The sequence below is a fragment of the Lysinibacillus sp. RC79 genome (assembly GCF_041262405.1).
Taxonomy (GTDB): Bacteria; Bacillota; Bacilli; order Bacillales_A; family Planococcaceae; genus Lysinibacillus.
The window spans coordinates 57,672-115,342 of the sequence record NZ_JBGCCD010000015.1; the positions used below are offsets into that span (position 1 = coordinate 57,672).

General features: G+C 35.7%; 46 protein-coding genes and 2 pseudogenes (2 of these 48 cut by a window edge). 40 read left to right on the plus strand and 8 right to left on the minus strand.

The genetic code is table 11. The annotated features are described in order from the left end of the window. Both ABH968_RS15355 and ABH968_RS15360 read right to left on the minus strand, forming a co-directional pair. Positions 1-1,241: the 5' portion of an ABC transporter permease gene (locus ABH968_RS15355; RefSeq protein WP_370045248.1), read on the minus strand. 256 nt of this gene lie to the left of the window's left edge; the window shows 1,241 of its 1,497 coding nt (coding positions 1-1,241); it begins with the start codon at positions 1,239-1,241; the stop codon falls past the left edge of the window. A gap of 13 nt (positions 1,242-1,254) precedes the next feature. Beyond that, on the minus strand, positions 1,255-2,685 hold the full coding sequence (locus ABH968_RS15360) for an ABC transporter permease (protein WP_370045250.1): 1,431 nt from the start codon (positions 2,683-2,685) through the stop codon (positions 1,255-1,257). A 207-nt stretch (positions 2,686-2,892) separates the two neighbouring features. Between ABH968_RS15360 and ABH968_RS15365 the strand changes: the two genes are divergently transcribed. From ABH968_RS15365 to ABH968_RS15380, 4 genes are all read left to right on the plus strand, one after another. Next, the gene (locus ABH968_RS15365; protein ID WP_370045251.1) at positions 2,893-4,632 is read left to right on the plus strand and encodes an ABC transporter ATP-binding protein; all 1,740 of its coding nucleotides are present in this window, start codon (positions 2,893-2,895) and stop codon (positions 4,630-4,632) included. A gap of 112 nt (positions 4,633-4,744) precedes the next feature. Next, positions 4,745-5,362: a thermonuclease family protein gene (locus ABH968_RS15370; RefSeq protein ID WP_370045252.1), complete on the plus strand. Its 618-nt coding sequence runs from the start codon at positions 4,745-4,747 to the stop codon at positions 5,360-5,362. A gap of 321 nt (positions 5,363-5,683) precedes the next feature. Further along, on the plus strand, positions 5,684-6,190 hold the full coding sequence (locus ABH968_RS15375; RefSeq protein WP_370045254.1) for a sigma-70 family RNA polymerase sigma factor: 507 nt from the start codon (positions 5,684-5,686) through the stop codon (positions 6,188-6,190). Further along, positions 6,183-7,295, plus strand: a complete 1,113-nt coding sequence (locus ABH968_RS15380; protein ID WP_370045256.1) for a hypothetical protein — start codon at positions 6,183-6,185, stop codon at positions 7,293-7,295. Before ABH968_RS15375 ends, ABH968_RS15380 begins: the two co-directional genes overlap by 8 nt. Before the next feature lie 324 nt (positions 7,296-7,619). Here the strand turns inward: ABH968_RS15380 and ABH968_RS15385 are convergent, their stop codons facing one another. After that, positions 7,620-8,786 (minus strand): MFS transporter, encoded by a 1,167-nt coding sequence (locus ABH968_RS15385; protein ID WP_370045258.1) that lies wholly within the window; start codon positions 8,784-8,786, stop codon positions 7,620-7,622. 93 nt (positions 8,787-8,879) lie between these two features. Between ABH968_RS15385 and ABH968_RS15390 the strand changes: the two genes are divergently transcribed. The 3 genes from ABH968_RS15390 (at position 8,880) to ABH968_RS15400 (ending at position 11,639) form a co-directional block, all read left to right on the plus strand. After that, on the plus strand, positions 8,880-9,254 hold the full coding sequence (locus ABH968_RS15390; RefSeq protein WP_370045260.1) for a MerR family transcriptional regulator: 375 nt from the start codon (positions 8,880-8,882) through the stop codon (positions 9,252-9,254). Between the two features lie 132 nt (positions 9,255-9,386). Beyond that, entirely contained in the window at positions 9,387-10,367 is a 981-nt protein-coding gene (locus tag ABH968_RS15395; protein WP_370045262.1) for an aldo/keto reductase, read from the plus strand. A gap of 15 nt (positions 10,368-10,382) precedes the next feature. Beyond that, positions 10,383-11,639, plus strand: a complete 1,257-nt coding sequence (locus ABH968_RS15400) for an MFS transporter (RefSeq protein ID WP_370045264.1) — start codon at positions 10,383-10,385, stop codon at positions 11,637-11,639. 176 nt (positions 11,640-11,815) lie between these two features. On the opposite strand, the gene ABH968_RS15405 is transcribed toward ABH968_RS15400, so the two are convergent. Next, positions 11,816-12,688: a glycine betaine ABC transporter substrate-binding protein gene (locus ABH968_RS15405; protein WP_370045265.1), complete on the minus strand. Its 873-nt coding sequence runs from the start codon at positions 12,686-12,688 to the stop codon at positions 11,816-11,818. Positions 12,689-13,069: 381 nt separating this feature from the next. Here ABH968_RS15405 and ABH968_RS15410 point away from each other — a divergent pair, with 381 nt between their 5' ends. The 15 genes from ABH968_RS15410 to ABH968_RS15480 all read left to right on the plus strand — a co-directional run bounded on the left by ABH968_RS15410 (position 13,070) and on the right by ABH968_RS15480 (position 32,213). Then, positions 13,070-15,559 (plus strand): InlB B-repeat-containing protein, encoded by a 2,490-nt coding sequence (locus tag ABH968_RS15410; RefSeq protein WP_370045267.1) that lies wholly within the window; start codon positions 13,070-13,072, stop codon positions 15,557-15,559. Positions 15,560-16,162: 603 nt separating this feature from the next. Then, entirely contained in the window at positions 16,163-17,656 is a 1,494-nt protein-coding gene (locus ABH968_RS15415; protein WP_370045268.1) for a helix-turn-helix domain-containing protein, read from the plus strand. A gap of 33 nt (positions 17,657-17,689) precedes the next feature. After that, the gene (locus ABH968_RS15420) at positions 17,690-18,988 is read left to right on the plus strand and encodes a protoglobin domain-containing protein (RefSeq protein WP_370045270.1); all 1,299 of its coding nucleotides are present in this window, start codon (positions 17,690-17,692) and stop codon (positions 18,986-18,988) included. Between the two features lie 15 nt (positions 18,989-19,003). Further along, positions 19,004-20,002, plus strand: a complete 999-nt coding sequence (locus ABH968_RS15425) for an HD domain-containing phosphohydrolase (RefSeq protein WP_370045271.1) — start codon at positions 19,004-19,006, stop codon at positions 20,000-20,002. 237 nt (positions 20,003-20,239) lie between these two features. Then, positions 20,240-21,958, plus strand: coding sequence for a methyl-accepting chemotaxis protein (locus tag ABH968_RS15430; RefSeq protein WP_370045273.1), 1,719 nt, complete (start codon positions 20,240-20,242; stop codon positions 21,956-21,958). 220 nt (positions 21,959-22,178) lie between these two features. After that, a complete protein-coding gene (locus ABH968_RS15435) occupies positions 22,179-22,748 on the plus strand; it encodes a manganese efflux pump (RefSeq protein ID WP_370045274.1) in 570 nt (189 codons plus the stop codon). A 253-nt stretch (positions 22,749-23,001) separates the two neighbouring features. After that, a complete protein-coding gene (isdC, locus tag ABH968_RS15440) occupies positions 23,002-23,604 on the plus strand; it encodes a heme uptake protein IsdC (protein ID WP_370045276.1) in 603 nt (200 codons plus the stop codon). Then, positions 23,604-25,076 (plus strand): NEAT domain-containing protein, encoded by a 1,473-nt coding sequence (locus tag ABH968_RS15445; RefSeq protein ID WP_370045277.1) that lies wholly within the window; start codon positions 23,604-23,606, stop codon positions 25,074-25,076. The genes isdC and ABH968_RS15445 overlap by 1 nt, the downstream gene beginning before the upstream one ends. Before the next feature lie 81 nt (positions 25,077-25,157). Then, on the plus strand, positions 25,158-26,438 hold the full coding sequence (locus ABH968_RS15450; protein WP_370045279.1) for an NEAT domain-containing protein: 1,281 nt from the start codon (positions 25,158-25,160) through the stop codon (positions 26,436-26,438). Positions 26,439-26,453: 15 nt separating this feature from the next. Next, positions 26,454-27,371 (plus strand): heme ABC transporter substrate-binding protein IsdE, encoded by a 918-nt coding sequence (isdE, locus tag ABH968_RS15455; RefSeq protein WP_370045281.1) that lies wholly within the window; start codon positions 26,454-26,456, stop codon positions 27,369-27,371. Positions 27,372-27,503: 132 nt separating this feature from the next. After that, positions 27,504-28,469, plus strand: coding sequence for a FecCD family ABC transporter permease (locus ABH968_RS15460; protein ID WP_370045283.1), 966 nt, complete (start codon positions 27,504-27,506; stop codon positions 28,467-28,469). Between the two features lie 6 nt (positions 28,470-28,475). Further along, on the plus strand, positions 28,476-29,246 hold the full coding sequence (locus ABH968_RS15465; RefSeq protein ID WP_370045285.1) for an ABC transporter ATP-binding protein: 771 nt from the start codon (positions 28,476-28,478) through the stop codon (positions 29,244-29,246). 12 nt (positions 29,247-29,258) lie between these two features. Beyond that, the gene (gene srtB / locus ABH968_RS15470; RefSeq protein WP_370045287.1) at positions 29,259-30,017 is read left to right on the plus strand and encodes a class B sortase; all 759 of its coding nucleotides are present in this window, start codon (positions 29,259-29,261) and stop codon (positions 30,015-30,017) included. Positions 30,018-30,610: 593 nt separating this feature from the next. Then, positions 30,611-31,138, plus strand: coding sequence for a YceI family protein (locus tag ABH968_RS15475; protein WP_370045288.1), 528 nt, complete (start codon positions 30,611-30,613; stop codon positions 31,136-31,138). Positions 31,139-31,286: 148 nt separating this feature from the next. Continuing rightward, the gene (locus ABH968_RS15480; protein ID WP_370045290.1) at positions 31,287-32,213 is read left to right on the plus strand and encodes an NAD-dependent epimerase/dehydratase family protein; all 927 of its coding nucleotides are present in this window, start codon (positions 31,287-31,289) and stop codon (positions 32,211-32,213) included. 46 nt (positions 32,214-32,259) lie between these two features. Here ABH968_RS15480 and ABH968_RS15485 read toward each other — a convergent pair whose 3' ends face one another. Further along, positions 32,260-32,916 (minus strand): DJ-1/PfpI family protein, encoded by a 657-nt coding sequence (locus tag ABH968_RS15485; RefSeq protein ID WP_370045291.1) that lies wholly within the window; start codon positions 32,914-32,916, stop codon positions 32,260-32,262. Between the two features lie 164 nt (positions 32,917-33,080). Beyond that, positions 33,081-33,677, minus strand: a complete 597-nt coding sequence (locus ABH968_RS15490; protein ID WP_370045293.1) for a TetR/AcrR family transcriptional regulator — start codon at positions 33,675-33,677, stop codon at positions 33,081-33,083. Positions 33,678-33,969: 292 nt separating this feature from the next. Here ABH968_RS15490 and ABH968_RS15495 point away from each other — a divergent pair, with 292 nt between their 5' ends. From ABH968_RS15495 to ABH968_RS15535, 9 genes are all read left to right on the plus strand, one after another. Continuing rightward, entirely contained in the window at positions 33,970-34,281 is a 312-nt protein-coding gene (locus ABH968_RS15495; protein ID WP_370045295.1) for an ArsR/SmtB family transcription factor, read from the plus strand. Positions 34,282-34,434: 153 nt separating this feature from the next. Beyond that, positions 34,435-35,607, plus strand: a complete 1,173-nt coding sequence (locus tag ABH968_RS15500; protein ID WP_370045296.1) for an MFS transporter — start codon at positions 34,435-34,437, stop codon at positions 35,605-35,607. Between the two features lie 472 nt (positions 35,608-36,079). Beyond that, a complete protein-coding gene (locus tag ABH968_RS15505; protein WP_370045298.1) occupies positions 36,080-37,363 on the plus strand; it encodes an AAA family ATPase in 1,284 nt (427 codons plus the stop codon). 121 nt (positions 37,364-37,484) lie between these two features. Then, a complete protein-coding gene (locus ABH968_RS15510) occupies positions 37,485-38,060 on the plus strand; it encodes an RloB family protein (protein WP_370045300.1) in 576 nt (191 codons plus the stop codon). An 877-nt stretch (positions 38,061-38,937) separates the two neighbouring features. Next, complete coding sequence (locus ABH968_RS15515; protein ID WP_370045301.1) at positions 38,938-40,581, plus strand: glycerol-3-phosphate dehydrogenase/oxidase; 1,644 nt, start codon at positions 38,938-38,940, stop codon at positions 40,579-40,581. 56 nt (positions 40,582-40,637) lie between these two features. Next, the gene (locus ABH968_RS15520) at positions 40,638-41,201 is read left to right on the plus strand and encodes a glycerol-3-phosphate responsive antiterminator (RefSeq protein WP_370045303.1); all 564 of its coding nucleotides are present in this window, start codon (positions 40,638-40,640) and stop codon (positions 41,199-41,201) included. A 156-nt stretch (positions 41,202-41,357) separates the two neighbouring features. Next, a complete protein-coding gene (locus tag ABH968_RS15525) occupies positions 41,358-42,161 on the plus strand; it encodes an MIP/aquaporin family protein (RefSeq protein WP_370045305.1) in 804 nt (267 codons plus the stop codon). A 316-nt stretch (positions 42,162-42,477) separates the two neighbouring features. Then, on the plus strand, positions 42,478-43,974 hold the full coding sequence (glpK, locus tag ABH968_RS15530; RefSeq protein ID WP_370045306.1) for a glycerol kinase GlpK: 1,497 nt from the start codon (positions 42,478-42,480) through the stop codon (positions 43,972-43,974). Positions 43,975-44,251: 277 nt separating this feature from the next. Next, a complete protein-coding gene (locus ABH968_RS15535; RefSeq protein ID WP_370045308.1) occupies positions 44,252-46,339 on the plus strand; it encodes a catalase in 2,088 nt (695 codons plus the stop codon). 183 nt (positions 46,340-46,522) lie between these two features. On the opposite strand, the gene ABH968_RS15540 is transcribed toward ABH968_RS15535, so the two are convergent. Next, positions 46,523-46,801, minus strand: a complete 279-nt coding sequence (locus ABH968_RS15540) for a hypothetical protein (RefSeq protein WP_370045310.1) — start codon at positions 46,799-46,801, stop codon at positions 46,523-46,525. 391 nt (positions 46,802-47,192) lie between these two features. On the opposite strand from ABH968_RS15540, the gene lpdA reads away from it, so the two are divergent. From lpdA to ABH968_RS15560, 4 genes and pseudogenes are all read left to right on the plus strand, one after another. Then, a complete protein-coding gene (lpdA, locus tag ABH968_RS15545) occupies positions 47,193-48,530 on the plus strand; it encodes a dihydrolipoyl dehydrogenase (RefSeq protein WP_370045312.1) in 1,338 nt (445 codons plus the stop codon). A 448-nt stretch (positions 48,531-48,978) separates the two neighbouring features. Further along, positions 48,979-49,149, plus strand: a pseudogene (locus ABH968_RS15550) (LLM class flavin-dependent oxidoreductase); the annotation flags it as partial. A 38-nt stretch (positions 49,150-49,187) separates the two neighbouring features. Then, a complete protein-coding gene (ssuE, locus tag ABH968_RS15555) occupies positions 49,188-49,721 on the plus strand; it encodes an NADPH-dependent FMN reductase (RefSeq protein WP_370045313.1) in 534 nt (177 codons plus the stop codon). A 542-nt stretch (positions 49,722-50,263) separates the two neighbouring features. After that, positions 50,264-50,485, plus strand: a complete 222-nt coding sequence (locus tag ABH968_RS15560; protein ID WP_370045315.1) for a hypothetical protein — start codon at positions 50,264-50,266, stop codon at positions 50,483-50,485. Between the two features lie 77 nt (positions 50,486-50,562). On the opposite strand, the gene ABH968_RS15565 is transcribed toward ABH968_RS15560, so the two are convergent. After that, on the minus strand, positions 50,563-50,718 hold the full coding sequence (locus ABH968_RS15565) for a hypothetical protein (protein WP_370045317.1): 156 nt from the start codon (positions 50,716-50,718) through the stop codon (positions 50,563-50,565). Positions 50,719-50,926: 208 nt separating this feature from the next. Here ABH968_RS15565 and ABH968_RS15570 point away from each other — a divergent pair, with 208 nt between their 5' ends. The 5 genes and pseudogenes from ABH968_RS15570 to ABH968_RS15590 all read left to right on the plus strand — a co-directional run. Next, positions 50,927-52,315 carry an aldehyde dehydrogenase gene (locus ABH968_RS15570; RefSeq protein ID WP_370045319.1) on the plus strand — a complete coding sequence of 463 codons (1,389 nt, stop codon included), beginning with the start codon at positions 50,927-50,929 and terminating at the stop codon, positions 52,313-52,315. A gap of 467 nt (positions 52,316-52,782) precedes the next feature. Then, on the plus strand, positions 52,783-54,249 hold the full coding sequence (locus ABH968_RS15575) for a UDP-N-acetylmuramoyl-L-alanyl-D-glutamate--2,6-diaminopimelate ligase (protein ID WP_370045321.1): 1,467 nt from the start codon (positions 52,783-52,785) through the stop codon (positions 54,247-54,249). 273 nt (positions 54,250-54,522) lie between these two features. Next, positions 54,523-56,100 (plus strand): peptide chain release factor 3, encoded by a 1,578-nt coding sequence (locus ABH968_RS15580; RefSeq protein ID WP_370045323.1) that lies wholly within the window; start codon positions 54,523-54,525, stop codon positions 56,098-56,100. 419 nt (positions 56,101-56,519) lie between these two features. Beyond that, positions 56,520-56,684 (plus strand): annotated as a pseudogene (locus ABH968_RS15585) (efflux RND transporter permease subunit); the annotation flags it as partial. A gap of 67 nt (positions 56,685-56,751) precedes the next feature. Then, a protein-coding gene (locus tag ABH968_RS15590) for an SDR family oxidoreductase (protein ID WP_370045324.1) crosses the window boundary here: on the plus strand, positions 56,752-57,671 show its 5' portion. The gene runs 166 nt beyond the window's last position; 920 of the gene's 1,086 nt are visible here — the first part of the coding sequence; the start codon lies at positions 56,752-56,754; its stop codon lies beyond the right edge, outside the window.

Genomic DNA, 57,671 nt, shown 5'->3' on the forward strand with positions numbered 1-57,671 from the left:
GAATTAGGAACGATATGCTTAAAAATGATAGCAGCATCAGATGCTCCTAATGCTCTGGCTGATTCTACGAATTCGAAATTAGAGAGCTGCATTACATTAGCGCGCATGGTACGAGCATACGTTGGAATCGCTCCAACACTTAGTGCGATGATTAAATTAATGGTATTGGCACCAAATGCTGCGATAATGGCAATTGCCAGTAAAATTCCAGGAATGGCATATAAAATATCAAGACTTCGCATGATCATGTTGTCAGTCGCTTTTCCGTAATAACCTGAAAATGCTCCAAGCGTACCGCCAATTAATGCAGGTATAATCGTAGAGAAAAGTCCGACAATAAGCGATATTTGTGCACCGAAAACAATGCGAGAAAATAAATCACGTCCGTAATTATCGGTGCCTAGTGGATATTCTAACGAAGGTGTTTGTAACAATGCTCCATAGTTATTTTCAATAGCGAAGTCATAGTCAAATGTCCAAGAACTTGTTACGGACAAAGAAAACATAAATACTATGAAAAATAACCCGAAGACGGCCATCGTATTGCGTAAAATCTTTTCCCAAATTCTTTGCCATTTTTCAATTGTAGATGGATTCGCCTTTCGAGCTTTTTGAATAAGGCTATACCCTAGCAATGTTGCAAATAGATTGCCAGTCAAAGAGGCAATAAGCAACAAAATGCCAGGTAACAGCATCCATTTCGGTGCAGCCTCGGAAGTCACAAATTTTGTACATAGAATTAACATCACGATATAAAAGATTGCAAGGAATAAGAAAAGACCCATTGCTAGTAAAAACGTATCTGTGACATACGGTTTAAATAAGTTCAGTGCTGAAATACCGATAATAAAAAACTGAGTGATGAATGCATAAGCAGCAAAAGTATATTCAGCTGTCTTACTTCTTGACATAAGCAAAAAAGCAAAAGATGTAGAAAAAATATTGCCTGAAACTATTGTCAATAACAGTGGATAACCAAGTAATCGAGTGCTTTTTTGTATGTCACTATGACTCGCTAAATCCTGTTTAATTCGTAAAGTCAGGAAACCAACATAAGCTGTGGTAATTGCATAAATGACGAAAAAGATTAAGACGATTGGTCGCCAGCTTTGAGTAGAAAAATTATAGCTATAAGCTAGAAACAATAAAGAAAACAGTAAGGAAAAGACAAATGTAAAATGTGAATTGACATATTCCTGTGTAATCTTCAAAAGTAGTTTGACATGTAAGCTGTTTTTCAATGGTGATCCCCCTTTAAGACTTCTTCATTTTCGAGCGAATGCGTGGATCGAAAAAGGCATACAAAATATCGATGAATAAATTAACGATCGAAATTGTAATAGCAATATAGACGACCCCACCAAGGATAGCTGGAATGTCCGGAATAAACTGCTTGTCAACAATATAGCTACCAATACCACTAATATTGAAAACTTTTTCTGTAACAGATGCCCCACCTAACATTCCACCAAAAAGAAGTCCAATCACTGTAATAATAGGAATCATGGCATTGCGAATAGCATGCTTTGAAATCACTTTAAATTCATTCAGGCCTTTAGCTCTCGCTGTAATAATGTAATCTTCATGTATCACCTCAAGCATACTGGATCTTGTCATACGGGCAATGGAAGCTGTAATGGATGTTCCTAAGACAATGACTGGCATTATTAAAGATAGCCAGTTTTGAGGATTATAAGTAGCTGGGAACCATTGTAGCTTTAATGCAAACGTTAAAATAAATATCAATCCCTGCCAAAAACTTGGGATGGATAATCCTATCAATGCGATAAACATAAATGTATAGTCCAAATATGAATTCGGACGAACAGCAGATATAATGCCGACCGGAATAGCAATAGCGATAGCCATTAAAAGTGATAGGATAGCTATTTCAAGTGTGATAGGAAATTTGTTTACAATGCTATGTGTTATGTTTTCTTTCCCTGCAAAGGAAGTACCTAAATCAAATGTAAATATGCCAGATAATGCATTCCATAACTGAGATAAATATGGCTGATCCAAGCCATGAATATGATTAAAGTTAGTTATTTGCTCAGGCGTTGCCGTAACACCAAGTAAGTTTCTCGCTGGATCGAATGGCGACAAATACAAAATTGTAAACACCAATGTCGCGACACCTACAATTACAATGAAACTTTGTAGTATTCGTTCAATGACAAATTGCAGAAAGGGATTCGCAAACAATATTAGGGCTACATAAAATAAAACAGCCGGTAAAAAAGTAAGGGCTACAAAACTTTTATTTTTAAGCTGCTGACTAAAAAATTGTAAATAGGATGGATCTTCTAAACCATCCTTCAATAAATCTTGCTCTACTAACTGTTGAAGTTTTGTTTCTGCTAATTTCGAAGAAGTTTCCTGTAATTGTTTTTCAGACACACATTCATGAAAGAATTTAGCTTTGGCTAATTCTTGCTCGGCAAATTTAACTTGCCATTGTGTGAACAAACCCTTTTCTTTGTAGTACAGACTTCGTTGCTCAAAAGCTTGGCGGTATAGGTGCGAATGTTTTCTTTTCCGATAGGATAAGTATGTAAAAGGGTGTACTAAAATACTTAATAGAAATAGTAGCGCGTTGTAAGACTTATGGTGCATGAGCTTTTGATAAACTGAAAAAAAGAATACATGTTCCTTAGTTGAAGAACGAACTTTTGAAATAACCATGCATTTCCTCCAGACGTAAGTAAAATAATAGATTCTAAAACACATCAGCAAACCTTAGTAGCCAACTCATTTTTAGTAAGGTCCTATTGAATAGATTGCAAGAAGAAACATTTAGCAGTTTATATTGTATAATTCCTATCAGTATTGTAAAGTATGGATTATACTTAAAATTAAGTCAATCACAAAATTTACAAAAGGATGGATTGAATGAGTGAAAAGCTTCTAGAAATCAGCGATCTTCGTGTATCTTTTATTACGGGAGAGACAGAGTTTGAGGCCGTTAAAGGCGTTAATTTTCATGTAAATAAAGGTGAAACACTCGGAATTGTAGGAGAGTCGGGTAGTGGAAAAAGTGTAACAGCTCGTTCAATTATGCGTCTATTACCATCACCACCTTCATATCTAAAGTCAGGAAATCTTTTGTTTAAAGGACAAGAGATTACTTCATTGAGCGAAAAACAAATGGAGGCAATCCGTGGACAAGATATTAGTATGATTTTTCAAGATCCAATGACATCCACAAATCCAACTATTCGTATTGGTGACCAAGTGGCTGAAAGTTTAATAAAGCATCAATCGATGTCCAAAGCTGAGGCGTATAAGCAAACAATAGAGTTATTAAAGCTTGTAGGCATTCGAAATGCAGAAGAACGATATAGACAATATCCGCATGAGTTTTCAGGAGGAATGCGCCAACGTGTGATGATTGCCATGGCACTTGCTTGTCGTCCATCTTTACTAATTGCAGATGAACCGACTACAGCCCTTGATGTAACTATTCAAGCGCAAATTTTAAAATTAATGCGAGATATGCAAAAAAAGATGGGCACCTCAATCATATTAATTACACATGATTTAGGTGTTGTTGCTGGTATGTGCGATCGAATTATTGTTATGAAGGAAGGAGAGATTGTTGAGCAAGGTACAACAGAGGAAATCTTTGAAAATGCTCAACATCCTTATACTAAAAAACTATTGAATGCTTTACCGAAGCTCCATGAGAAAAAGCAGCCTAAACCAATTACGAATGTACAGCTTGGAATAGATAAAAATAAACCTTTAATTGAAGTGACACATCTTTCAAAGGAATTCGCATTAGGGCAGGGTCAAACAGTAAAGGCCGTCAATGATTTATCGTTCCATATATACCCAGGGGAAACATTGGGTTTAGTAGGTGAATCAGGTTCAGGAAAATCAACGACAGGTCGAACTATTTTGCAGCTTCATCAGCCTACGAATGGAGAAGTCTTGTATCAAGGTGTTCCAATTACAAGACTAACGAAAAAGCAGCTTAAAGCTATGCGTCGTCATATGCAAATTATTTTCCAAGACCCATATTCCTCGTTGAATCCTCGGAAAAAAATAGTAGATATTATTGGGGAAGCTCTAGATATTCATAAACTCGTTAAATCGAATGAAGAACGTCAACAGCGTGTGGAGGAATTACTTGAACTTGTAGGCTTAAACAAAGAACATGCCATGCGATATCCACATGAATTTTCAGGTGGGCAACGACAACGTATTGGCATCGCAAGAGCTTTAGCAGTGGAGCCAAATTTTATTGTTTGTGATGAACCACTTTCAGCACTTGACGTTTCTATTCAAAAGCAGATTGTAGACTTGTTAAAGGATTTACAGCAGCGCCTTGGATTGACATACTTATTTATTGCACATGATTTGTCTATGGTTAAACATATCAGCGATCGCGTAGCTGTCATGTATGGTGGGAAGATTGTAGAGCTTGCAGAAAGTGAGGAGCTGTACGCCAATCCACAGCACCCATATACACAAGCTTTATTACACGCAATACCAATTCCAGATCCAGCGATAGAAAAGCAAAAATATATGGATACCGAAAATAAGGACATACAAACACACTATGAGATAGAAAATAGTCAGCTTGTTGAAGTTTCTCCAAACCATTGGGTAGCAATTGCAGCTACATAACTTGAATGTAGTAGCCTGATATTCTACAATAGAAATATCGTGAAACTTTTAAGGATTCTTTTAGAAGCCTCCTTAAAATGTAATAAAGATGAAGTTGTGAGGGACCTACTACATGAAAATGCAAGATATAAAAACGTTAATTACGAGTGGTACAATCATTCTTGCTGTTGCATTGTATATGATTTTCGGCAGATCACCAGCCCAAGAAAAGGATACAGCATCGACTAACCAAGATAGTACTATTTCTATTGAACAGGTTGAAGAAAAAACAGGAAATAAACGCTTTGATGTAGAGTATATTAAAGCATATGATGGTGATACAATTCAGACGACAATAAATGGCAAGAAACAAAAAATTCGCCTATTGATGATAGATACACCAGAGATGAATTATAACAAAGGTGAAGCTCAACCTTATGCTGAAGAGGCAAAAGACTATACGATTAAATTGTTAGAACACGCCAAAAAGATTGAAGCGGTTTACGATGTTGGACCAGAAACAGATAACTACGATCGCTTATTAGCCTATGTCTTTATTGATGATGTAATGTTACAGGAATCATTATTAAAAGAAGGACTTGCAGCAGTGCGCTTTATCCATAAACCAAACAATACGTTTGAGGATGAATTTAGAGAAATCCAGCAAGATGCAGAAAAAGAAAAATTAAATATTTGGTCACATCAAAATTACTTCCAAAAAGATGGTTTCCATCCGGAAGTATTAAAATAAAGGTTAACAAATAAGGGACTGTCCCAAAAGGCAATGAAAAATGCCTTTTGAGGGCAGTCCTTTCTTTATTCAAAATATATAATAGTAAAAAAAGTGAAGCTTATAAGAGTTTTTCAAAAAGCTGCACTTTATTTTTGTTCGTCACTGAAAGTTGGGGGTGGATGACATGCTGTTAAAACGTATGTCATGTGGCTAAGTTGATTGAAATCGCCCAGCCGGAACGGAAATCAATCTAAAGTTATCGTGATGAGCTTTTTTTTATAAAAATCGAAACGGTGCACTTTTTACATCCGTCTAATTTAATGAGGTGGTGAATGTTGGATGGATTTTGATGGGGTAGCAAGAGAGTACATGAAGGATTTATTCAAAATTGCATATTCATATGTGAAAAATCCCCAATTGGCTGAAGATATTGTACAGGATGTCCTAATAAAAGCTTTTGAGCGACAAGAACAGTTCCGTGGAGAATCGAATTACAGAACTTATTTAATTCGTATGACCATTAATCGCAGTTACGATATATTACGAAGTTGGTCTTACCGCAATTATCAATTAACAAATACTTTTACATCATTTTTTAATCATTCAAAGTCAACCGAAGATTTAGTTGAAGAAAGGAGTAGTAACAAAGAGCTCTACGAACATGTATTTAATTTATCAGTAAAATATAGAGAAGTGATCTACTTATATTATTATTTGGATTATTCCGTTAAAGAGATAGGGGCTTTACTAGATTTATCTGAAAATACGGTGAAGACTAGGCTTGCTCGAGGACGTGAAAAGTTAAAAAAGTTACTAAAAGAGGAGGAGGCGATATTCAATGAATAAAGAACAGATAAAAAAGAGTTTGGATCATTTTTTTGAAAAGAATAATCTTCCCTCCGAAAAGTCGATAGAAAGAATGTTAAATTATAAAAATCAGAAACCAAAAAAGAATCTGGTCTTATATCCTAAGTATTTATTCGGATTCATTACTACAATCGTAACAGTAAGTTGTATTATTTTTATTTTAGGAGTAATTAAACCAACAGAAAGTACTGTAGATGTTACTAGTAACAAAAATTCTAAACTTCTAGAAGAATTAAATCTTGAAAAAGTCCAAATGGAACCTCTAAACAATACTTTTTTTAATGTACTTGTATATGAAATGCAATACTTCCAATCTGCCTTTTGGACTAAAGAAGAGGCAAAATTGCATAGTTTTGATTCGCTTATTGAGCGAACAGCAATGATGACTTTTGCTCAAAGTAAAGGTATTGAAGTTAATGATAAGGAAATTGAAGAACTTGCTAAACAAAAAAACACAAAATATCTTCATGAAATTTCTCAAGAAAAGGCAGTATCTGAGTATGGAGATTTATTTAAGGCTTTAGGTATTTCAGAAAACGAATATTATAAAGATGTTGTATATTTCAACGCGAAATATGAACTATTAGAAAGTAGACTTTTAAAAGAATTAAGTATAAGAAATAAAAATAGTGAAGAATATAATCAGCTTTACAGGAACGCTATTCATTTTTATATGGAAGTTGCTGCGGATGATATAACTAGATTTAAAGAGGGTTTTCAAATAGTTGAACAATTATCCGTAAAAAAACTTAATTCTTTAAAAGAACCAGTAGAAGTTTCCTTTGATTATAAAAATATATCAGCCTTAGCATTAGGCCAAAATTCAAACGGTGAATTGGAATTTATAAATCCTCGTGAAACTTGGAATTATATTTTAGAAGTATATGCTGAAATTCTATATAAAGCAGATGAAGGGAATGAAAAGTATATCCCATTTGCTCCAAAAACATATAATAAATACAAAGCCTCATTAAAAAAATTTGCTGAAAATTCATCTAATGAATACCAAACAGAGGCTATACAATTACTAGAAATATTAAATATATTTGAGCATTCTTATAATGAAGAATATCAATTTGAGTAATTATGGATGTTTCGGTATAAATTTCTCGGAATGTTAAGGATAACTGGGAAACGTAAAGTTAAATATTGGGTCACATATCAAATATACTTTTAATGAGATGATCTCCATCAGGGATATTATAAAAAAATCCATCTACTGACTTATAGTAGATGGATTTTCTGCTTTAATTAGTGATGCAGTCCTTGATTTTATATTACTTAGAGAACTTTTAGCAGGTCCCACTAGTTTTTCGTCACAAATATAAAGGCACCAACTTTTTAAGAGTAGTAGTTTGCTAAGTTCCCCATTTCGTGTTGAAAACTGGGCGTCCTCCTATCCTTTTAGTTAAAGCCCTTGAATTGAAGTATTTTCTCTACGGTTTATCGTTAGCGAATAAATAGCAGAGATAAGGGCTAAAACTACCATAATACCGGCTACCCATGTGTTGATAGTTACGGAATAGTAGTCTACAAGTAAACCACCCAAACCAGAACCTAAAGCTACTCCAAGATGTAAAAATGAAGTATTTAAACCTAATTGGATATCTGAGGAATCGGGAGCAGACTCAGCTAGATAATTTTGTACAGCTGGACTAAGAGCCCAAACCATCACACCGTATAGTACGACAACGATCAATAAACTGATCATTGATCCTGTAGAATAAGGTAATAGGAACAAGGAAACTGCAAAAAGTATAAGAAATGTGAGTATAGTTTTTGCTCCGCCAAATTTATCGGATGCCCAGCCACCAATCCAACCACCTGTTATTCCAGCTATACCAAAAACTAGTAAGACCATACTAATCATATTTGTAGATAAGTCCATTGTTGTTTTAAGAAAAAGCGTGAAATAAGTATAAACTATGAAATGACCAGTTAGCTCCAAAACTGATATGAGCTGGATTGATGCGATTTTTTTACTTTTTAATGTGGCTATTTGCTTAAGTAAAGGAATGGCTGGTTGTGGTGGAACCTTAGGTAAAAACTTAATGATTCCTACCATAGAAACAATACTTAAGACTGAAACTAATACAAATGTCATCCTCCAACCAAAATTTTCACCGATAATAGTTCCTAGTGGTACACCTAACACTAATGATGCACTTAAACCCATAAAAATTAATCCAATAGCTCTTCCTCTTAATTCAGTAGCAACAGTATTAGCAGCCATTGTTACGGAAGTGACAACCACGATAGAGCAACTAGCTGCAAGAATAATTCTAGCAATTAATAAGGTTGTAAAATTCGGACTAAATATAGATAAAATATTAGCTCCTAGAAAAGTTAACATTGCTATGAGCAGTAATTTACGTCTTTCTATTTTAGAAGTTAAAGCAATAAGTACTGGAGCCCCAAAGGCAAAAACCAATGAAAAAATTGAAACTAACTGACCAACTGCTCCTACAGAAACATGTAAATCTTCTGCAATCATGTTTATTATCCCGGCGATCACCAACTCCACTGTGCCAGCAACAAATGTGGCAAGTGCTAAAACAAAAATCCCTTTATTCATCAAAAATTCCTCCTAAAAACTATTAAAAAATGAATCTAGGAACAAACATACTCCTTAGAGTGCACTATAAAGCAAGTGTGTTATAATAAAAATATGGAAAAATTATTAACTATTCAGGATATATCCTCAATCACTGGTCTTAGTTCTTACACTCTACGCTACTATGAAAATATTGGTCTTTTATGTGAGATTGAAAGAGATGAAAATGGATATCGTAAATACTCTAAGAGCGATATTTTATGTATAGACTTTCTCATTATGTTACGTAACACAGAAATGCCTGTAAGAGATATGAAAAAATTTGCAGACCTAAGACGTCAAGGTGATTCTACCGTTACTGAAAGACGAGAACTATTAGAAGCTCATCAAGAGAACGTTCTTAACCAAATTAAGCAATTAGAAAATAGTTTAATTAAGGTTAATGAAAAAATTGACTACTATAAAAATTTGGAGAAAAAAGTTAAATAATCCAATTAAATACGTTTATAGAGACCTTTCTAAAAGGTCTTTTTTTTATGGGAAATGGGAAAAATTGCATTTGCCTTAGAGTGCACTCTAATCGATATAATTTCATGCTATAGAAAGATTGGAGGAGAAAAAATGAAATATCGATCTATTGGAGATTTAAGTGTTTCATCCTTAGGATTAGGATGTATGGGAATGTCAGAATACTATGGAACTCAAAATGATGAGGAATCGATTGCTACATTGCATTACGCCTTAGAACTCGGTGTTAACTTTTTTGATACAGCTGATCAATATGGAGTGGGGAAAAACGAAGAATTAGTCGGTCAAGCATTAAAAAATGTCAGACAACAGATAAACATAGCTACCAAATTTGCTTTTGAAAGAGATGAGAGTGGGAAGGTAATTCAAATTAACGGCAGCCCGGAATATGTAAAAAAGGCCTGTGAAGCAAGCCTAAGACGGTTAAATACTGACTACATCGATCTATATTATCTACACCGTGTAGATCCCAGCGTTCCCATAGAAGAGACAGTTGGTGCTATGAAGGAATTAGTTGAAGAAGGTAAAGTACGACATATTGGGCTTTCAGAAGTATCTTCTCAAACAATAAAACGAGCACAAAAAGTACATCCTATAGCTGCATTACAGACAGAGTATTCAATATGGACTAGAGATATTGAAGAGGAAATATTGCCACTTTGCCGTGAACTAAATATCGCTGTTGTACCATATAGTCCTCTGGGACGAGGGTTTTTATCTGGAAAAATTAAGTCAGTCGATAAATTCGTAGAAAACGATTTTAGAAGGAACGCACCTCGATTTCAGGGAGGCAACTTCAATCAAAACCTTTCTTTGATTCGACAGCTAGAAGATATAGCAAACCAACTGAATATTAGTCCTGCACAACTCGCATTAACATGGTTGATGTCTAATGGATTAGATATCATCCCTATACCAGGGACAAAAAGGAGATCTTACTTAAAAGAAAATATAGCTGCGATAGATTTTGAATTGCCAAATGATGTGAAGGATTTCATAAATAAAGCGATACCTGTAGGTTCAGCGGCTGGTGATAGATATCCTGTACATTCTATGAAACTATTAAATCAGTGAAAGAAGGGTATATAATTGGAAGTTTGGAAAAAGAATATGTATATTTTGAGCATTGCACAATTTTTAGTCATGTCTGCATTTAGCTTAATTATACCTTTTATTCCAGTTTATCTTAAAAGTGATTTAGATGTTCACTCTCAAACTGATATTCAGCTTTGGACAGGGATGATTTTTGGAGCTACTTTTTTATCTGCTTTTCTTTTTCAGCCGATATGGGGAAAGATTGCAGATCGAACGAGTAGGAAAACTATTCTAATCCGTTCAGCATTTGGAATGGCATTTGCCACATGTTTAATGACCTATAGCACAACAGCTTGGCACTTATTAGTTCTACGTTTTATCTTAGGGATTTTTGGTGGATTTATCCCTGCATCTTCTCCATTCATCACAATGAATACTCCTAAAGAAAAAATAGGTTATGCACTCGGTGTAGCCCAATCAGGTGCTTACACCGGGAATATTTTTGGACCGCTAATAGGTGGAGTTTTGGGACAGTGGATAGGATTTTATAAAATCCTTTATGTGTCTAGCGCTATGTTACTGATTTCAGGGGCACTTATTTTATTCTTTTTAACAGAACTTAATAAACCTGAACTAAGTACATTGAAAATTCCGACGCCTAAGAGAGGACGTATTAATTTTTTCTCTGAACTAAGGGAAATTACGAAAGAACCTCTAATTGGAATTTTGTTTATGGTTGGATTTCTTATTCAGTTTTCAACGATGAGTACTTCACCATTTTTGGCTACGTATGTAGAAAGTATTTGGAACAATGATGTCTTTTTAACAATGATGGTAGGTTTATCGGTTTCTATCTCGGGTTTCTCTATTATGATCTTTTCCCCCATTTTAGGAAGAAAAGCAGATCAAGTGGGTCCTGAAATTATTTTGTTAATTTCTTTGTTTGGGAATTTTATTTGTTATGTTTCTCAAGCATTGGTTTCTTCTATATGGCTTTTTCTACTCGCTAGGTTCTTAATGGGAATATTTCTAGGTGGTCTTCTCCCATCGATAATAAGTTTAATACGAAAAAATGCACCTGAAAAAATGGAAAGTTTAACATTCGGTTATTATCATAGTGCTCTATTTTTAGGAAATCTAATTGGTCCTTTGCTTGGTGGATATTTAAGTGGAATAATACACATAAAAGGGGTTATTTTTTTGGCTGGTCTCCTCTTTTTAGTAAATAGTTTAATTTTAAAATTTCATTTGTTTAGACAAGAATCCTATGTATCTTTACTTAAGAGAGCCATTTCCATTCGGAGGTATTAAAATAACATGAAAAAATCCATTTACTAAGCAATCAGTAAATGGATTTTTTGTTGATTAAGTGTAACCGAGTACTCTAACTTTTGCGTGAGCATTTATACTACTCAATATGTAAGATCTGAATTTCTCATGTCGAAGTCAAATTGTTGAACAGAGCATATAAAAGCTCATCATTTGTGTTATTTTACATCTTTTGTCCACTCTGAAACTTTATCTTCATTGTCTTTAATCCATTTTTTTGCTGCTTCTTTAGGATCAGAGCCTTCCATAATATCAAACATAACACTTTCTATATCTTCTGCAGTCCAGTGGAAGTTTTTGAGAACACTATATGCTCCCGGATTATCTTCTTTTAATCCTTTACGTGCAAACGTACCAATATATTCTTCAGCTCCGTATATGCCTTTAGGATCGTCTAAATATTTTAAATCAAAAGCATTAAATTTCCAGTGAGGTGACCAACCTGTAACTATGATTTCTTCATTTTTCGCAATGGCTTGACTAAGAGCTGCTGTCATTGCGCCTCCAGATGAGGTAAGTACATTCCAGCCTTCAAGGTTACTATATTCTTTATAAGCATTTTCCGTAGTTGCTGTCATATTTGCTCCTGGATCAATGCCAGTTATCGTTTTACCAGCTTCATCTGTTAAATCTTCGATAGAATTTACATCCATATAACTAGGAACAACTAAGCCAATTTTTGCACCTGCAAGGTTTTCACCCAAATCGACTATTTTATCTTTGTACTTCTCAACTTGTGGGGCATGAGTTTGTGGTAACCAAGCTGACACCATACCATCAACTTCTCCTTTTGCAAGAGCTTCCCACATAACTCCGTTATCTAGTGGTGTTAGTATTGTATCATATCCTAAATCTTCTAGAACTTGTCCTACTACGTTTGTAGAGGCAATTTCCGTATCCCATTCAACATAGGTTAAGTTCACTTCTTTTTTTTCTTTATTTTTCGTGCCTTCATCATCTGAGCCACAAGCAGTTAATACTATCATTAGTGCGAAGGCCAATCCTATCTTTAATAATTTACCGAATCTCATAAAATCTCCCTTTCTTCTACAGTGTAAGATGAGATATATCTAAAAATTAACAAGTAACAACTTAACGTTAACAAAAGGTTGTTACTTTTGTCAAATCGCCTTTAATAGAAAATTGTTTAAACTCTGATAGCGAATGATAGAAAAAATATCCAAAGCTAACTTCGAATCTATGGAATCAGGCGGAAATATATAAGGCATTTTAGTTAGTAAAAGCACAAAATGATGCTGATTTTGATGAAACTTAAAATTGCAACAAAAAAGATTATCAAAATATGTTCGAAAACTAACAAATTTTGATTTTATCAAATTTTTAGATAATGCTATAGTTTCAATGTCAAAAAATATGGGTTTATATGTTAAGGAAAGAGGATGTTATAGTAAATGAAAAAAGCAAGCTTACTATTGATGATTGTCATACTTTTGATATCTTCTCAACTATCATTAAGTAATCTATCTGCTTATGCAAAGAGTGATAGTGAAGGTGATTATATAACAGAGAGTGTGGATGGCGGTGTAGCCATTGTCGAATATCGGGGTGAATCAAAGGATATTGATATTCCCGAAGAGATTGAAGGACAACCAGTCGTAGAAATAGGGTATAAAGCGTTTGAAGGTGTGGTACTAACCAGTGTAGTGATACCATTAAGCGTTACAAAGATTGGAATAAGTGCATTTGCATTTAATAAATTAACAAGCGTAAAGATACCACCAAATGTAACAACTATAGGAAGTAGTGCATTTTATTCTAATTATTTAAAAAGTATTGAACTCCCATCAAGTATAAAGACAATCGGACATTCTGCATTTCATTTCAACAGATTGGATTCTGTAATATTTCATGGGAAATCTTATTATTTCGCACCTTTCGGAACACCATTTGATCAGCAAGCTCAACTAAGAAAAACACTAGTTGGATGGTTTGAAGACAATAACCATTCTATTAAGTGGACTGAAAATGTTTTACAGCCAATGACAATTTACGCAAAGTGGAAAATAAACAGCTATTTAGTCACTTTTGAATCAAACGGCGGAAGTAAAATATGGGAAAAAGAAGTCCCTCTGTCTGGAGAGCTCCAAGCTCCGACTCCTCCTGTGAAGGCTGGTTATATTTTTGATGGTTGGTATATGGATGTAGAGCTTATAAACGAATGGGATTTTAAGAAAGATAAAGTAACAGAAGACCTAACATTGTATGCGAAATGGAAAAAAGAAAACACTTCGGCAAGCTATATTGTCACGTTTGATTCAAATGGCGGAAGTGAAATATCAAATCAAAAAGTTTTAGAGGAAGAATTGCTAAAAGTCCCGGTTACTCCAGTTAAGGAAGGCTATACATTTGCGGGATGGCATAAAGATAAGGGAATGACAAAACTATGGGACTTTGACCAAGATGTAGTAAAAGAAGATATAACGCTTTATGCCAAGTGGTCAAAAGTAAGCTATATCGTTACTTTTGATTCTAATGGAGGAGGCAAAGTTTCATCACAAACCGTTGGATATAACGAATTAGCGAAAGCACCAATTCCTCCTAATAAGGAAGGCTATACATTTGCAGGCTGGTATAAAGATAAAGCATTAACAGAACTATGGGACTTCAATAAAAATCAAGTAACAAAAGATATCACGCTATACGCTAAATGGACGAAAGCAAGTTACGTCGTCACTTTTGATTCCAATGGAGGAAGCGAAGTTCCATCGCAAGTTGTCAGATATAACGAATTAGTAAAAGCCCCAGTTGCTCCTAATAAGGAAGGCTTTACATTCGGAGGCTGGCACAAAGATAAAGAATTGACAGTACCATGGGATTTTGCAAAAGATGTAGTGACAAAAAATGTTACGTTATATGCGAAATGGACAAAGGATAACACATCTGGAGGAGGATCTGGTGGAGGTTCACCAAGCTATAAAGTCATTTTTGACTCTAATGGAGGAAGTGAAGTGCCAGCACAAACGGTTGGCTATAACGATTTAGTGAAAGCCCCAACTACTCCAGTAAAAGATGGCTATCAATTTATTGGCTGGTATAAGGATGCAGAGCTTAAAAATGAATGGGACTTTACGAAAGATAAAGTAACCGCAAACATAACGTTGTATGCGAAATGGACAAAGGAAAATGTGTCAGAAGTGGATTATGTTGTTACTTTTGATTCAAATGGAGGCAGTAAAGTTCCTTCGCAAACAGTGGCGTATAAGGCTTTAGTGAAAGCCCCTTCTAATCCAAAGAAGGAAGGCTACACATTTATCGGCTGGTATAAAAATAAAGAATTCACAAAAGCATGGGATTTTAAGAAAGATGTAGTCACAGAAGATTTAACGTTATATGCTCGATGGATGAAGGAGAGTACTGGCTGTGACATTACTTTCAAGGATATTGATCATAACTGGGCAAAAGATATGATCGAAGAAATTGCCAATCGATGCATTATTAAAGGCTATCCAGATGGCACTTTCCGACCAAATAATATGATTCAACGTCAGCATGTGGTGCTTATGATTGACCGTGCATTACAACTAGCACCAATAAGAGATGCTGCATCATTTTCGGATGTACCTAAAAGTCATGTATATTATGAACAAATCACACGACTACAACGAGCGGGTATCGTGGATGGTTCAAACGGAGCATTTCGACCAAACGCTTATATAACACGTGCCCAAATGGCAAAAATGATGGTGCTTGCATTTGGCTTAACGCCAGAAGGCAATAGTACGTTCAAGGATGTCGATCCATCACACTGGGCGAGTGGATATATTGCCGCTCTAGCAGACCATAACATTGCACTAGGTGATGAAAACAGCAATTTTAGACCAAATGAAAACTTAACACGTGCACAATTTACGGCGTTTATGTATCGAGCGCTTGGTTTATAAGTCTTACTATGAAGGGAGATGTATCTTAATTTGATACATCTCTTTTTCAATTTTAGATAAGAAAGTGGGACTTGTATATGACAGCTATTTGTATTTCATCAATCCTTGCAAAAGCATGTGGGGTTGGGAAATAACCTCTCATGATAGAAGTTCTGGAGATGAAGATGAAAAACTAGAATTGAAAACCCCCGAAAGATAGATGTTTTGAATGGATTTATAAGATTATCAAGTTTTGCTTGAAAATGAACAAAAAGTGATTTTGTTTGTTTTAAAATGCCTGATATAGTGTAAATATCCTTAAAAACTAGAGGATTTATTCACAGTTTCTCAAAATGAGTGAATTTGGTGAAAATAAGTTGCATTTGTTGTTTAAAAGAGTATTTGATGGAAGTGAAATATTCATTAACATCTTTTTTATTAGCAACTTTTATTATCTAGAGTAGTTATAAAGTATCGAAAATAATGCTTTTTAATGTTTAGTGTCGTGAAAAACGGGAATAGAATGTATTGATAAGAGTTATATAAGCTTATCTAATTTCAAATAAATGGTTTATTAGTGTGACACAGCTGTGGTTTACCGGTGGAAGACATTGAGGTGTTTTTATGTATAATTTTTTGGATCGTTTATCTTTGCAAAAGGTGGGTGTATTACATCATATTTACAAAGAACAGAGGCTATTTTCAAGTTTAGAGTTATCTCAAAAGATGGATCTGTCTGAAAGAACAATATTGAAAATAGTTGATGAGATAGCAATTGATTTAGAATTTATTACAGAGTCTGCTGTTATCCAAAAAGAAGAGCTTAAGTATTTTCAATTAATTTATAAAGATAATTTTTCTATGAAGACTATAGAAAGATATTATTTACAAAACTCATTAACATATAAAGCTTTTGATGAGATGTTTTACAATAAATTTTATGATATTAACATGTTTGTTTTGGAGAATTTCACCAGCCCTGCATCCGTGTATCGACGAATAAAAAAAGTTAAGCCTTTGTTAGATCAATTTCAATTGAAGTATACATCTTATGAAAAAGTCAGTCTTGAAGGGACAGAAAAGCAATTTCGTTATTTTTACTTCTTGTTTTACTGGAATTCGTATTGGGGAGAAGAATGGCCATTTACACTAGTTACAAGAGAAGAAATAGTAGATTTAATGAAGGAAGTAGACATAGCGTATTCCGAACAATTGTTATATTGGCTGGCCATTTGCTTAACCCGCGCAAAATTAGGTTGCTTAATCGAATATCATCCAATGTATGCAAACTTTACGAAACATCATCATAACTATGAGCAATTATCGGAAAAAATTAAGTATATATTTAGAGAATTTACTGATTTATCAGATGAAGAAATTGAATTAGAAACAATGTTTTCATTTTCCATCATTAGCTGCATGCGTCATTATCAGAAAAAAGATAATGCAGTAAGTTTATTGATGAACTTTGCACAGCACCATAATCAGGAATTATTTATACAAACAACTTTATATTGGATGGAAATTTTCATGGAGCATTTTTCAGTTACTTTAGATGTAGAAGAATATGGTGCACTCTTTATAAATTTACTGCATCTTCATTATTTTATTTTAACTTTTTCTGGTCCAGCCAATTTATTTAAAGAAGATCTTTATCAAAAGCGATTAGAAATGCATGAAACTGCTCAAATAGAAATCATGAATCAGTTTTATGATCGGCTATTGGAAAATAAGGCATTCGCCATTGTATTTAAACGTAGAGAAATATTAATTGGTCGATATCATAAATTACTAAAACAAACAATTGATTTTGAAAATAGAGATTCAATTAAAATAAAAATATTTTCAATGATAAATGATGCTCCTTATCTATTCAGTCAAATAAAACGTCTTTTTATCCATGTTGAGTTATGTTCTAAAGATGAAGAGGCAGAGTTAATTATAACGGATCGCTTATACTTAAATATTAAAAAAGACTTAGAAGACATATTTGTATGGAATTCAGTTCCGGACAGAGGAGACTATGATAGATTAGCAAGAAAACTACAGGAAATCTATTTTAATAAATATCAACAACCAAATAAGCTATTATTGAAAACTTTATTAAGTGAAGTTTAAATTAATCGATATTTTAGGGATGGAGGTCGATTTATGTTCTGGAAAAATAAAAAGAAAGAGATAGATAACGGCTTTATATTACTTGATAGTAATATAAAAATGAGTATTCAAAATGGCAGTGAAAAAGATAAACAAATAAAAATGATTAATTTTTCAATAGAAGAGCTACAAGTAATTAAAAACTTACAGCCACTTATTGAAGAAAACATCGATGACATTGTTGATCTTTTTTACAAGAACCTCAGATTGGAAGAATCTCTACTAACACTAATTAATAATAATAGTTCAGTAGATGCTCTGAAGAAAACGTTAAAATCACATATTTTGGAAATTTTTTTAGGAATAATTGATGATGAATACTTTTTAAAAAGGGCTAGAATAGCACAAATGCATGTGAAAATTGGTCTGCAGACAAAATGGTATTTATGTGCTTTTCAAAATTTGTTTATAACAATTATGGAGATTATTGAAAAGAATCTTTCTGAAAAGGAACTTTATTTTTCTAGTGTAAAAGCACTCTCAAAGTTATTTAACTTAGAACAACAAGTCGTTCTTGAAGAATACGATAAAGAGATAAGTAGAATTAAAGGAAAGTTAGACGAACAGGCGGAAAAAATAAAAATTCAAGTGATGAATTCAACTGAAAACTTAGCAGCAATTTCAGAGCAAACCAATGCAGCATTTCAGGAATTACATATTCATTGCACAGAAATGGTGGAAATCGTAAATGCCGGAAAAGCGTTATCTGTGTTAGCAGAGGAGAGAGCTGAACATGGGAAAATTCAAATAAGTAGACAGGATAATAATATGAAGAATGTTCATGAGGCAGTTCAAATAATTTCCAACGATATAGAAGACTTGTTAAAGATAACAAAGGAAGTTCAAGGCATTATTGATATTGTAACGAAAATAGCAGATCAAACAAATTTATTATCTTTAAACGCAGCCATTGAAGCAGCGAGGGCTGGCGAACAGGGAAGAGGATTTGCAGTTGTAGCAGATGAAGTTAAAAAATTATCAGAAGTAACGAAAAAGTCAGTCTCGAATGTAGCTCATTTAATTTTATCTACTGTATCTAAAGTAGATAAGTTATCGGCTTCACTTGACTTGATTAATCAATCTGTTGAAGACGGAAAACAAATTATGGAACAAACAGACATATATTTCGAGCAAATTTTACAATCTATGAAGGAAACACAAGAACATAATGAACATTCACAAGAGGAAATCGATATTTTTGCCAATGTTGTAAATGAGTTAGGTAAAGCATTTGAAGAAGTTGCATTGTCGGCTGACCGACTTGCTAGTTTTGCTAATGAATTAAACAATTGATGAGGAGTCGTTTGAATGTGTAAAAATATACCAAAAGAATTAACGTATTATTTAAAATTGGGTGATGCTGTTGTAATCGTTGATGAAGACCAATTAATTATCGATGTAAATCAACAGTACGAAACGATCACCGGCTATAAAAGAGAATTTCTTATTGGACTACCAGTAGAGTGTTTAAAATCGAGTGTAACACCATTTGTTATGTATAAATCGTTAATTAGTACATTAAGTAAAGGACAGCCATGGTCAGGGACAATGGTGAATGTCAACAAATCATTAGAGTTAAGGTACTCATTTATAACGATTACTCCAATTGAAATAAATGGAATTGTTTATTATGTAGGGGTAATGCGCTTAGCAGAACAACTATTGATAGAAGAAGTAAATCAGAACAAAATAGATCAAAAGGAGCTATTTAAGTTGTTAGCTCTATCAAGTGAAATGCGCGATGTAAATATAGCAGAACATCTTTTGAATGTGCAAAAGTTAGCAGAAGAATTCTTGCTAAGCCTCTTTGAAGATAGAACGTATCATTTATCGTTAGAGTATATTAGTAAAATTATAGAATACAGTGTATTACATGACATTGGAAAATCGGGTATACCAGAATCGATACTGTATAAAACGGGTCCACTAACAGTCTATGAAAAAAAAATTATGAAGATGCATCCTCTTATGGGTGTAGATGTATTGAATAAACTATCGAATGAAATGAACAATAAAGTTTTTGATGATACAAAAATAGCTAAAAATATTATTAAATATCATCATGAGAATTGGGATGGAACAGGATATCCAATGGGATTAAAAGGAGAAGAAATTCCATTTGAAGCGAGAATAATATCTATAGTAGATGTTTACGACGCTTTAGTTAGTAATAGAGCATATAAAAAAGCTTGGACAAAAGAAGAAGCTCTTTCCTATTTAAAGGAACAGAAAGGTATTAAGTTTGACCCTCATTTAGTAGAAGTGTTTATCGAAAAAGTTATTCATAAAAATAGTATTTTTCTATAAGTCCAAAGCTATGAGTTATAGGGGAAACCACTATATTTAATTTCCATAATTACCCTTTATCGTTAAAAATAAGTCTATCAACAAAATTTGTGGATAACATGTTAAAATGTGTGCCATTTATATAAATTGATTTCCGTTCCGACTAAACGCCCCCAGGAAAGCGCACAGTCGGAACGGAATTCACTCCACGTTATGGAGATGAGCTTAAAAAATTATATGAATATGACGGAGGAGCAAATGAAGTTTTTTAAAAATACATCATTGGTTGGGAAGTTCGGAATATTGAACACTGTTATGTTGATTGCAATTGTCATCATAGGGTTTACTGGGATATATGGCGTTAAAGAAATGAATGATAATGCTAAGCATATTTATGAAGAAAATTTAACATCTGTATATTTATTAAGCAATATTTCAATTAACCAGCAAAAAATAACTAATTTAAAGTTCAAAATTTTTTATAATTCACAAGATAACGATGAGAAAATTGAATATTACGAAAAAATAGCAGCTTTAGAAGAAGAAAATAGTCGTACATTTCAAGATTTAAAGAATACAAAAATGAGTAGCGAAGAAAAAAAGTTAAGTAAGAATTTAGAACAAGTACTTGAAAGTTATAAAGGTACATTAGAATCCATTTTTCAACAAGTTATCTCTGATGCGGATATAGAAAATGCTGATGCATTACTAAAACCTCTAGTAGAGATAGAGAAGCAAAGAGATGATCTTATGGAACAAATAGAACAAATAAATATCAAAAGCGCTGAAATGAAAAGCGAAGAAAATAATACAGCATATACTAAAACTCTTTATAGAAACATCGTTATTATGGCTATTGTTTTAATATTTAGTGTAAGTGTTTTAATTTATTTAAGCAGATATGTCAAAAAGGCAATCTCCAATATTAAAGATGTTGTATCTGGAGTAGAGAATGGAGATTTAACACAACATGCCGAGGTGATCTACTCTGATGATCTTGGGGAAATTACTGTAGGATTGAACAATTCTGTTTCGCATATTCAGGAACTTGTTTCTAGTGTAAGTAGCACCTCAGCACAAATGAGTATTTTAAGTGAAGATCTAACTGCAACGATTGAGGAAATTACTGCTTCCATGGATGAAATTGATACAACTACAAAGGAAGTTGCAATGGGAAGTACTACACTAGGTGCTACAACCGAGCAATTAAACGCTACTGCAATTGAGGTGCTTGATAGTACGGAAAAATTAAATGAGAAAACAGAATATAGTCTTGATTTCTCACAAAAAGTAAAAGATAGAGCAATTGATATTAAGGAAACAGCTATTCAAGCATATAGTACCGCTCGTAATCTATATGATGAAAAACAAAAATTAGTTTTAGAAGCAATTCAAGCTGGAAAAATCGTATCCGAAGTAAAAGTAATGTCCGATACAATAGCAGATATTGCGGATCAAACCAATTTATTAGCCTTAAATGCAGCTATCGAGGCCGCAAGAGCAGGGGAGCAAGGGAAAGGTTTTGCTGTTGTAGCTGACGAAGTTCGGAAATTAGCCGAACAATCATCTGAAACCGTTCAAAAAATACAAATTATTACTAGTGAAGTAGAAGAAGCATTTACGAATGTGTCTATTAATGCGCAAGAGCTTTTACACTTTATAGATCATAAAGTAACACCTGATTATGAGCTTTTCCAAAACAGTGGAATTCAATATGAAGAAGATGCTATGTACTTTAACAAATTAATAACTGAAGTGACAGCCTTTGTTGGAACGATGAAATATTCCATGCTGGAAATACAAAAGGCAATTGAAAATGCATCCAATGTCGCTATTGAGTCATCTGATCAGTCCAATGATATAGCAAAGAGTATTTCAGAAACATTACAAGCTATACAGCATGTAGCACATTCATCCGTTGAAACCGCAAATATTGCTGAAAAGATTTCCCAACAATTGAATAAGTTCAAACTATAGGAAAACGGTAGCCGCGGGTAAAAGACGAAAAAACGTATTTAATATCCAGTCTTCCACGGGTAAAGGCATGTAGAGCTCAAGTCCTTATATGAAATAGTCATTGAATCAAGGGTAATCCCAACTCTTCGCGAGTAAATCCGTTCAAAACATAGATGAACAAAAATTTTTTCCCTTCATATCCTATGTGAGAATGGATTTTATGTTATTGAGGAGGAAAGGAATGCATTGGATAGCCATCATTCTTATTGGGATAGCTGCCAACTTAGATAATTTAGGAATTGGTCTCGCCTATGGTATTAAGCGAGTGAAAATACCCATATTATCCAATGCGGTTATTGCCCTTATTTCAATGATCGTCACATACGCCGCAGTAACAGCTGGAAGCGTAGTTATTAATTTTATCTCTCCAGATTTCGCAAATTTAATAGGAAGTCTTTTACTTTGTGCTATTGGGATATGGACTTTATTATCTAGTCGCTTTTCTAAACAAGGGATATTGGGAAATCCTGAAGTATTTGATGAGGATAAAAATTATATAATTTCAATTCGAGAAGCAATGACGCTCGGCTTTGTCTTATCAGCCAACTGTTTAGCTGGAGGAATAGCACTTGGAGCCAATGGTATTTCTGCAATCTGGACAGTTATTTCTATCGGTATTTTTTCGTTCATAACAGTAGGCGCTGGCGTTCATTTTGGAGTCTTACTTACCAAGACTTTTATTGGAAAACACTCAACCGCTATTTCTGGTTGGTTACTTATACTTATAGGGATCATTGAAATTGTTTCTTAGTACACTAGATTTCTGGTTGAGATTAATGAATAGAAAGAGTGCTTTTCTATTAAAAAAATAGGAAATATCACATGTTTTTTTGTGATATTTTCTTTTTTTTGAGGTAATTTTGACTTATTGAGGACGAATTTGGTTTAGTGGTTGACATACACTGGCATTAACGATTATTCTTGGTAATAGAAGTATAGTTGAGAATGATTTTCGTTTTCAATAAAATGCTTTCAATTATGTTTTTAGAGGAGGCGTACAACACATGAAGAGATTAATGATGTTCGTTATGCTTGTAACTTTGCTTGTATTTAACATTGCGTTGCCACAAGCATCTGCTCAACTAGCTGACGGCACACATTCGATAAAATATCTGGTCAATAAACCTGAGAGCAACTCTGTATCCATTGCAAACGATTATTTTCTAAAACCAGCAAAGGTCACATTGAAAAATGGGACAGCTACTGTTCAAATTACATTAAAAAATAGTGCATGGATCACAAAGTTCCAACCACCAGGTGGAGCAACTGTAGTAAGTGAAGATAAAGCAGCTGATACTCGTACTGTACAATTTACTGTTAAAGATTTAACGAAACCAGTTGTGACTTCTATGAAAATTGATATTGACGATATTAATTATCATCACGAATACAGTGTCTCACTAGTATTTGATGCAGCATCTGTAGGAAGCACAACAACAAAAGCATCTGATTCGAAAACCACTAATGCTCCAACAAATTCTTCTGAAAGTCATGTGCCGAATCCACAAACAAGTGATGCAACACCATATTTATTAATTGTGGCATTAGTTGGATCAGCATTTTTACTTTATAGAAAAAAACTACAAACAAAAACGGAGGGTCAATAATGGCTAAAAAACAACAATCACGCGCAACAAAAATAGTACTAGCTTCATTGCTAGCAGCATCACTTTCAGCACCATCATTTGCATCTGCAAAGGTAGCTGAAGTAACGACTATAAATACTGAAGTAAAAGCAGAGGCCATTAAATCAGAGAATACTAGCACTATTGTTGATTTTCAAATTTTTAAGCCTGGTACAACAGAACCACAACCTGCAATTAGCTCTCATCTTGTAACACAAGGCACAATCGTTGAGAAGGATGGAAAATTTGAGGCGAAATTAACGGTAGCAGCAAAATCTGCCCCAATGATTGCAGGCTTACAAACAAAGCAAGGTGATAAGTTTGTAGATGCTACTGAAGTGAAAAATGCAGATGGAACAATTACATACAGTTTCCCAGTTGTAGCTGGTGAAGTATTACAAGCGAAAATTCACGTTGTTGTAGCTTCGGCTAATATGGACACGTGGTATGAATTTGATTTAAAAGCAGTAGAAAATAAGGAAGTAACTACTACGGGGGAAAATGGTAAATCTGAAGAGGTTAAAGAAGAAGTTAAAGTGAATGAAGTAGCTGTCACTGTTTACAAAAACGGTACTTCTGAAGAATCTATTATGAAGCAATATATTAAACCAAAAGTAGACGTATCAGTAGTAGATGGTAAAAATATAGTTATTATGACATTCCCTCAAGGTCAATATGTTAAAGGATTCACAGTGGAGGGAAAAGAAGCAACTTTAGTAAGTAAAGACGATGCAACAAATACAAGTAAGTACTCATTTGAAGTGGCAGACTTAAAAAAACTTGTGAATGCCCAGCTGCATATTGTTGTGAATGAGCCAGACAAAGGCGTGAACTATGACTCGAACCACCAAGTACAATTTAGCCTTGCTGTGGAAGGTGCAGTGAAACCAGTGGTGAATCCATTTAAAGATATTAGCAATGATGCTAATAAAGAAGCAATCTTAGCATTATACAGTAAGGGAATTGTTAAGGGGCAAGATAATTTTAAACCATATGATAATATTACACGCTCTCAATTTGCATTAATGATTGCTCGTTCATTAAATTTATCTTCTACAACAGCTGCTGGATTTAAAGATACAGCGAAACTTGACACAGAACGTGTACAAGCAATCAATGCTTTAGCTGAGGCTGGAATTGTCGTGAAAGCAGAGAACTTTAATCCAAATGGAACACTTACTCGCCAACAAGCTGCAGTGATGATTTACCGTGCAGTAGCGCATGTTGCAGGAAAAGAAATGAACTATGGTGATCCAAGTTTATCTTATTATGCCGATGGTGCAACTGTCACAAGTGAAGAAGCAAGAAAAGCCTTTGCGTTTCTGTATACAGGTAAAATCATGACTGGATCTGTAAATGCTGAAGGTAAAACTGTTATAAATGCAAGTAGCCCATTGAAACGCACACAAATGGCAAAAATTTTAAATGGTTCATTACAATACATGAATAAATAGTACGGCTACAGCAACTTCCTTTCTCACTTATTTGAGGAAGGAAGTTACTGTGCTCTTAAAGATATTGGAGGGATTTACACAGTGAATAGAAAAATATTTCGAGTATTCATTTTTAGTACTATCTTACTGATGTTTTTTTCTCCATGTTTTTCGTTTAAGGCAAAAGCTGAAGAATCTGTATTAGAAAATGGGAGCTATCAAGTTGAACTAAGTTTTTTATCTCTAGATGGCGTAAAAGACAATATTTTTAGCGAATTGGCGACAATTGATGTAAAGAACGGTCAGTATAGATTAAATTTAGCTATAAATAAGTCATTGAGTATAAGAGATATACATATCGAACAGTTGGAAAATGAGCTTTCGTTAAACGTTCAGACTGAAAATTTAGTTCAATTTGATGTCAAGGATTTACATCAGCCTATTATCATTAAAGGTGAGATGGCACTTTCATCCTCCGAGGAATATTTCTTTTTTTCACAGGAGCTTCAATTACAGTTAACAACCCTTTCAACAATTGTGCCAAAGGATGAGGAAGCTATTCCAGAAAACGAAATCAAAGAATCTACTTCAGAAGAAATCTATGATAAGGAATGGTCAATGAATTACATATTGTTAGTAGATGGAAAAAACGAACAATCTATTATGAATACATATGTAAATCCTGTTGCAAAAATAAAAGAAAAAAACGGCAAATATTATGCCCATATGACAATTTTAAAATCTATTTGGATAACAGGCTTAACTGTAGATCAACAAGGAAAACAGGTAGAGCCAAAGCTTATTTCACTTGTAGACAATGTTCGAATTATCGAATTTGAAATTCAGAATTTTGAACAGCCAATACGAATGTGGGTGAAGGTAGATATTCCTGAGCTTTCTTATCATCATCAATATTTCGTAAATCTAAAATTTGATCAACAGCAGGTAGCGAAGTTTTTAAATAAGCCCGCTGTAACAGCACCCTCTAATCAAGTAGCGAGTGAAAAGCCACCTGTTATTGCTAAAGAAGAAGTGAAAAAGGCACCAGTGGTAGCACAGCATGAGGCGGTGGTAAAACCCAATCAGCTGTCACGGCCATTGCCATCATTTCGGCCAACGTTAACTGTGCCAGTGGAAGAGCAGTTAGCATTTGATCGGTCACTTGACGCACCTATTGAGGATGCTGTTAAAGATGAAGCCAAAAATTCTGATGTTAAAGAGGAATCTATTGAAAAAGTAGTGAAGAATTCTAAAATCGATCAGCAGCTTTTTCAGCTGAATATCATAAAGATAGTATTGCTTGTAGTAATCTGTCTTTTGTCGGGCTGGTTGCTCGTTCGTCGTATCAGAAATTCTAAAAAAGATGTGACTGAACAGAAATAAGTAGGAGATGACTTTATGCAAAAGAACTGGAAATGTTGGTTGCTTATGATGGCGCTTATGTCATTACTTTTAGTAGTTGCTGGCTGTAACAATGGAGATAAGCAAGAAGAAACAGAGACATCTACTGAAAAACAATCAGTTAAAACAGCTGAAGAGAATGAACATCGTATTATTGCAGGTACGGTTGTTATTGCAGAAATTCTAGATAAGCTTGATTTAGATGCTATAGCAGTACCTGAAACAGAAAAAACATTAGCAAAACGTTTTGATGGTCTCCCTACTATCGGTAATGCAATGGAGCCGGATATGGAGATTGTTAAATCATTAAATCCAACAGATGTGTTATCAGTGTCAACGTTAGAATATGACTTACAGGACAAATTTGAACAATTAAAAATTCCAGTTAATTTCTTAAACTTTCAAAGTGTAGATGCCATGCTTTCCGAAATTAAAAGCCTCGGTGAACTTTATGATCGCGTAGCACAAGCCGAGGAGTTAGTGAATGGCTTGCAAAAAAATATTGATGCTGTACAAACAGTTGCTGGTAACAAAGAGGGACCTCATGTACTAATTTTACTTGGCATTCCAGGTAGTTATTTAGTAGCGACTGAAAACTCCTATGCAGGTGATCTTGTAAAACGGGCAGGCGGTATTAATGTAATGGAAGGGCAGGATACTGAATATTTGTCTTCAAATACCGAGTATCTGCACAACAGTAACCCTGATATAATTTTACGTTTATCACACGGTATGCCAGATGAAGTTGTAAAAATGTTTGACGAGGAATTTAAAACGAATGATATTTGGAAACATTTTGACGCAGTAAAAAACGGTAAAGTGTATGATTTAGAGGAAGAATTGTTCGGTACTACAGCGTCCTTAAAAGTGCCACAGGCTTTAGGACAGCTAATGGAAATCTTCTATCGTGAATAGTAACCAGAAAAGTCGCTCGTATCGCAAGCATAGTCTCGCTATAGAGCGACCTTCTATTTAGTAGAGAATTCATGTTGGGTGTGATTAGTACAAATAACATGATGGAATTTGAAAAGAAAAAGGAAGTCCAATATGACAAAAAAAGTGGTAAGCTTCTCAATTGTAATTGTATTATTACTAGTTTCAGCAGTTTATGCAGCAACAACAGGTAGCATTAAAATGGGCTTTTTTGAACTTATAGGTGCATTATTTGATGACGGGAATGGTCAAATGGAGGCTATCCGCGATTTGAGATTTCCAAGGATCATTGTTGCGCTATTTGCTGGTGCAGCACTTTCCGTTTCAGGGGTCCTATTACAATCTGTGATGCGTAACCCGTTAGCGGATGCAGGTGTTATAGGTATATCTTCAGGAGCGGCATTTGTACAGCTCTTTATTATTTCTTTCTTTCCAGCATTATTTTTTATGACACCTGTATTAGCATTTATAGGTGGGGCATTTGCCTGCGCACTCGTCTTTGCGTTGTCTTGGAAGTCAGGCTTAAGTCCATTGAAGCTAATTTTAGTCGGAATTGCTATTAATGCAATGTTCACTGGGTTAACAGAGGCTTTCATTAGTTTAGGTGGCTCGTTGAATACTTCAGCTGCCAGCGTTGTAGGTTCAAACTTAACGATGCGTACATGGAAGGATGTATCAACAATTGTTACATATGGTACTGTCGGATTAATAGCTGCCTTTGCGTTATATAGCTGGTGTAATCTCCTAGTATTACAAGACAAAACAGCGAAAAGTCTAGGCTTTCATGTAGCTCGTGCTCGTCTATTAATAGCTGCTGTTGCGGTATTATTATCGGCTGTTTCTGTTGTCGTAGCAGGAGTTATCTCGTTCGTTGGTCTGTTAGTGCCACATATTTCTCGGCGTTTAGTTGGGCACGATCATAAGGTGCTCATACCTTTTACAGCTTTAGCTGGAGCATTATTAATATTAGTGGCAGATACGATTGGTCGCACAATTGCTACACCGCTTGAAATACCAGCTTCAACCATTATGGCGATTATCGGTGGACCATTCTTAATATTCCTATTACGAAAAGAGTGAGGAGACATGGAAATACAAGATATTATCGTATCGCATGATAATACTCGAAATCATTTAGACGGTGTATCGACGATAATTCAAAAGGGCAAAATCACAACGATTATCGGTCCAAACGGCTGTGGAAAATCAACATTATTAAGTGTTATGTCCCGCAACAATAGGCCGATATCGGGGAATGTATCATTAGAAAACAAGGATTTGATGCACTACAAGCCAAAAGAGTTTGCAAAAAAACTAGCAATTGTCTACCAACAAAATGATGTGCCAAAGGATTTAACAATAGAAAAGTTAGTAAGCTTTGGACGTCTACCGCATCATACAATGCTAAAAAGAAATCATGAGGAAGATACCGAAGCTATTGAGTGGGCCCTTGCCTGTACGAATTTACTGGAAAAACGTAGCGCTAATTTAGAGGCTTTATCAGGTGGGGAACGTCAGAGAGTGTGGATTGCTATGGCTTTAGCCCAACAATCTGAAATTTTATGTTTGGATGAACCGACAACATATTTGGATATTTATTATCAAATTGAGTTATTGGAGCTTGTAAAGTCATTAAATGAGGAGCATGGCCTAACAATCGTTATGGTGCTTCACGATATAAATCAGGCGATTCGCTATAGCGATCAAATCATTTTGATGAAAGCTGGACAAATAATAGCTGAGGGAGCACCACGCGACGTCATTACTAGGGAAGTTATTAAAGAAGTCTATGGAGTTGAAGCCGTTTTCAATGAGGATGAGCTGCTTGGATTTTACATGGTCCCCCTTGGAATATAAATAGGTGATAAGATGAAAAAATGGACATCTAAGTTGTTAACATTTATATATTTAGCTATATTCTTATACTCAGGCTTTTCATTAGCCAAGTACTTATACACGTACTATGAGACTTCAAAATCACTGGAAGAAGTACAAACGATTTATCAATCAACATTGGCTACCCTAGAGGATGAAGCTGTGGAAACCTCATCAACGCCTTTTACGATCCGTCCACAATTCAATGATTTACTAACTGTCAATAACAATATTGTTGGATGGATTTCTACAGACGGGACAAAGCTCAATAATCCAATCCTACAAGCTGAAAATAATGATTTTTATTTAAATCATAATTTTAAAGATCGAGAAAGTCGTGCAGGCAGTGTATTTATGGATTATCGTAATGATGTACAGGATATAAACCGAAATACTATTTTGTACGGCCATGCCATGAAGAATAGTACGATGTTTGGGAGTGTTAAAAATTACTTAAATCAGCAATACGCAGACGAACATCCTATCATTTATTTAGACACACTGTATGAAGGCTATGACGTTGAAGTCTTTGCTGCTTATGAAACTACAATTGATTTTTATTATATTGAAACAGAATTTAAGAGCAATGATGCTTTCCTAAAATTTTTGGACGAGATTCAAGCACGCTCTGCAATCGAAATGAATGTAGAGATTGGGCCAGAAGACAAAATTCTTACACTATCCACTTGTAAGGATTCTGTCATGAGTGACGACCATCGTTTTGTCGTCCAAGGTAAATTAGTGAAACGCTAATAGATAAGCAGTTTCCCATCTCATTGGGGAGCTTCTTTTTTATATAACCAAAAGTAGTTAGTAAAATTCCTGTAGTCGGAGAAATCACTTGGATGGCCTGAAGAACTGATCAGATAAAGCCTGTAACTGCTCGGGTAGCCCGAAAACTGATCAGGTAGAACCTGCACCTGCTCGGATAGCCTGAAGAACTGATCAGGATAAAGCCTGCACCTGCTCGGGTAGCCTGGAGAACTGCTCAGGTAGAGCTCACAATTGCTCGGGTAACACCCAGAACTGCTCAGGTGGAACAAATCCCAAAGGAATTCTCAAATCCAAACTATCTATCGCACACGACCTTCGAGGAAAAAGCTTGGTATCATTGATTTTAAAAAATCTTTTCAAAATAACTTGACGTAAGTAAATTATTAATATATAGTAAGTTACATAAAGTAATCAATTACTTTTCGTAACTGTTTTTAACTAGGATGTACGAAAGAAGTAACTACAAATGTTTATCCTTTAAAATTTAGGGGAACATATTTCATGTAGTTACTTCATATTTTATAATATATCTCGAAATCGAGATAAAAACAACTTCATTGGAGGAATTTATAATGGCAAAATGGAATATTGATTTAGGACACTCAGCAATTAACTTTCAAGTAAAACATATGATGGTATCAAAAGTAAAAGGTGTATTCGATACTTATTCAGCTGATATTGAAGCGGCAGATCTTGCAGATTTAACAACAGCAAGCATTAGCTTTACAATTGATCCAGCTAGCATTAATACACGTAGTGAAGATCGTGATAATCACTTAAAAGCAGCAGATTTCTTTGATGCTGAAAAATATCCAACAATTACATTCAAGTCAACAAACATCACAAAAAAATCAGATGATGAATATGCAGTTACAGGTGATTTAACGATTAAAGATGTAACGAAATCAGTAACATTTAATACTGAATTTAATGGTAAAGGTACAAATCCATGGGGCCAAGAAGTTTATGGCTTTGAATCTACAACATCAATCAATCGTGAAGATTTTGGCTTAACTTGGAATGCTGCATTGGAAACTGGCGGTGTTCTAGTTGGGAAAGACATCAAAATTACAGTTGAACTGGAAGTAAACCCAGCTTAATTTTGTAAAATGTGCTCGATACATATCGAGCACATTTTTTTTATCTAAACAAAAAACATTGCCAAAAAATAACACAATAAATAAGTTACTTGCATAATTTTAGTAAATACTGCATATAAAACATCATATTGTTTTTGGGGGCGATGGGATGAATGTATTAGTGACAGGTGGTTATGGTTTTATTGGTAGTGCAGTGGCGAGGCGTTTTTTTAAAGAGGGTGCAAATGTTTATATTATTGATAATTTAAGTACAGGCCATTTACGCAATGTCGACTTTGAGCATAAATCTTATCTTTTGAATGTGGAAGATGAAGTATGTGAGCATCTCTTTAAAGAAACATCATTTGATGTGGTCATCCATTGTGCAGCGCAAACGAGTGTTCAAAAATCGATGCAAGAGCCAGTGAAGGATGTTTTAACGAATATTGTAGGGCTTAGTCAGATGCTCTTCTTATCGTCAAAATATAAGGTAAAGCATTTCGTTTTTGCCTCTTCAGCAGCTGTTTATGGAGATAGTCACTATCCACCATTAGAAGAAACAGATGTTAGTGAACCGATTTCAATGTATGGATTAAACAAAAGTATTGGTGAGACATATTGTGAAAAATGGCAAAAAGATTATCGTTTACCGACATTAATTTACCGATTTGCTAATGTATTCGGTCCACGGCAATATATGCAGGGGGAAGCGGCGGTTATTCCTAGCATGTTAAAAAGCAGTATTGAAGGTAAGCCCTTTACGATTTATGGAGATGGAGAACAAACACGAGATTTCATATATGTAGATGACATTGCAGATGCAATTTATGCTGGTGTGCAGGCTGGATTACAAGGCATTTATAATGTATCAACTAATGAGGCATGGTCGATACATCAAGTCATTTTATTATTACAGCATTTAAATCATCCTTTAGAAATTCAATACGCTCCTGCGAGAGAGGGAGATATTGAGCATTCGTTTTTAAATAATGCAAAGTTGGCGAAGGCAATCGGATGGAGACCAAAAACTTCTTTTGCGGAAGGCATAGAGCGTACATTGCAAGCATTACAAAATGAAAAGATAGTGGAAATTTAACCTAACAACGCCAAGGAGACAAGGAACCTTGGCGTTGAATTTTTATTTACATAACGGAATCTTTATTTGAAATTTCTTGAAGTGCTTTTTTCATCTTTTCGACTAATGGTGCAGGCGCTTTTTTTATAGAACCTGTATCGAATGGTGGCTGTGGATCATATTCCAAAATTAATTGGACCCCTTTGCTTATATCTTCCCCGAATTCCCAAGCTACCAATTGAAGTGCCATATCAATACCTGAAGATACACCTGCAGATGTTACGATTTTTTCATGGCGGACAACCCTTTCATCTGTTGGAATAGTGCCTAGTGATTGTAAAAGATTAAAGGATCCCCAATGACATGTTGCTACAGCTCCCTTTAATAAGCCTGCTGCGCTTAAAATCAAAGAACCGTTGCAGACTGAAGTAGTCCATTTTGCAGTATTATTAATTTTACGAATCCAATTTAACGTTTCCTCGTCATTCATAGGATTTTTGTAGTTAGGAGGACTACAGCCAGGAACGACTAGAATATCAGCAGAAGTAATTTCAGAAAAGCTATAATCGGCGTGCAAATAACCCATTTTTGAGTCAAGTCTGATGATTCCTTTTTGCTTAGCGACGAACTTTACTTCACATTTTTGTGTAGCGGCAAATACTTCGTATGGACCAATTGCATCTAGTGCAGTAATTCCATCGAAAAGCAAGATTGCAACTTTCATGTTAATCTCTCCTTTTAAGAAAATGATTGGATTGGTTTGGTTGATTATTAGGACCGGACTGTCCGGTCCGATTTTATTTTATACGTTTATAGGATTATTTTCCATAATTTAATTATTACATTTTAGTGAACAACTAAAAAAACTAGAGGAATTAATATATGCCTCTAGTTCTTTGATGAGTAGTATTGTAAAAGTTTTTTGATTTGCTCAATGCTATAATGCATATGCTTATTATTTAAAGACAAACGGCTCGCCATAACAGCACCTTCTAAAGTTGAAAATAAAAAGGATGCTAAAGAATAAGAATCAATATTTTGAAGGAATTCTTTTGAATTTACTCCCTCTTCAATGATAGATTGAATAAAAAGCAATGTTTGATTATGTGCTTCAGCAGCTTTTTCATGAAGCTCTGGGAAACCATAATCTGTTTCTATGGCCGTATTTAGTAGTGGACATCCACCATCAACAGGTGGATTATTAGCAGCATCTTGATACACCTCAAACATTGCTATTAATTTTTCAGTAGCTGAATCTTTTGATTTAGTAGCTTCTAAAAAATGATTCCAAACAATACTTCCAGAATACTCAAATGAAGCGAGAGCAATTTCATTCTTGTTTTCAAAACGTCTATAAATTGCACCTTTTGGTAATTCTGTTGCACTCATAATATCTTGAATAGAAGTTTGACTGTAGCCTTTTTTATTAAATAAGGCTAAGGAAGTTTGGATAATGAGATCGCGAACTTTATCTTCCTTCATCATTTCACCTTTTCTCTCACATGTGTTAGTAATTATTATATCTAAAAATGAAATAATTTTAAAATAGAGTTAAAAATTTTGTAATTTCGATTCGTAAAATAAATTAACAATCTAAAGATTTATGAAAGTTATTCCACAACGAGATGGTAAAGCCTATCAATTGGAAAATACAATAATTAAGAATAAGAGAGATAGGCATCATATGCAATTAAAGGTATGGATTCTGGAATAGACAGATGATTTTAACTTTTAAAACTCGGTTTACAAATCTATAAAAATAGATATAATGAATTTTATGGAACCTTCACAAATCTACAAAGCATTATCAAACGATACAAGACGTCAAATATTATTATGGTTAAAGAATCCAGAGGAATTTTTTGATGAAAAACTTTATTTACAACAAGGAATTAGTTTTCAAGTTGGAGTATGTGTAAGAGATATTCAATTGAATGCAGGACTAGCTCAATCGGTTATCTCTAATTATTTATTAACTATGCAACAAGCTGGATTGTTACAATCCGAACGTATTGGAAAGTGGACTTATTATCGTCGGAATGAGAAAACAATACAAGAATTTCGAGAGTACGTTCAAAAAGAATTATAAATAGAAAGGAGGTTTTCCTTTTTTTGGTTCAATACATCTAATTATACATATATATAGAATTATATATAAATGGAGAAATTATGATTTCACACCAATCAATATTTGTAACAATGCTCAACAATTAAATCAATTTAAGATTGGAGATTTTTATTAATGCGAAAAGTAAATCCTTTACTTATTTTTATACTAGCAATAGGTGTATTTGGAATTATTACAACAGAAATGAGTATTGTCGGAGTATTACCACAAATCGCTCGAAAATTTGAGATTTCAACCGCACAAGCAGGTTTGTTAGTGAGTATATTTGCTCTAGTTGTTGCTATCTCTGGACCATTTTTAATATTACTTGTGTCTGGGATTAATCGTAAGCTACTTTTATTAACAACAATATTTATATTTGCTATTTCTAATATTTTTTATGCTTATACGACACATTTTGAAGTTATGCTTATTTTTCGTATTATTCCTGCGGCACTTCACCCTCTATTCTTTTCAATAGCTCTTGTAACTGCAGCTAATCTTGTTCCTCCAGAAAAAAGCGGCCGAGCAGTTTCCAAAGTTTTTATGGGAATTACGGTTGGCTTTGCTTTAGGTGTACCATTAACTTCTTATCTTGCAGAACAGTTTTCATTAGAGATTGCTTTCTTGTTTGGAGCGATTGTAAATGCTGTAGCCTTTATAGGAATATTAATTTTGCTTCCTTCTATGCCTGTTAAAGAAAAAATGTCTTTTGGTAAGCAAGTCGGTATATTACGAAAAACCGAATTATGGTTAAATATAGGAACTGTTGTATTTATTTTTGCAGCTATGTTTTCGGTATACAGTTATTTTGCTGAATACCTTGCAAAAGTCACTCACATGAATGGTTCCTTGATTAGTATTATGTTGCTAATATTTGGCGTAATTATGATTTTAGGTAATTCTTTATTTGGATTTCTTTTACAAAGAAACATGTTGAAAACTGTAATATCATTTCCGGTACTATATTTATTCGTTTACTTATTCGTTTATTATTTAGGTTCTTATTTCGTTCCAATGATTCTTATGGTATTCATTTGGGGAATCGTACATTCTGGCGGTTTAATCGTTAGTCAGGCATGGTTAATAAGTGAAGCTAAAGAAGCCCCTGAATTTGGTAATAGTCTGTTTGTTTCATTTTCAAATCTTGGAATTACTTTAGGAACATCCTTTGGCGGTTGGTTTATTTCTCAATTAGGAATTCACCAACTTATTTGGAGCGGCTTTATTTTTTCACTACTTTCTTTAGTATTGATATTAATAAAAATAAAACTTTTCAACTCTAGTATTCCATCGCCATCAAATTAATCAGCATCTTCCAATTAATAAAAATAGTTAATGTGTTGTTTGTAACGAGAAACTTTAACTTCTTTCAGCAAATGTTTTATGTAACGTAAGTGAAACGGCAGTTGCAAATGTTTTATGTAACGTAAGTGAAACGGCAGTTACAAATATTTTATGTAACGTAAGTGAAACGGCAGTTACAAATGTTTTTGTAGTGAAGTGAAACGTTAGTTACAGAAGACTCCGCCTCTCTGAAGGTGGTGAGATGAATGCGGAATGTGGTTACTTTTCAGTGGGTGTCCAAACACCTACTGAAATAGAGGAACTCAGTCTAAGAACGCCACGTCCAAAGCCTCCGGACGCAATTACGCCAAGGCGAAATTTATAGATTCACTCTGCATTTAATTAGTATTATTCTGAGTAATATGTCTTTTTTCGCGACTATAGTATAATAATTGTTTAAAGGAATGTTGCAGAATTGAACGGAGGCTTACAAATGCTGGTAGATTTTAGGGTGAAAAATTGCTTAAGTTATAAAGACGAAACACTATTTTCAATGGTGGCGGGAAGCCGTATTCGAAAATTAAAGGATACACATACGATGAAATTTGACTCGTTTCGCCTTGTAAAAAGTGCCTTTATTTTCGGACCAAATGGAAGTGGAAAATCAAACTTATTCACTGCTATTAAAATTTTACGTTCTTTATTGTTTAACTTTGAAAATCTTAATAATGTTAAACAACTGCGCTTGCCCTACCAGCCGTTTAAGTTAGGAGGTCAGCAAGGGCAACCGACAGAATTTATGATTTCGTTATTACTAGATGGGGTACTGTACGATTATGAGGTACAGTATAATGCTTCACAGGTCCTTTATGAATGCCTAACTAAAACGACAAAATCCATGAAAGAGCAGCTCTTTAATAGACAATGGGATGGGACAGAATATTTGTATGAAACTGCCCAAAGCACAGCGCTAGAATTGACAAAATATACGCGTAATAATATAGCGTTCTTATCAGTATTAAATGTCTTTAATGACTCAGATGCTGCGAAAATATTTGATTGGTTTTTACATAAAATACTGTTTTTAGATGAAGCAAATCGGTTATCAAGTCATCCACTTATTCGTAAACTTGAAGGGGAGCCATTTAAGAAAGAGGTTATTAAGTTACTAAAGATTGCAGACTTTTCTATTCAAGATGTGACGGCAAGACGCGTTGAGCGTAGAGAGAAAAATACTATTGGCTATGATTTTGACACGCCAGAGGTTATTCAGGAGGTGGATATCGATTTGCACTATTTATCATTCGATGAAGCAGGTGCTCCGATTGGGACAGAGACGATCAATTGGACGATGGATTCAAAGGGGACAGTCCGGATGCTGCATTTAGCATGCGTTATGGTAGATGCATACAATAAAGGGAAGACGATCTTTATAGATGAATTTGATACAGCATTTCATGTGTCTATCTGCGAATTTTTAATGGCCATTATGAACAGCAAGCGTAATGTGACGAATCAATTTGTTGTCACAAGTCATGAAATTGATTTATTAGATCAGCCACTACGTTCCGATCAAATATGGTTTGTGAATAAAAGCTTTAAAAATGAATCCGAGTTATACTCCTTATTTGATTTTGCAGATTTGCAGAAGAAACGTGGAGATATTTCCTTTGCCAAGCGATACTTAAAAGGAGAATTTGGGGCTACACCGGTTATTAATGAATATTTATCAGATCAATATTTAACTTCTTTTAGCGGGCATCCAAACACCCGCTGAAAAAGAGGAACTCAGTCTAAGAACGCCACGTCCTGTGGCAGCAATTTATCTGTAGCGAAAGCAAAGCGACAGCTATAATTATGCCGAGGCATATTTGATAGGAAGTGGAGGTATCTGAGCAGTGAGAGTGCGTCAACAAGGGAATCGAACACTGCGTAAAACCGTTTTAATTTATTGTGAAGGTGAAACCGAACGCATTTATTTTGAGCAAATGCGTATTTTAAAGCGCTCAAAAATGGTAAGTGTCAAAATAAAAAACGTCAAGCGTTCAGCTATTAAGCTAGCCCAGCATGCCTATCGGGATTCAAGCTACCAATATTTTGATGAGGTTTGGATTGTTTTTGATAAGGATGATTTAACTGAAAAGCAATTAGAGGAAGTGAATGACTTCTGTGAGGAGAATAATATTCATATTGCCTATTCAAATGAAGCATTCGAATTATGGCTATTGTTGCATTTTGAAGAAGTCGATCTATCTGAAAAGTATCCTCGTGCTGTATTAAATGACAAGATGGAGCAGCATCTTGGAGTAACACGTTATTTTCGTCATAAAGCGGATGAGTCAGTCATTGCACCTATCGCACTTCGACATGAGGTCGCTATTAAAAATTGCACAGATATGATGGCACTTCACAAGACGGAAAGCCGTGACAATCCTTATTGCAACATACATGAAATGATACAATACATATTTTAACTTCTTTCCGCAAAAATGGAGTTCTTTGTGAAGCACAAAGTCGAATCCGGACGCAATTAAGCCGAGGCATAATGGATTGCTTATCATCAGGTTTTCTATTACTTAATGGAGAACCTGCTATTTTTATATCTCATCACAAAAGATGAGGATAACAATTATTAAAAGTATGACATATATTAAGTTGATTGGAGTGGAGACTGGGCGACTCCTTGGGGATTGCGTCACAGATGAGACCCTGGAGCGAGCAGGCAGAGGAACGACGGCTAAAAACATCACATCCTGTGATAACGCCTTCGTGACCAACATCGGTGCCGCTGCCGCTTCGTTAGCACTACGCTTTCGCGCAGAAAACATCTGTTGGCCCAAGCGGCTCATCGGACGCCCCCAGGAAGCTTTGCTCTGCGCGAAAGCGAAGCGTCAGCGACAAATGTTTTTATCTGTGCGAAAGCGAAGCGTCAGCAACAAAGCGCCCAGTCGGAACGGAAATCAACCCCACGTTATGATGAATAGTCTATTTTATAGTTTTTTATAGAAAATTGTATGTGAACCTTTCTAATGCAACGACTAAGATTTATTTATCTTCCACTCAAAAATGTAAATAAATAAATTTTTTGTATTTGGGAATAATATCTGAAGCCATGACAATTGAATTGTACATATGACACGTCCTTAAACCTATAAATGATTGAAAAGTGTATGTTGAATTCGTAATTTTTCTAGACGATCTACCTTGCCTTTTCTTTCTAAACAGATTACAATGAAATTAAGTTAATATACTAGGTTTGAGCGATTGAGAGACCATTAAAAACATATGTACATTTGTACATGTGCTTTTAATGGTCTCTTTTTTTCGCTTTAAATAAGGAGGAATTTCATTATGAGCACAGCTTCAGCAGTACAACGTCAACAAACGATTGTAGAATTAGAAAGTAAAGAATATGATTTATTGGTTATCGGTGGTGGGATTACAGGTTGTGGTATCGCATTTGATGCAATTGCTCGTGGACTATCTGTAGCGTTAGTTGAAATGCAAGACTTTGCCGCTGGTACTTCTAGTCGTTCGACAAAATTAGTGCACGGTGGACTTCGTTATTTAAAACAATTTGAAATAAAAGAGGTTGCAGATTTAGGAAAAGAGCGTGCGATCGTTTATGAAAATGGACCGCATGTAACAACTCCTGTTTGGATGCTACTGCCATTCCATAAAGGTGGCACATTTGGTAAATTCTCAACGAATATTGGCTTACGTGTCTATGATTTTTTAGCAGGGGTTAAACGTTCTGAGCGTCGATATATGTTAAATGCTGCAAAAACAATGGAAAAAGAACCTTTGGTCAAAGGTGAAGACTTACGCGGCGGTGGTGTATATGTAGAATATCGTACAGATGATGCACGTCTGACAGTCGAAGTTGCCAAAGCTGCCATCGAAAAAGGCGCTACACTCATTAATTATACAAAGGCAGAAAACTTTTTATACAATGACCAAAAGAAAATTAATGGTATCGTAGCACAAGATTTGATTGCCCATAACACGTTTAATATTCGTGCGAAAAAAGTTGTGAATGCTGCAGGTCCATGGGTAGATGAGGTTCGTAATATTGAAGGGGAACAAAATGGCAAGCACTTAATATTATCAAAAGGTGTGCACATCGTTTTTGATGAATCTAAATTCCCATTACGTCAAGCTGTCTATTTTGATACACCTGATGGTCGTATGGTGTTTGCGATTCCTCGAAATGGGAAAGCATATGTTGGAACGACAGATACATTTTACGAAGGCGATGCCCGAGAAATGAATATCCAACAAGAAGATCGTGATTATATTATGAAGGCAATTCATTACATGTTTCCAAAAGTTAACATCACTGATGCAGATATCGAATCAAGCTGGGCAGGCGTTCGTCCATTAATTCATGAGGAAGGTAAAAATCCATCTGAAATTTCTCGTAAGGACGAAGTATGGGAATCATCTTCGGGTCTTGTGACAATTGCTGGCGGTAAATTAACAGGTTATCGTAAAATGGCTGAAACAGTTTTAAATAAGATTGCACAAGATTTAGAACAACAATTTGGCATTGCATCTAAACCATGTTATACAAAGCAAATTCATATTTCTGGTGGGGATGTTGGAGGCTCCCAAAACTTACATGCCTTCGTGTCAAAACGAACAAAAATGGGTGTCGATCTCGGATTATCAGAAGAGGAAGCAAAACATTTAGCTCATCATTACGGTTCTAATGTGGATACTGTTTTTGAATATGCTAAAGAAAAGCATCCTGTTTTACCACAAGGGCTATATGCTCAGCTACTGTATGGTATTCATCAGGAAATGGTTGTTCATCCAAACGACTTTATGATTCGTCGTACAGCGTATATGTTCTTTAATATCGCCCTTGTGAAACAATATAAAGATGCGGTATTAGATGAAATGGCAAAACAATTACATTGGTCTACTGAACAACGTACGCAATATGAAAAAGATTTAAATATAGAAATAATAAGAGCTACAACTGCATTATAATAAAAAAGGAAGGTCGTCTTAATGGCGACCTACTTTTTAACTAAAGGGGAAATTAAATGAATTTCAATAATCAACAAATTATTCCCGCTGCACGTACAGTTAAGCAATTTGATGAAATATTAAATAGTCGATTCGAATACATTGTTCTATTAGAAGTGCATATTAGTTTGCTCATGTCAATAAAACGAGAAGCAGATCGTAACGGTAAAAAATTAATTATTCATGCAGATTTAATTCATGGCTTAAAAACGGATAATTTTGCAGCTGATTTTTTATGCAATGATATCCGTCCGGCAGGTATAATTTCCACTCGATCTAATATGTTAATAAAAGCAAAATCTCGTGGGATTATTGCCATTCAGCGCGTCTTTTTAATTGATACAATTGCACTGGAAAAAAGCTTTTCAATGATTGAATTAGCGAAGCCTGATTATATTGAATTATTACCAGGCATCATTCCTTCAATGATTTCAGAAGTACACCAGCGAACAAAAATTCCTGTTATTACAGGTGGACTAGTCCGCACTGTTGAAAGTATAGAGGAAGCGTTATCAGCTGGAGCAGTAGCTATTACGACATCAAATAAGAACTTGTGGGAAAATTTCCAGAAATATTGTTGACTATGTATATTATTTTCTCTACAATGTACATAAGTTAATAAGCGCGTGGTTAGGAAAAGGAACCCACATTTATTCATCTGCATTACAACGTGCAGTTTGTTTAAGTGTGGGTTTGTTTTTATACTAAGTGCACTATTACAAAGGGGGGCTTCTTGTATGTCAACATTTACAGCTGAACTTGTCGGCACGATGATTCTTATTTTATTCGGTGGTGGCGTTGTTGCAGGTGTATCACTGCACAAATCGAAAGGTTTTGGTGGTGGATGGGTAGTGATTACATTCGCTTGGGGTCTAGGTGTGGCTATGGCTGCATATGCTGTTGGTGGTATTAGTGGGGCTCATTTAAATCCTGCTTTAACGATCGCGCTTGCTACAATCGGTAATTTCCCATGGGAAGACGTACCTACTTACATTGCTGCACAATTGATTGGTGCATTTTTAGGTGGGGTACTCGTTTATTTTATGTATTTACCACATTGGAAAGGTACGAAAGATCCGGAAGCGAAACTGGCTGTATTTTCTACAATGCCTGCTATTAAACATCCATTATCAAATTTAATCTCAGAAATGATTGGTACATTTATACTTGTTTTAGGTATTCTAGCATTAGGAACAAATACAATTACGGATGGTTTAAATCCATTTCTAGTTGGTATGCTAATTGTAGTCATCGGGATGGCATTAGGGGGTCCTACTGGTTATGCAATTAACCCTGCACGTGACCTAGGCCCACGTATAGCTCACTTTTTCTTACCAATCCCAGGCAAACGTGACTCAGGGTGGTCATATGCATGGATTCCAGTTGTAGGTCCAATTATCGGTGGTACATTTGGTGCCCTATTTTTCCAACAAATTTTTGAGGGGAAAAATAGTATCGCATTTTGGGTGTTTGCTATTATCGTAGTTATTATTTTTATCAGTGCTCAAATGACAGTGAAAAATGTTAAAAGTGAAGGGTAAATCAATTATGCCTCGGCATAATTGCGTCTGGAATCGGCTTTGTGCTTAGGCCTGCATGATGCAGGTCAGTTAGCCGTTATCGCATGGATGCGATGATTTTAGGCTAACATCCTTTAAGAACTCCTTTCCGATTCTATGACATCCGCCGGAGGCTTTAACTTCTTTCAGCAGGTGTCTATTGTGCCGAAAGCGTAGCAACAGGTACAGGTGTTTGGACACTCGCTGAAAAGAGCTTTAATCCGCATTCATCTCACCACCTATAGAGGTAGGGGACTTTTGCTGAAAGAAATTAAAAAATTATTTGGAGGTATGACCGATGTCAGAAAAAAAATATATTTTAGCTTTGGACCAAGGTACAACAAGCTCACGTGCTATTTTGTTTGATGAAAAAGGGAGCATTCTCCACGTTGCACAACAAGAATTCCCGCAATATTTCCCGCAATCCGGATGGGTTGAACATCACGCAGAAGAAATTTGGTCTTCTATTCTTTCTTGTATCGCTACAGTGCTTTCTGCAAAAAATATTGATTCAAATCAAATTGCTGGGATCGGTATTACAAACCAACGCGAAACAACTGTTGTTTGGGATAAACATTCTGGGAAACCAATTTATAATGCGATTGTATGGCAATCACGCCAAACGAACGCTATTTGTGAGGAATTGAAAGAAAACGGTTACAATGATTTATTCCGTGATAAAACAGGTTTATTAATCGATGCATACTTCTCAGGTACAAAAGTAAAATGGATTTTAGATAATGTTGAAGGTGCTCGTGAAAAAGCAGAAGCAGGCGATTTATTATTCGGTACAATTGATACGTGGTTAATATGGAAGTTAACAGGTGGTAAAGTCCATGTTACAGATTATTCAAATGCTTCTCGTACGTTAATGTACAATATTTATGATTTAAAATGGGATGAAGAAATATTAGACATTTTAGGCGTTCCTGCTTCTATGCTTCCTGAGGTTCGTCCTTCTTCAGAAGTGTATGGATATACGGAAGAAGCTCTGTTCTTTGGTTCTGCTGTTCCAATTGCAGGGGCTGCAGGTGATCAACAAGCTGCTCTATTCGGTCAGGCTTGTTTCGAAGAAGGTATGGTTAAAAACACTTACGGTACGGGCTGCTTTATGTTAATGAATACTGGTGAAAAGGCAGTAAAATCAGAGAACGGTTTATTAACTACGCTTGCTTGGGGCTTAAATGGCAAGGTGACTTACGCTTTAGAAGGAAGCATTTTCGTAGCTGGCTCTGCTATTCAATGGTTACGCGACGGCTTACGAATGTTCCGTTCTGCTTCTGAATCTGAGCAATATGCTGCACGTGTAGAGTCGGCTGATGGCGTTTATGTAGTTCCTGCATTCGTTGGTCTAGGTACACCTTATTGGGATTCAGATGTACGAGGTGCAGTCTTCGGTTTAACGCGCGGTACTTCTAAAGAACATTTTGTACGTGCAACATTAGAATCGTTAGCGTATCAAACTAAAGACGTACTTGGTGCAATGGAAGCGGATGCCAATATTCCACTAGCGAAATTACGTGTAGATGGCGGTGCTGTTGCAAACAATTTCTTAATGCAATTCCAATCAGATTTATTAAACGTTCCTGTTGATCGTCCAGTCATTAACGAAACAACAGCTTTAGGTGCTGCGTATTTAGCAGGTTTAGCAGTTGGCTTCTGGAAAACAACAGATGAAATTAGTGAGTATTGGAATTTAGATCGTCAATTCACACCTAATATGGATGACTCACATCGTGAAGAACTTTATGCAGGCTGGAAAAAAGCTGTAGCAGCTGCTCAAGCGTTTAAATAAACATATAGCTGAATAGTGATGAAAAAAACCTTGATAGGCTAATTTGAAGCGGATTCCGGTTGTTAGACAAAAATCTAACTTTGGGGGCACTTCAGTTGCCAATCAAGGTTTTGTTTTAAGTAAATGAATTATTTATTTGCCTGCTATTACAATACAGACTTTACGCCACTTTTTGTTGTCTATTGAGAAAAAATTGATATTGGATTACGTCCTATATCAACGCCTTGAAGCATGTTTATTCCATAAAAACATATAGTGTATATTGAGAATTATGAGTATGGGAACGAAAGGGGATTGCGTGGATAACTCTAAGTCGAATCAGCGCAAAGATTTAGACGAGAATGCGAAGGATCAGCAGCTAGAGCCGTTTCGTGTCGATAATGAAGGAAAAAAGATGACGACGAATCAGGGACTAAAAGTTTTGAATGATGAGGATTCATTGAAGGCTGGAGTTCGTGGGCCAACTATTATGGAGGATTTTCACTTTCGAGAGAAAATAACGCATTTTGATCATGAACGTATTCCTGAGCGTGTTGTACATGCGCGGGGCTTTGCAGCACATGGAGAATTTGAATTGTATGAATCGATGGGGGAATATACTAAAGCAAGCTTTTTACAGGACCCTAATAAGAAAACACCTGTATTTGTCAGATTTTCAACTGTAGTTGGAAGCTTAGGGTCGATGGATACTGCACGTGATGTTCGTGGCTTTGCGACGAAATTTTACACGGATGAAGGCAATTATGATTTAGTTGGTAATAATATACCTGTTTTTTTTATTCAGGATGCTATTAAGTTTCCTGATTTAATTCACGCGGTAAAGCCTGAACCTCACAATGAAATGCCACAAGCAGCCTCAGCTCACGATACGTTTTGGGATTTTGTAGCGAACAATCAGGAAATTGCGCATATGATTATGTGGCATATGTCTGATCGTGCAATACCTAGAAGTTTTCGAATGATGGAAGGCTTCGGTGTTCATGCTTTTCGTTTCGTCAATGATAAAGGAAAATCGAGGTTTGTTAAATTTCATTGGAAGCCTGTGTTAGGGGTTCATTCACTTATTTGGGATGAAGCACAAATTATTGCTGGAAAGGATCCAGATTTTCAGCGACGTGATTTATGGGAATCAATTGAGATAGGTGATTATCCAGAATATGAGCTTGGTGTACAAATGCTTGAGCCAGAGGACGAATTTAAATTTGATTTTGATATTTTGGATGCAACAAAGCTGTGGCCTGAAGAGATAGTGCCAGTTAAAAAGATTGGGAAAATGACCTTGAATCGTAATGTGGATAATGTTTTCGCTGAAACAGAGCAAGTCGCCTTCCACCCTGGAAATGTTGTACCAGGCATAGATTTCACAAATGATCCACTTTTGCAGGGGCGGCTATTTTCTTATTTAGATACACAGCTAATACGTCTAGGGGGACCAAACTTTTCTGAAATACCGATTAACCGACCCGTTTGTCCATTTCATAACAATCAGCGCAATGGCTTTAGTCGTCAAACTATTAATGTAGGAAAAGTGAGCTATCATAAAAATTCCTTGGCCAATAATACACCATCAACATCAACGGCAAGGGAAGGTGGCTTTGTCCATTATGAAGAAAAGGTTGAAGGACGCATCACACGAGCACGTAGTAAATCGTTTGGTGATCATTTCTCACAGGCAAGGCTGTTTTGGAATAGTATGTCACCACCTGAAAAACAGCATATCATTGATGCCTTTAGTTTTGAGGTAGGGAAGGTGAAAAGTAAATCCGTTCGCCAACAGGTTGTCGATATGTTTGTCCGTGTTGATACAGCAATGGCAACGACTGTGGCCGATAATGTTGGTGTTAATCGTCCAAAAGGTGAGCAAATAAATGTCACAGTATCATCACCTGCACTTAGTCAAGCTAATACAATAAAAATGCCACAAACACTAAGGGTAGGTGTGCTAATTGGTGATGGATTTGATGCAAATGAAGTTGGAGAAATACTGAAATATTTAACAAGACAGGGTGTTCGATACAGTATTATTTCCGACAGATTAGGGGTTGTTACTAGTAGTGATGGTGTACAGTTAACAGCAAGTGACACATTTATTACTACGGATGCGGTACTATTTGATTCGTTATATGTTGTAGGCGTAAAAGCAAAAAATCAGGCAAAGTTTAATTCACATATTGTAAATTATATCAATGAAGCGTATAGACATTACAAACCGATAGGCATAGCTACATCTGGAACGACATTTTTTAATATGTCCAATGCCAATGTAGGACCAGGCATTGTGTTGGCAACTGGCGACAAAGATTTCGCAAAAAAATTTGTCAACGCCATAGCTCAACAGCGCTTTTGGGAACGGAATATTTATTAACTTACATTATTTTGCCCACGGGAGCAGGAAATACCTGCGGGCAGAGTGAATACCCGCGGGAGCAGAGGGAATACCCGCGGGCAGAGAGAATACCCGAGAAAGCACATGGAATACCGTAATGAAAATACTTATAATTAAAAATCTCTCATTGTTCTATTAAGAATAATGAGAGTATTTTTTTGCCTATTGTACGTTAAATTCAATTGTTGCTGATGATTTGTACTCCGTTTTTTGTTCATTCGGGTCTTCTGTGTAAAAGTCAGTGCTCCCTTTTACGATATAATGTCCTTTTGGAAAATGACCTTTCATTGTTTGTTTCATAAATTCAACGAGTTTAGGTTCTGAAAATTCGTCGTACACGCCTCCGCTCGTGTAGACCTCTTCGTAGGGCACATTTCTTTCAAGAATACGTGTAATTAGTGGAGTATCCATTACACTAGGTATTTCAAAATTCCGAGTCATCTCCTGCAAATTAAATAAAAATGGGGAGCCTCCATGGTAAATAGTTACGTTTTGTGCCTGCCCTACATATGTGAGTTTAGCCGTTATTTTTATGGATTCCCCCTCAGTGAAGGTGGATTTGGAAATAGAGAGTTCATAAAGAAAGTCTTCCTGTTGTTAAGTAGCCGTTTGTGAATAGTTCTTACTTGGCGGGGGCTTTAATGCTTCTTTTTCCTGACAGGCGGCAACTAGGAGTAGCATAGAGATTAACAGTAAAAATTTTTTTGGCATACAATCCTCCTTTACGGTAGTGGACGTTGGGGTAGACAAAATGTTACTAAATTTCCTGTAACATTTATGACATTGCATTCAAATTTTGTAAATGCTATGGTGGTAAATGAGGTGATTTTTCGTGGAAAAATTTGATATTGCGATTATTGGCGCAGGTCCTGGGGGCTATGTGGCAGCTATTCATGCAGCAAAAAGTGGCAAGAAGGTCGCTTTAGTAGAGCGCGATAAAGTAGGAGGGGCCTGCTATAATGTCGGCTGTATTCCTTCGAAAATATTGTTGGAGCATAGTAAGCTCATTCAAGAAATACAACGTGGTAATGACTGGGGCATTGAAACTTCTACAGTCAATGTGAATTTTCCACGATTGATGAAACGTAAGGATGCTATTATTGACGAGCTTTTAACGAATATTGAGGGCTATATTTTGAGCAATCAAATTACTTTTTATCGAGGAGAAGCAGCAGTTTCTAATGATTTAACTGTAACAGTTGGTAGTGAGACCTTTACAGCAACGGATATCATTTTAGCAACCGGAAGTAAACCATTTGTACCCCCTTTTAAAGGTTTAGAGACGTCTTCCTATTATATAACGGATACATTTTTCGATATGAAAGAGCTACCAAAGCAGTTAACAATTATCGGTGGAGGTGTTATTGCAGTAGAGATGGCATTTAGTTTAGCACCACTTGGAACAAAGGTGACGGTGCTGAATCATAGTGAAGATATTTTACAGACAGAAGAGCCAGATGCACGACCACTTATTCGTGAAAAGATGAAAAAGCTTGATATTGAGCTTGTGACAGATTTCCAATTTGAGCATTTTAATGGTAATGAAATTCATACATCTAAAGGCATTTATACATATGAAAATCTTTTGTTTGCAACAGGTCGACGCCCGAATACAGAAATAGCCCAGCAGCTTGGTCTAGCATTCGATGGTCGATTGATTGCTGTCAATGAGCATCTTGAAACAAGTCAGCCACACATTTATGCTATAGGTGACTTAGTTGGTGGTTACCAGCTAGCTCATTCAGCGAGTGCTGAAGGAATTCATGCTGTGGACCATATTTTAGGAAATAAGCCGGCACTAATTGATCAAACTTTGATACCTCGCTGTGTTTATACACATCCTGAAATTGCGACATTTGGTTTACTGGAAGAGCAGGTTACAGAACCTTATACAGTTACTCAAATGCCTTTACATACAAATCCCAAGGCATTAATGGAAGGAAATACAGTGGGCTTCATAAAGCTTATTGCGACGAAAAAGGAAGGACGTATTTTAGGAGCTTGTGTTGTTGCTGATGGGGCAACAGAAATGTTAAATGCTATTTTAGCTACTAAAAATGCTGGTGGCACTGCTCATACTCTCGCAAATATGATTTTCCCACATCCTACAGTATCAGAGCATATTGGGGATGCTACAAAAGCTGTTTTTGACAAAGCCATTCACCAATAAAGGTTTCAAAAACTACATTCTTCAGCGGAAGGCTATCCTTCTCGTTAGGGGAATGTAGTTTTTTCTTTTTATGAAGTGAAAAGTATCCATAACAATACTGTTAAGCCAAATATAATTAGTCCAAATAAAAAGGAGAGCGTTTTAAAAATAACAATATGATACTTTTGGGAGTGAATTTTCGGAAATTAATAATACAACACCTTGTTCAATAGTTACCTTTATGAGGAGTCGTTGAAGAAAAACCTATTGACTTTGTAGGTTATTGTGTTATGTTAATTCTATAAGAATACTTGGTTTTGGAATTGAGTTGACTAGACATCTAGAGGCTTCTATTTTACGTAACGGATTTTCTCCGACCGTAAAAATAGAAGCCTTTTTTATCTTTATATCGTGAATTTCTATTGAACTTGAGGAGGATGGGAATATGTGATTAGGATTTTAGCTACCGATTTTTGGGGGATGGTTACGTAATGTAGAAAATGAGAATATGCCTGCGACATTTGATTATGTAAAATAGGTTATTCAAACAGGAGAAAAACTTGGCTTTGATGCGACGCTTATTGCCGAGCTATATTTAAATGATATTAAGGGCATTAATGCATATGCACTTGAGGCGTGGATTTTTTTGTAGTAACTATGTATAGGGGAGTGGTAAATATGGTGAAAGCAGTTATTGTTAATGGTAATAATTCGAGAAATTCACGCTTGACGGCTATTCATGATAAGGTGGAAAACTACTTAAAAGCACATGGAATAGTGGTACACACAAATTATGTACATGAACTGCCAGCCGAGGACTTAATTACGGCTAATTTTGCAAGTGAGGCCATCATTTCAGAAAATAAACAAGTTGAAGAAGCAGATATTATCATACTTTTAACGCCTATTTATAAAGCTTCATATTCAGGAATAATAAAAACTTATTTAGATTTGCTACCGCAAAAAGCATTGCATGGAAAGATCATCTTACCAATTGCTGTAGGTGGCTCTATTGGACATTTACTCGCATTAGAGTATGCATTAAAACCAATTTTAGCTGTATTAGGAGCCACAACTATTGCACATTCTGTATATATTGTTGATAAACAAATTATTCGGCTTGAAGATGGAAAGTTTGCTATTGAGGAAGAAGCTATCAACCGACTTGATGTAGAATTAAAACAATTACAGCAAATTGTATTAGCAAACTGAAAATTCCATTTAAGTATGAAGTTAGCCAATCACCATAACGTTTTCCGTTCCGATTAGTCGCTTTCCTGGGGCAAAATGTACGAAAGCGAAGCGACAGCAACAAATGTTTTTGTGAATTTAAGTATATCTTTGCCGTATTGGCAGAAATACTTAATTTTATTTTAGGCAAGGATATACTTAAAAAGTAATCACGTTTTCAAGTTACTTATTAAATAATCTGTTATCTTCGATACGAACAATAGATGTATAACTTTTTACAGATACCCCTTAACAAATGAAATCAAGTCTCAACAAATACAGGCTCAGCCACAGTTTTACGTTAATACATTTAATAACGTTATTATTGATTTGGAAAATTTCCTTGAAGTATTTAGTGAGATTTTCAATAATCTTGAGGCACTCTCATTGCACTATGCAGCCATCTTGGAAAAGCGTGAAAATGTTCATTCTCAAACTTGAAATTAGTTGAGTCGTGGTGGACTTTTTAATTCCACCACCTAATAAGTTCTATATATCTTTCTAATTAATAGGGAACCGCTTCAGTGCTTTTAAAACAAGCGGCGCGAGATGCCGAGCGATTATTGGAAATGGAGCAAAATATCGATCCCGATCGGCTTTTTGGCCATGGTGGTCATTATGCTTACGTTATACTTGATGGTCGGGCAGAGAAGCCTTTTTTAATTTTTTGTAGGGGAGGTTTCCATCGTGAAAAGAGTATTAGAGTCTGTTTAAAACCACGCCTGTTGATTAACATGCTTCTTTAAGTTTTTCTAATTTATACCTATTTGGTGAAGTACAAAATAGCGCATTATAGGAAATAATCTCCTATAACGCGCTATTTTTAATTAGCTTCAGGTTCTTCTGTTTTCTCGACCGGTATTGTAGAGAGATATAAGAAAGCCTCATCTTGCAATAGCAATAATTTTTCTTCACAAATACCGTGAGCTAATGGTCCAGAAAAAATAGACTCCCACCAAGTTCCTGTTGTTGTTGTCATTCATCTACGCCCCCATTTCAATTTTTCAATATGTAGTTGTAAATTTCTCGAAATCACAAAACCATCAACAGTTCTTACTTTATTCTTTACGCATCCCACTCATATAAGAGGAATTTTGGTTGTCAATGTTGTATCGTATAGACAAAGATAGTTTGTTTCGAAATGAAAAAACTATGTATGCCATTTTAAAAAAAGGGGTGCTTTTATTATGAATTTTACGACACAAGATGTAGAAAATATGATTACAGAACAACGTCAATTTTATTTTTCACGAGCGACGAAGAGTACAAAGTTTCGAAAAGAGCAATTAATAAAACTGAAGAAAACGATTTTAAAATATGAAAAAGAAATTTTGAATGCTCTATATTTAGATTTACGAAAGAGTGAGTTTGAGGCATATGCAACAGAAGTCGGCATTGTTTTAGATAGTATTTCTTATATGGTAAAGCATATTGAAGACTGGATGAAACCTGAAGCAGTAAAAACACCGATTCAATACCAGATGGGAAAAAGCTTTATTGTAAGAGAGCCTTATGGAGTAACATTAATCATTGGTCCATTCAATTATCCATTCCAGCTTGTAATGGAGCCATTAATCGGTGCAATTGTTGGTGGTAATACGGCTATTGTAAAACCGTCAGAAACATCTGTGCATACAGCAGTAATCGTTAAGAAAATAATTGAAGAAACGTTTAATCCCTCCTATGTGCGTGTTGTGGAGGGGGAAAAAGAAGAAGTGACGGCACTTATTCATGCTTCCTTTGACTATATATTTTTTACAGGGAGTGTGGCAGTTGGAAAGGTTGTTGCAAAGGCAGCGGCGGAACGCTTAACACCAATTGCCCTAGAGCTTGGTGGGAAAAGTCCGGCAATTGTCGATCAAACTGCCAATTTAGAAGTAGCGGCGAAAAGAATCGCTTGGGGTAAATTTACAAATACTGGTCAAACTTGTGTGGCACCAGATTATGTCCTTGTCCATAAAGATGTCTATGATCGATTTATGAAAATATTGAAAGCAACGATTCGTTCCTTCTATGGTAAAAATGCATTAAAAAGCCCTGACTACGGCCGTATTGTGAATTTAAGACAATTTGATCGCTTACAGCAAATTATCGTGGAAGAACGTGATGCCATTACATTTGGTGGTAGAACAGATCGTGATGATTTGTATATTGAGCCTACAATTATTGGATATGTGAAATGGTCAAGTCCTTCGATGCAGGACGAACTATTTGGTCCAATTTTACCTGTGATGATGTACGATGATTTACCGCGGGCCATTCACCAAATTCGTCAGTTACCAAAGCCTTTAGCGGCTTATTTTTTCTCAGAGCATGAAAAAGCTACCCAGTACTTTTTAGAGGAATTACCATTTGGTGGAGGGTGTATAAATGATACGATTACACATGTAGGAAATTTACATTTGCCATTTGGCGGTGTCGGACCATCAGGGGTAAAAGCATACCACGGGAAGGCAAGCTTTGAAAATTTTACTCATCCAAAATCTATCTTAAAAAAATCATCTAAGTTAGAGACGAATGTTCTCTTTCCCCCATATAAACAAAAGGTTAAGATTGTGCGAACTATTATGAAATAGTAAAAATGAGGCGTCAGATCGCTAAAGGTCCTTGACGCTTCACTTTTTTTAGTAGTCACATTAACTAAGCTCTCCAAATATAACTTCCAACATACATGAATCAATAACGATTGTCGATAAATGTTGATTTTTGATAAGTCAGGTTATTTTTAGCTCTCAGAGTAAAAATTGGAGATGCTATTTATATAAGTTGATTGGAGTGGAGGTTGGGCGCCTCCAGGAAAGCGCCTAACCGGAACGGAAATCAACCCCACGTTATGGTGAGGAGCCAAATTTCGGTGAAATATTAAAGATATATTAAAATGATAGCGTTTTCATTAAAAAAACGTCTTAACAAGCATTTTCTTTATGGGCGAATAAGTAGTAAAATAAATTCAATAGAATGTGGGGGTATTCATCTTGTCATTTTTTGTCGAATAAACAACAAATGATGAAATGAATGTAGAGATTGATTGGAGGACTATGAAATGTATGCAGAGGAATTGTTGAATGCATTACCTTTGAAAAAAATAATTGGAGTGCTACCTGACCAAGTAAGTGATATTGTAATTGATTCACGAAGTGTACAACCAAATAGTATGTTTGTTTGTATAAAAGGTTATACAGTAGATGGTCATGACTATGCACAAAAAGCTGTTGAAGGTGGCGCAACAATTGTTGTGACGGAACGAAGATTACCATTAGGAGAAAATATTGCACAGGTCATTGTGAAAGATACGGATCGAGCAGTTGGCTTGTTAGCTGCAAAGTTTTTTGACTATCCATCGAAAGATATGACAATGATTGGCGTAACAGGGACAAATGGAAAAACATCTGTAACAGGTATTATTCAAAATATAATGCATGGTATGGGTGAGAAATCTGCACTAACAGGAACAATCGGCTTTAATTTAAATGGTATTTTATATGAATCAGCAAATACTACGAGCGATGCATTATCGACTCAACAAATGATATTCCGTGCAAAAATGGAAGGCTGCCGATTAATGACTATGGAAGTATCTTCACACGGTTTAGCACTTGGACGTCTAGCTGGCGTAGAGTATGATGTAGCTATTTTTACAAATCTTACACATGATCATCTTGATTTCCATGGAACGATGGAGGAATATGGCCATGCGAAGGGCTTATTATTCTCTCAACTTGGACAAGACTTAGAAAAGAATAAATGTGTAGTGTTAAATGCTGATGATGCTTGGTCAGAGCGCTATGCTGCGATGACACCATTTCCAGTATGGACATATGGTTTAAAAAATGAAGCAGCTGATTTCCGAGCTATTAATTGTGAGTATCATGATTTCATGACTTCTTTTGATGTTGATATGCCAGAGGGAATATATCATGTAAAAATGCATTTACTCGGGGAATTTAATATATACAATGTGCTTGCTGCTATGGTTGCTTTTTATGGCCGTGGCTATTCAATGGAAACAATCATTGAGCAAATTGAGCAATTACCACCAGTGAAGGGACGTATGGAGAAGGTTTGCTCAGATTTACCTGTGCAGATTTTTATTGACTATGCACATACACCTGACGCAATTGAAAAGGCGATTTCTTCAGCTCAACCATATAAAAAAGGCAAGCTTATTTTCCTAGTCGGTACAGGTGGCAATCGTGATAAATCGAAACGTCCAGCAATGGCAGAAAAGGCATCAGCCGCGGATTACGTTATTTTAACGACAGATGACCCACGCTATGAAGACTACGATAGTATTACAGGTGATCTTGCCAAAGGGATGCTACATGAAAATTATGCATGTATAGGAGACCGTGCTGAGGCAGTACGTCATGCGATTGAGATTGCTGAACCAGGGGATATGATTATTTTTGCTGGTAAGGGCCATGAAGATTATCAAATTATTGAGAATACTAAATATCCGCATAGTGATGCAGATATTGCAATAGAAGCTGGCCGTCTAAAATTTGTATAATATATGATCTCCAATAAGGATGTTAGAGCGTACTTGATAGTGAAAGCTTAATGCATGAAATAATGCGGCAAGTTCACCGTACTTAGAGAACCCTTTTAGTTAGTACTAAAGGGTTTTCTTTTTGGGTACTTTTAACTTCTTTCAGCAGGTGTTTGGACGAAGCTATAACATTGTGCATCAACACTTCTTTTTTGGGGAAATCATGTAAAAAGGTTGTAAGAAGGGCAAGTCTTCTTTTATTATTATTAAGTATGAAAAAAGGAGAATGACGAGATGAATTCAAATTTAGAAAAAGATATATTATCGCGTCGAACTTTTGCCATTATCAGTCACCCTGATGCTGGGAAAACGACGATTACAGAAAAGCTTTTACTATTTGGTGGTGCCATTCGTGATGCCGGTACAGTAAAAGGAAAGAAATCAGGTAAGTTTGCAACATCTGACTGGATGGAAATTGAAAAGCAACGTGGGATTTCTGTAACTTCTTCAGTTATGCAATTCGATTATAATGGTTCCCGTGTCAATATTTTAGATACTCCAGGTCACCAAGATTTCTCGGAGGATACGTATCGTACATTAATGGCGGTGGATAGTGCTGTCATGGTCGTAGATGCTGCCAAAGGTATTGAAGTACAAACTTTAAAGCTATTCAAAGTTTGTAAAATGCGTGGTATTCCAATTTTTACTTTTATCAATAAACTAGACCGCCAAGGGAAGGAGCCACTTGAGCTGATTGAAGAGCTTGAGGAGGTACTTGGCATTAACGCTTACCCAATGAACTGGCCTATCGGTATGGGTAAAGAGTTTCTAGGTATTTATGATCGTTATAATAAACGTATCGAGCAATTCCGTACTGATGAAGAGGAACGTTTCTTACCAATTGATGATAATGGGGAACTTGCAGTCGAGCATCCTATGAAGGTGACTTCATATTATTCACAAGCAATGGATGACATAATGTTGCTCGACGAAGCGGGTAATGAATATTCTGAAGAAAAAATTCGTCGTGGTGAATTAACACCTGTTTTCTTTGGTTCTGCCTTAACAAATTTTGGTGTGCAAACATTCCTTGAAACATATTTACAATTTGCACCGACACCACAGCCTCGAATTACTGAGGATGAACTATTTATTGATCCAGTTGAGCATGAGGAGTTTTCGGGCTTCATTTTCAAAATTCAAGCCAACATGAATCCTGCACACCGCGACCGTATTGCCTTTGTGCGTATCGTATCGGGTAAATTTGAACGTGGCATGAACATGACGTTATCTCGTACAGGTAAATCATTCAAAGTGACACAATCTACACAATTCCTAGCTGACGACCGTGAAACAGTAGATGAAGCTGTTGCTGGTGATATTATCGGTTTATATGACACAGGCACGTATCAGATTGGTGACACAGTCGTAGGTGGTAAAAAGACATTCCAATTTGAAAAACTGCCACAGTTCACTCCAGAGCTATTTGTTCGTGTAACTGCGAAAAATGTTATGAAATCTAAGCAATTCCATAAAGGGATTTTACAATTAGTGCAAGAAGGCGCCATTCAATATTATAAAACGTTGCATACAGAAGAAGTTATTCTAGGAGCAGTTGGTCAATTACAATTTGAGGTTTTTGAGCATCGTATGAAAAACGAATATAATGTTGAAGTGAAGATGGAGCCAGTTGGTTCGAAAATTGCAAGATGGATTGAAAACGAAGAAGATGTTAAAGAATCGATGTCTTCAGGTCGTTCAATGCTTGTAAAAGACCGTTTTGATAATCTTGTTTTCCTATTTGAAAATGAGTTTGCTATGCGTTGGTTTGCTGATAAAAACGAAAACATTAAACTGTATAGCCTTTTATAATAAAAAACACGAATCGACATGTTGCGATTCGTGTTTTTTTACAAGGAAAATTGGAGCTATATGTAGAATATATACAGTATTAGGAAATATAAGCCTCATCAGCATAACGTGGGTTGATTTTCGTTCCGATTGGGCGCTTTGTTGTTGCTGTCGCTTCGCTTTCGCACAGAGCAAAGCTTCCTGGGGGCGTCCGATGAGCCGCTTGGACCAACACGATGTTGGTCACGAAGGCGTTATCACAGGATGTGATGTTTTTAGCCGTCGTTCCTCTGCCTGCTCGCTCCAGGGTCTCATCTGTGACGCTAATCCCCAAGGAGTCGCCCAGTCTCCACTCCAATCAACTTACATATGGCATAGGCTTTAACAAATTGCATCTCCTAATTTTGGTCATTATATGAGGTGGCGTTTCATTATTAAAAATACCTATTACACTTATTCCAGAATTACGTCCACCAATAGGCATCGTTGTTACCTCGTATCCTGGTGCAAGTCCAACATAGGTTAATGAGAAAATAACGAAGCCTTTAGAAACAACACTTGCCACCTTTCCTGGGATAAAAAAACTACAGTTTACCTCTCAAGAATTGCCGAGGCATAATTGATTGGATAAAACAACAAGGAAGAAGCGGTAAGTTTAGGGGGGGATGAAAGATGGGGGTTCATTTTTTTACAGGTTTTCCGGGCTTTATTTCAAGTCAATTAATACGAGAGTTATTTCGAAAAAATCAATCACAGGAAGTAATCAGTATTGTTTTAGCTGGCGAATTAGTAAAAGCAAATTTAGAAAGAGCTAATATACTGGCAGAGTTTCCTAATTGTTCTATTCATATTGTAGAGGGAGATATTACATTACCAAATCTCGGTCTAGAAAATCAAGCTGTACAGGAAATTGTACCTCAAATTGAGGTGCTCTGGCATCTAGCTGCAATATATGATTTAGCCGTACCACGCGATATCGCATGGAAAGTAAATGTGCATGGTACAACTATGGTCAATGATTTTGTTCGGACACTTCCGAACTTAAGACGCTATATGTATTTTAGTACAGCGTATGTGGCAGGAATACGTGAAGGTATTTTGCGTGAAAATGAATTAATTCGCCCGCATGCATTTAAAAACTATTATGAGGAAACAAAATATGAAGCTGAGCATCGAGTGGAGGATTTGAAATCAGAAATACCACTGACAATTATTCGACCTGGTATCGTACGTGGACATTCTGAAACAGGAGAGACGATTAAATTCGATGGGCCTTATTTCTTTTTAAATATGGTGGATAAATTAAAATGTCTACCTTTTATCCCGTATATTGGTCAATCGAAATCTACAATAAATGTGGTGCCAGTGGATTACATTATAAACGCTTCGACTTATTTAGTTGATGAAAAATGTGCTGAAGGGAAAACTTTGCATCTAACGGACCCAAATCCGCATCCTGTGCAGGAAGTGTATCGGACGATGGTAAAGTTATTAACGAACCATTATCCTAAGGGACGATTACCGGTAACACTAGCAAGACTATCTTTGCAAGTGCCACTTATTCGACAAAATCTAAGGGTTGAGCAAGAAAC

What these genes read in the sequence shown, in the direction of transcription:
- ABH968_RS15360 (WP_370045250.1), bottom strand. Translation starts at nt 2,685, where the DNA reads ATGGTTATTTCAAAAGTTCGTTCTTCAACTAAGGAACATGTATTCTTT.
- ABH968_RS15365 (WP_370045251.1), top strand. Translation starts at nt 2,893, where the DNA reads ATGAGTGAAAAGCTTCTAGAAATCAGCGATCTTCGTGTATCTTTTATT.
- ABH968_RS15370 (WP_370045252.1), top strand. Translation starts at nt 4,745, where the DNA reads ATGAAAATGCAAGATATAAAAACGTTAATTACGAGTGGTACAATCATT.
- ABH968_RS15375 (WP_370045254.1), top strand. Translation starts at nt 5,684, where the DNA reads ATGGATTTTGATGGGGTAGCAAGAGAGTACATGAAGGATTTATTCAAA.
- ABH968_RS15380 (WP_370045256.1), top strand. Translation starts at nt 6,183, where the DNA reads ATGAATAAAGAACAGATAAAAAAGAGTTTGGATCATTTTTTTGAAAAG.
- ABH968_RS15385 (WP_370045258.1), bottom strand. Translation starts at nt 8,786, where the DNA reads ATGAATAAAGGGATTTTTGTTTTAGCACTTGCCACATTTGTTGCTGGC.
- ABH968_RS15390 (WP_370045260.1), top strand. Translation starts at nt 8,880, where the DNA reads ATGGAAAAATTATTAACTATTCAGGATATATCCTCAATCACTGGTCTT.
- ABH968_RS15395 (WP_370045262.1), top strand. Translation starts at nt 9,387, where the DNA reads ATGAAATATCGATCTATTGGAGATTTAAGTGTTTCATCCTTAGGATTA.
- ABH968_RS15405 (WP_370045265.1), bottom strand. Translation starts at nt 12,688, where the DNA reads ATGAGATTCGGTAAATTATTAAAGATAGGATTGGCCTTCGCACTAATG.
- ABH968_RS15410 (WP_370045267.1), top strand. Translation starts at nt 13,070, where the DNA reads ATGAAAAAAGCAAGCTTACTATTGATGATTGTCATACTTTTGATATCT.
- ABH968_RS15415 (WP_370045268.1), top strand. Translation starts at nt 16,163, where the DNA reads ATGTATAATTTTTTGGATCGTTTATCTTTGCAAAAGGTGGGTGTATTA.
- ABH968_RS15420 (WP_370045270.1), top strand. Translation starts at nt 17,690, where the DNA reads ATGTTCTGGAAAAATAAAAAGAAAGAGATAGATAACGGCTTTATATTA.
- ABH968_RS15425 (WP_370045271.1), top strand. Translation starts at nt 19,004, where the DNA reads ATGTGTAAAAATATACCAAAAGAATTAACGTATTATTTAAAATTGGGT.
- ABH968_RS15430 (WP_370045273.1), top strand. Translation starts at nt 20,240, where the DNA reads ATGAAGTTTTTTAAAAATACATCATTGGTTGGGAAGTTCGGAATATTG.
- ABH968_RS15435 (WP_370045274.1), top strand. Translation starts at nt 22,179, where the DNA reads ATGCATTGGATAGCCATCATTCTTATTGGGATAGCTGCCAACTTAGAT.
- isdC (WP_370045276.1), top strand. Translation starts at nt 23,002, where the DNA reads ATGAAGAGATTAATGATGTTCGTTATGCTTGTAACTTTGCTTGTATTT.
- ABH968_RS15445 (WP_370045277.1), top strand. Translation starts at nt 23,604, where the DNA reads ATGGCTAAAAAACAACAATCACGCGCAACAAAAATAGTACTAGCTTCA.
- isdE (WP_370045281.1), top strand. Translation starts at nt 26,454, where the DNA reads ATGCAAAAGAACTGGAAATGTTGGTTGCTTATGATGGCGCTTATGTCA.
- ABH968_RS15460 (WP_370045283.1), top strand. Translation starts at nt 27,504, where the DNA reads ATGACAAAAAAAGTGGTAAGCTTCTCAATTGTAATTGTATTATTACTA.
- ABH968_RS15465 (WP_370045285.1), top strand. Translation starts at nt 28,476, where the DNA reads ATGGAAATACAAGATATTATCGTATCGCATGATAATACTCGAAATCAT.
- srtB (WP_370045287.1), top strand. Translation starts at nt 29,259, where the DNA reads ATGAAAAAATGGACATCTAAGTTGTTAACATTTATATATTTAGCTATA.
- ABH968_RS15475 (WP_370045288.1), top strand. Translation starts at nt 30,611, where the DNA reads ATGGCAAAATGGAATATTGATTTAGGACACTCAGCAATTAACTTTCAA.
- ABH968_RS15480 (WP_370045290.1), top strand. Translation starts at nt 31,287, where the DNA reads ATGAATGTATTAGTGACAGGTGGTTATGGTTTTATTGGTAGTGCAGTG.
- ABH968_RS15485 (WP_370045291.1), bottom strand. Translation starts at nt 32,916, where the DNA reads ATGAAAGTTGCAATCTTGCTTTTCGATGGAATTACTGCACTAGATGCA.
- ABH968_RS15490 (WP_370045293.1), bottom strand. Translation starts at nt 33,677, where the DNA reads ATGATGAAGGAAGATAAAGTTCGCGATCTCATTATCCAAACTTCCTTA.
- ABH968_RS15495 (WP_370045295.1), top strand. Translation starts at nt 33,970, where the DNA reads ATGGAACCTTCACAAATCTACAAAGCATTATCAAACGATACAAGACGT.
- ABH968_RS15500 (WP_370045296.1), top strand. Translation starts at nt 34,435, where the DNA reads ATGCGAAAAGTAAATCCTTTACTTATTTTTATACTAGCAATAGGTGTA.
- ABH968_RS15505 (WP_370045298.1), top strand. Translation starts at nt 36,080, where the DNA reads ATGCTGGTAGATTTTAGGGTGAAAAATTGCTTAAGTTATAAAGACGAA.
- ABH968_RS15515 (WP_370045301.1), top strand. Translation starts at nt 38,938, where the DNA reads ATGAGCACAGCTTCAGCAGTACAACGTCAACAAACGATTGTAGAATTA.
- ABH968_RS15520 (WP_370045303.1), top strand. Translation starts at nt 40,638, where the DNA reads ATGAATTTCAATAATCAACAAATTATTCCCGCTGCACGTACAGTTAAG.
- ABH968_RS15525 (WP_370045305.1), top strand. Translation starts at nt 41,358, where the DNA reads ATGTCAACATTTACAGCTGAACTTGTCGGCACGATGATTCTTATTTTA.
- glpK (WP_370045306.1), top strand. Translation starts at nt 42,478, where the DNA reads ATGTCAGAAAAAAAATATATTTTAGCTTTGGACCAAGGTACAACAAGC.
- ABH968_RS15535 (WP_370045308.1), top strand. Translation starts at nt 44,252, where the DNA reads ATGGGAACGAAAGGGGATTGCGTGGATAACTCTAAGTCGAATCAGCGC.
- ABH968_RS15540 (WP_370045310.1), bottom strand. Translation starts at nt 46,801, where the DNA reads ATGACTCGGAATTTTGAAATACCTAGTGTAATGGATACTCCACTAATT.
- ssuE (WP_370045313.1), top strand. Translation starts at nt 49,188, where the DNA reads ATGGTGAAAGCAGTTATTGTTAATGGTAATAATTCGAGAAATTCACGC.
- ABH968_RS15565 (WP_370045317.1), bottom strand. Translation starts at nt 50,718, where the DNA reads ATGACAACAACAACAGGAACTTGGTGGGAGTCTATTTTTTCTGGACCA.
- ABH968_RS15570 (WP_370045319.1), top strand. Translation starts at nt 50,927, where the DNA reads ATGAATTTTACGACACAAGATGTAGAAAATATGATTACAGAACAACGT.
- ABH968_RS15575 (WP_370045321.1), top strand. Translation starts at nt 52,783, where the DNA reads ATGTATGCAGAGGAATTGTTGAATGCATTACCTTTGAAAAAAATAATT.
- ABH968_RS15580 (WP_370045323.1), top strand. Translation starts at nt 54,523, where the DNA reads ATGAATTCAAATTTAGAAAAAGATATATTATCGCGTCGAACTTTTGCC.